The 57,671-nt window shown below is 64.4% G+C and carries 47 protein-coding genes and 1 tRNA gene (2 of these 48 running past the window's edge); 20 read left to right on the top strand and 28 right to left on the bottom strand.

All coding sequences use genetic code 11. From position 1 onward, the window contains the following. Both pks13 and AABD04_RS01180 read left to right on the top strand, forming a co-directional pair. Positions 1-4,260: the 3' portion of a polyketide synthase Pks13 gene (gene pks13 / locus AABD04_RS01175; RefSeq protein ID WP_341439920.1), read on the top strand. It extends 771 nt beyond the left edge of the window; 4,260 of the gene's 5,031 nt are visible here — the last part of the coding sequence; the start codon falls outside the window, past its left edge; its stop codon occupies positions 4,258-4,260. Between the two features lie 3 nt (positions 4,261-4,263). Continuing rightward, the gene (locus AABD04_RS01180) at positions 4,264-5,808 is read left to right on the top strand and encodes an acyl-CoA carboxylase subunit beta (protein ID WP_243595890.1); all 1,545 of its coding nucleotides are present in this window, start codon (positions 4,264-4,266) and stop codon (positions 5,806-5,808) included. A gap of 162 nt (positions 5,809-5,970) precedes the next feature. Here AABD04_RS01180 and AABD04_RS01185 read toward each other — a convergent pair whose 3' ends face one another. The 7 genes from AABD04_RS01185 to AABD04_RS01215 form a co-directional block, all read right to left on the bottom strand. Beyond that, the gene (locus AABD04_RS01185; protein WP_341439921.1) at positions 5,971-6,933 is read right to left on the bottom strand and encodes a hypothetical protein; all 963 of its coding nucleotides are present in this window, start codon (positions 6,931-6,933) and stop codon (positions 5,971-5,973) included. Between the two features lie 320 nt (positions 6,934-7,253). Further along, on the bottom strand, positions 7,254-10,571 hold the full coding sequence (locus AABD04_RS01190) for an arabinosyltransferase domain-containing protein (RefSeq protein WP_423228106.1): 3,318 nt from the start codon (positions 10,569-10,571) through the stop codon (positions 7,254-7,256). A 76-nt stretch (positions 10,572-10,647) separates the two neighbouring features. Beyond that, a complete protein-coding gene (locus AABD04_RS01195) occupies positions 10,648-13,818 on the bottom strand; it encodes an arabinosyltransferase domain-containing protein (RefSeq protein ID WP_341439922.1) in 3,171 nt (1,056 codons plus the stop codon). A 10-nt stretch (positions 13,819-13,828) separates the two neighbouring features. After that, the gene (locus AABD04_RS01200) at positions 13,829-15,598 is read right to left on the bottom strand and encodes a glycosyl transferase (RefSeq protein ID WP_341439923.1); all 1,770 of its coding nucleotides are present in this window, start codon (positions 15,596-15,598) and stop codon (positions 13,829-13,831) included. Between the two features lie 105 nt (positions 15,599-15,703). Further along, positions 15,704-16,894 carry an NAD(P)/FAD-dependent oxidoreductase gene (locus AABD04_RS01205; protein ID WP_341439924.1) on the bottom strand — a complete coding sequence of 397 codons (1,191 nt, stop codon included), beginning with the start codon at positions 16,892-16,894 and terminating at the stop codon, positions 15,704-15,706. Next, positions 16,895-18,283 carry a cytochrome P450 gene (locus AABD04_RS01210; RefSeq protein WP_341439925.1) on the bottom strand — a complete coding sequence of 463 codons (1,389 nt, stop codon included), beginning with the start codon at positions 18,281-18,283 and terminating at the stop codon, positions 16,895-16,897. A 23-nt stretch (positions 18,284-18,306) separates the two neighbouring features. Next, positions 18,307-18,627, bottom strand: coding sequence for a 2Fe-2S iron-sulfur cluster-binding protein (locus AABD04_RS01215; protein WP_317532900.1), 321 nt, complete (start codon positions 18,625-18,627; stop codon positions 18,307-18,309). 97 nt (positions 18,628-18,724) lie between these two features. Here AABD04_RS01215 and AABD04_RS01220 point away from each other — a divergent pair, with 97 nt between their 5' ends. Then, positions 18,725-19,735: a helix-turn-helix domain-containing protein gene (locus tag AABD04_RS01220; RefSeq protein WP_243595897.1), complete on the top strand. Its 1,011-nt coding sequence runs from the start codon at positions 18,725-18,727 to the stop codon at positions 19,733-19,735. An 11-nt stretch (positions 19,736-19,746) separates the two neighbouring features. On the opposite strand, the gene AABD04_RS01225 is transcribed toward AABD04_RS01220, so the two are convergent. Genes AABD04_RS01225 through AABD04_RS01235 form a run of 3 tightly spaced genes read right to left on the bottom strand, consistent with a single transcriptional unit; the run spans position 19,747 to position 23,854 of the window. Next, positions 19,747-21,636 (bottom strand): galactan 5-O-arabinofuranosyltransferase, encoded by a 1,890-nt coding sequence (locus tag AABD04_RS01225; protein ID WP_341439926.1) that lies wholly within the window; start codon positions 21,634-21,636, stop codon positions 19,747-19,749. 5 nt (positions 21,637-21,641) lie between these two features. Continuing rightward, positions 21,642-22,406 (bottom strand): decaprenylphospho-beta-D-erythro-pentofuranosid-2-ulose 2-reductase, encoded by a 765-nt coding sequence (locus AABD04_RS01230; protein WP_121871831.1) that lies wholly within the window; start codon positions 22,404-22,406, stop codon positions 21,642-21,644. Next, the gene (locus tag AABD04_RS01235; RefSeq protein WP_243610621.1) at positions 22,403-23,854 is read right to left on the bottom strand and encodes an FAD-binding oxidoreductase; all 1,452 of its coding nucleotides are present in this window, start codon (positions 23,852-23,854) and stop codon (positions 22,403-22,405) included. Before AABD04_RS01235 ends, AABD04_RS01230 begins: the two co-directional genes overlap by 4 nt. A gap of 47 nt (positions 23,855-23,901) precedes the next feature. On the opposite strand from AABD04_RS01235, the gene AABD04_RS01240 reads away from it, so the two are divergent. Both AABD04_RS01240 and AABD04_RS01245 read left to right on the top strand, forming a co-directional pair. Beyond that, positions 23,902-24,420: a GtrA family protein gene (locus AABD04_RS01240; protein WP_374230308.1), complete on the top strand. Its 519-nt coding sequence runs from the start codon at positions 23,902-23,904 to the stop codon at positions 24,418-24,420. 174 nt (positions 24,421-24,594) lie between these two features. Next, entirely contained in the window at positions 24,595-25,623 is a 1,029-nt protein-coding gene (locus tag AABD04_RS01245; RefSeq protein WP_341439927.1) for a TerC family protein, read from the top strand. A 73-nt stretch (positions 25,624-25,696) separates the two neighbouring features. Here the strand turns inward: AABD04_RS01245 and AABD04_RS01250 are convergent, their stop codons facing one another. Together AABD04_RS01250 and rfbA are read right to left on the bottom strand one after the other, a co-directional pair. Continuing rightward, the gene (locus tag AABD04_RS01250) at positions 25,697-26,278 is read right to left on the bottom strand and encodes a dTDP-4-dehydrorhamnose 3,5-epimerase family protein (RefSeq protein WP_341439928.1); all 582 of its coding nucleotides are present in this window, start codon (positions 26,276-26,278) and stop codon (positions 25,697-25,699) included. Next, a complete protein-coding gene (gene rfbA, locus AABD04_RS01255; protein WP_341439929.1) occupies positions 26,275-27,147 on the bottom strand; it encodes a glucose-1-phosphate thymidylyltransferase RfbA in 873 nt (290 codons plus the stop codon). The genes AABD04_RS01250 and rfbA overlap by 4 nt, the downstream gene beginning before the upstream one ends. A 130-nt stretch (positions 27,148-27,277) precedes the next feature. Between rfbA and AABD04_RS01260 the strand changes: the two genes are divergently transcribed. Next, positions 27,278-27,796: a maleylpyruvate isomerase N-terminal domain-containing protein gene (locus AABD04_RS01260; protein ID WP_341439930.1), complete on the top strand. Its 519-nt coding sequence runs from the start codon at positions 27,278-27,280 to the stop codon at positions 27,794-27,796. 18 nt (positions 27,797-27,814) lie between these two features. Here AABD04_RS01260 and AABD04_RS01265 read toward each other — a convergent pair whose 3' ends face one another. Genes AABD04_RS01265 through AABD04_RS01275 form a run of 3 tightly spaced genes read right to left on the bottom strand, consistent with a single transcriptional unit; the run spans position 27,815 to position 30,179 of the window. After that, positions 27,815-28,189 (bottom strand): hypothetical protein, encoded by a 375-nt coding sequence (locus tag AABD04_RS01265; RefSeq protein WP_341439931.1) that lies wholly within the window; start codon positions 28,187-28,189, stop codon positions 27,815-27,817. Next, positions 28,186-29,397, bottom strand: a complete 1,212-nt coding sequence (locus AABD04_RS01270) for a WXG100 family type VII secretion target (RefSeq protein ID WP_341439932.1) — start codon at positions 29,395-29,397, stop codon at positions 28,186-28,188. Before AABD04_RS01270 ends, AABD04_RS01265 begins: the two co-directional genes overlap by 4 nt. Continuing rightward, positions 29,394-30,179, bottom strand: a complete 786-nt coding sequence (locus AABD04_RS01275) for a hypothetical protein (RefSeq protein ID WP_341439933.1) — start codon at positions 30,177-30,179, stop codon at positions 29,394-29,396. The genes AABD04_RS01270 and AABD04_RS01275 overlap by 4 nt, the downstream gene beginning before the upstream one ends. 225 nt (positions 30,180-30,404) lie before the next feature. On the opposite strand from AABD04_RS01275, the gene rfbB reads away from it, so the two are divergent. Then, a complete protein-coding gene (rfbB, locus tag AABD04_RS01280) occupies positions 30,405-31,412 on the top strand; it encodes a dTDP-glucose 4,6-dehydratase (RefSeq protein WP_341442923.1) in 1,008 nt (335 codons plus the stop codon). Here the strand turns inward: rfbB and AABD04_RS01285 are convergent. Next, positions 31,409-32,401: a lysylphosphatidylglycerol synthase transmembrane domain-containing protein gene (locus AABD04_RS01285; protein WP_341439934.1), complete on the bottom strand. Its 993-nt coding sequence runs from the start codon at positions 32,399-32,401 to the stop codon at positions 31,409-31,411. The genes rfbB and AABD04_RS01285 overlap by 4 nt on opposite strands. Further along, the gene (locus AABD04_RS01290) at positions 32,398-33,141 is read right to left on the bottom strand and encodes an LbetaH domain-containing protein (protein WP_341439935.1); all 744 of its coding nucleotides are present in this window, start codon (positions 33,139-33,141) and stop codon (positions 32,398-32,400) included. Before AABD04_RS01290 ends, AABD04_RS01285 begins: the two co-directional genes overlap by 4 nt. 153 nt (positions 33,142-33,294) lie before the next feature. Here AABD04_RS01290 and AABD04_RS01295 point away from each other — a divergent pair, with 153 nt between their 5' ends. Further along, positions 33,295-34,395 (top strand): DegT/DnrJ/EryC1/StrS family aminotransferase, encoded by a 1,101-nt coding sequence (locus tag AABD04_RS01295; RefSeq protein WP_341439936.1) that lies wholly within the window; start codon positions 33,295-33,297, stop codon positions 34,393-34,395. Continuing rightward, positions 34,395-35,351, top strand: coding sequence for a Gfo/Idh/MocA family protein (locus AABD04_RS01300; protein WP_341439937.1), 957 nt, complete (start codon positions 34,395-34,397; stop codon positions 35,349-35,351). Before AABD04_RS01295 ends, AABD04_RS01300 begins: the two co-directional genes overlap by 1 nt. Here the strand turns inward: AABD04_RS01300 and AABD04_RS01305 are convergent. Then, positions 35,345-37,513, bottom strand: coding sequence for a hypothetical protein (locus AABD04_RS01305; RefSeq protein WP_341439938.1), 2,169 nt, complete (start codon positions 37,511-37,513; stop codon positions 35,345-35,347). The genes AABD04_RS01300 and AABD04_RS01305 overlap by 7 nt on opposite strands. A 100-nt stretch (positions 37,514-37,613) precedes the next feature. Here AABD04_RS01305 and AABD04_RS01310 point away from each other — a divergent pair, with 100 nt between their 5' ends. From AABD04_RS01310 to AABD04_RS01330, 5 genes are all read left to right on the top strand, one after another. Then, on the top strand, positions 37,614-38,408 hold the full coding sequence (locus AABD04_RS01310; RefSeq protein ID WP_341439939.1) for a glycosyltransferase: 795 nt from the start codon (positions 37,614-37,616) through the stop codon (positions 38,406-38,408). A 73-nt stretch (positions 38,409-38,481) separates the two neighbouring features. Next, the gene (locus AABD04_RS01315; protein ID WP_341439940.1) at positions 38,482-40,269 is read left to right on the top strand and encodes an N-acyl-D-amino-acid deacylase family protein; all 1,788 of its coding nucleotides are present in this window, start codon (positions 38,482-38,484) and stop codon (positions 40,267-40,269) included. Further along, entirely contained in the window at positions 40,266-40,871 is a 606-nt protein-coding gene (locus AABD04_RS01320) for a TetR/AcrR family transcriptional regulator (RefSeq protein WP_341439941.1), read from the top strand. Before AABD04_RS01315 ends, AABD04_RS01320 begins: the two co-directional genes overlap by 4 nt. Beyond that, positions 40,868-41,701 (top strand): alpha/beta fold hydrolase, encoded by an 834-nt coding sequence (locus AABD04_RS01325; protein ID WP_341439942.1) that lies wholly within the window; start codon positions 40,868-40,870, stop codon positions 41,699-41,701. The genes AABD04_RS01320 and AABD04_RS01325 overlap by 4 nt, the downstream gene beginning before the upstream one ends. A gap of 111 nt (positions 41,702-41,812) precedes the next feature. Then, positions 41,813-43,705 (top strand): glycosyltransferase, encoded by a 1,893-nt coding sequence (locus tag AABD04_RS01330; protein ID WP_341439943.1) that lies wholly within the window; start codon positions 41,813-41,815, stop codon positions 43,703-43,705. Here AABD04_RS01330 and AABD04_RS01335 read toward each other — a convergent pair whose 3' ends face one another. Genes AABD04_RS01335 through AABD04_RS01355 form a run of 5 tightly spaced genes read right to left on the bottom strand, consistent with a single transcriptional unit; the run spans position 43,706 to position 47,884 of the window. Then, entirely contained in the window at positions 43,706-44,569 is an 864-nt protein-coding gene (locus tag AABD04_RS01335; protein WP_341439944.1) for a TylF/MycF/NovP-related O-methyltransferase, read from the bottom strand. 51 nt (positions 44,570-44,620) lie between these two features. Further along, complete coding sequence (gene glfT1, locus AABD04_RS01340) at positions 44,621-45,523, bottom strand: galactofuranosyltransferase GlfT1 (RefSeq protein WP_243595918.1); 903 nt, start codon at positions 45,521-45,523, stop codon at positions 44,621-44,623. Positions 45,524-45,557: 34 nt separating this feature from the next. Then, positions 45,558-46,358 (bottom strand): galactan export ABC transporter ATP-binding subunit Wzt/RfbE, encoded by an 801-nt coding sequence (wzt, locus tag AABD04_RS01345; RefSeq protein WP_243595919.1) that lies wholly within the window; start codon positions 46,356-46,358, stop codon positions 45,558-45,560. Between the two features lie 10 nt (positions 46,359-46,368). Continuing rightward, positions 46,369-47,250 (bottom strand): galactan export ABC transporter permease subunit Wzm/RfbD, encoded by an 882-nt coding sequence (gene wzm / locus AABD04_RS01350; RefSeq protein ID WP_459112811.1) that lies wholly within the window; start codon positions 47,248-47,250, stop codon positions 46,369-46,371. Between the two features lie 49 nt (positions 47,251-47,299). Continuing rightward, positions 47,300-47,884, bottom strand: coding sequence for a bacterial proteasome activator family protein (locus AABD04_RS01355; protein WP_243595920.1), 585 nt, complete (start codon positions 47,882-47,884; stop codon positions 47,300-47,302). Between the two features lie 176 nt (positions 47,885-48,060). On the opposite strand from AABD04_RS01355, the gene AABD04_RS01360 reads away from it, so the two are divergent. Then, entirely contained in the window at positions 48,061-49,266 is a 1,206-nt protein-coding gene (locus tag AABD04_RS01360; protein WP_243610603.1) for a cysteine desulfurase-like protein, read from the top strand. Between the two features lie 72 nt (positions 49,267-49,338). On the opposite strand, the gene AABD04_RS01365 is transcribed toward AABD04_RS01360, so the two are convergent. Both AABD04_RS01365 and mgrA read right to left on the bottom strand, forming a co-directional pair. Next, positions 49,339-50,328, bottom strand: coding sequence for an NAD(P)H-quinone oxidoreductase (locus tag AABD04_RS01365; RefSeq protein ID WP_341439946.1), 990 nt, complete (start codon positions 50,326-50,328; stop codon positions 49,339-49,341). Between the two features lie 114 nt (positions 50,329-50,442). Then, a complete protein-coding gene (gene mgrA, locus AABD04_RS01370) occupies positions 50,443-51,477 on the bottom strand; it encodes an L-glyceraldehyde 3-phosphate reductase (RefSeq protein ID WP_341439947.1) in 1,035 nt (344 codons plus the stop codon). A 77-nt stretch (positions 51,478-51,554) separates the two neighbouring features. Between mgrA and AABD04_RS01375 the strand changes: the two genes are divergently transcribed. The 3 genes from AABD04_RS01375 (at position 51,555) to AABD04_RS01385 (ending at position 53,717) form a co-directional block, all read left to right on the top strand. Further along, positions 51,555-52,067 carry a MarR family winged helix-turn-helix transcriptional regulator gene (locus tag AABD04_RS01375; protein ID WP_423228108.1) on the top strand — a complete coding sequence of 171 codons (513 nt, stop codon included), beginning with the start codon at positions 51,555-51,557 and terminating at the stop codon, positions 52,065-52,067. Between the two features lie 59 nt (positions 52,068-52,126). Continuing rightward, positions 52,127-52,216 (top strand) — tRNA-Ser (locus AABD04_RS01380). Between the two features lie 688 nt (positions 52,217-52,904). Beyond that, positions 52,905-53,717, top strand: a complete 813-nt coding sequence (locus AABD04_RS01385; protein ID WP_341439949.1) for a formate/nitrite transporter family protein — start codon at positions 52,905-52,907, stop codon at positions 53,715-53,717. A gap of 17 nt (positions 53,718-53,734) precedes the next feature. On the opposite strand, the gene AABD04_RS01390 is transcribed toward AABD04_RS01385, so the two are convergent. After that, positions 53,735-54,658 carry a pseudouridine synthase gene (locus AABD04_RS01390; RefSeq protein ID WP_341439950.1) on the bottom strand — a complete coding sequence of 308 codons (924 nt, stop codon included), beginning with the start codon at positions 54,656-54,658 and terminating at the stop codon, positions 53,735-53,737. A 78-nt stretch (positions 54,659-54,736) separates the two neighbouring features. After that, positions 54,737-55,093: an excalibur calcium-binding domain-containing protein gene (locus AABD04_RS01395; RefSeq protein ID WP_335742736.1), complete on the bottom strand. Its 357-nt coding sequence runs from the start codon at positions 55,091-55,093 to the stop codon at positions 54,737-54,739. A gap of 146 nt (positions 55,094-55,239) precedes the next feature. Between AABD04_RS01395 and AABD04_RS01400 the strand changes: the two genes are divergently transcribed. Both AABD04_RS01400 and AABD04_RS01405 read left to right on the top strand, forming a co-directional pair. Further along, complete coding sequence (locus AABD04_RS01400; RefSeq protein WP_243597423.1) at positions 55,240-55,443, top strand: DUF3072 domain-containing protein; 204 nt, start codon at positions 55,240-55,242, stop codon at positions 55,441-55,443. Positions 55,444-55,734: 291 nt separating this feature from the next. Continuing rightward, positions 55,735-56,781, top strand: coding sequence for an alpha/beta hydrolase (locus AABD04_RS01405; protein ID WP_341442925.1), 1,047 nt, complete (start codon positions 55,735-55,737; stop codon positions 56,779-56,781). On the opposite strand, the gene hisC is transcribed toward AABD04_RS01405, so the two are convergent. Beyond that, positions 56,770-57,671: the 3' portion of a histidinol-phosphate transaminase gene (gene hisC / locus AABD04_RS01410; RefSeq protein ID WP_341439952.1), read on the bottom strand. The gene runs 154 nt beyond the window's last position; only the last 902 of its 1,056 coding nucleotides appear in the window; its start codon lies beyond the right edge, outside the window; it ends in the stop codon at positions 56,770-56,772. The two genes, AABD04_RS01405 and hisC, sit on opposite strands and share 12 nt — an antisense overlap.

Genomic DNA, 57,671 nt, shown 5'->3' on the forward strand with positions numbered 1-57,671 from the left:
ACCGGCACCTCCACCGCCATCGTCGCCAACCGCGTCTCGTACTTCTACGACTTCCGTGGACCGTCCATCGCCGTCGACACCGCGTGCTCGTCGTCGTTGGTCGCCGTGCACCAGGCGGTGCGCAGTCTGCGTACCGGCGAATCCGATCTCGCCGTTGCCGGTGGCGTCAACATGCTGCTCGCGCCGCCCATCACCGTCGGCTTCGGTCAGACGGGTGTGCTTGCGCCCGACGGCCGCATCAAGGCCTTCTCCTCCGACGCGAACGGCATGATCCGCTCCGAGGGTGGTGGACTCGTCGTGCTCAAGCGACTGGAGGACGCCGAACGTGACGGTGATCAGGTGCTCGCCGTCATCGCCGGATCCGCGATCAACCAAGACGGCCGCTCCAACGGACTGCTCGCGCCGAACCCGGACGCACAGGCCGACGCGCTGCGATTCGCCTACCGCGACGCCGGTATCAACCCGTCGGGCGTGGACTACATCGAAGCTCACGGCACCGGAACCATTCTCGGTGACCCGATCGAGGCCGATGCTCTCGGACGCGTGGTCGGCCGGGGCCGCGACGCCGACAAACCAGCCCTGCTGGGATCGGCGAAGACCAACTTCGGACACCTCGAATCTGCCGCAGGCGCAGCAGGTTTGATCAAGGTCGTCCTCGCGATGCAGCAGAACAAGCTCCCCGCTTCGCTGAACTACGTGGGCCCCAACCCGTACATCGACTTCGACAAGGCCCACCTGAAGGTGATCCCGGAGGCCACCGACTGGCCGCGCTACACCGGCAAGGCCGTCGCAGGAGTCTCCGGCTTCGGATTCGGTGGCACCAACGCGCACGTCGTGGTGCGCGAGTACGTCCCGGGCGAGACCTCGGCCGAATTCGACCCCGCTGCAGTGGATCCCGAGGCCGCCGTGGTGGAGGGCATCTACGAGGAACAACTCGATTCCGAGACGACCAGCCCGGTCGCCGAGGCCGAGACCATCCTGGCCGAGTCCGAAAGTGGGCCGGAGACAGTAGTTCTCGCAGTGTCCGCGGCTCTGCCGTCGCGTCGTAAGCGCGCCGCATCGGAACTGGCCGACTGGCTCGAGACCGAAGAGGGCAGCACGACGCCCCTCGTCGACGTGGGCCGCACGTTGGCCCGCCGCAACCACGGGCGTTCGCGCGCAGTGGTTCTCGCATCCACCACCGCCGAGGCCATCGCCGGCCTTCGCGCCATCGCCGCCGGCAAGCCGGGCCCTGGCGTGTTCTCCGCCGATTCACCCGCGTCCAACGGCGCGGTGTGGGTGTTCTCCGGCTTCGGCTCGCAGCACCGCAAGATGGCCTCGCGGCTGTACCGCACCAACACCGTGTTCGCCGCCGAGGTGGACAAGGTGGACGAGCTGCTCGTCGACGAGGCCGGCTACTCCATCCGCGACATCATCCTCGACGACTCGCAGACCTACGAGTTCGAGAACTCCCAGGTCGCCATCTTCGTCATCCAGATCGCCTTGGCCGCAACGCTTCGCGCACACGGTGCCGAGCCGTCGGCCGTCATCGGACACTCGATGGGTGAGGTCGCGGCAGCGTACGTCGCCGGAGGCCTGAACCTCGAAGACGCCGTCCGCATCATCTACGCCCGCTCGCGCCTGCTGGCCGAGGGCCAGGACGGACTCGGACCGGCATCGCAGGGTGCTATGGCTCTGGTCGAGTACACCCCGGACGAGGTCAAGACACTCACCGACCAGTTCCCCAATGTCGAGCCCTGCGTCTACGCCGCACCGACGCACACCACCGTCGGTGGACCGCGCGCCGAGGTCGAGGCCCTCGTCGAGATGGCCGAGGCCGCAGGCAAGATGGCCCGTCTGCTCGACGTCAAGGGAGCAGGCCACACCGCGGCCGTCGACGTCCTGCTCGGTGAGCTGGCCGCCGAACTCGCCGGAATCGAACCCACCACACTCACTGCCGGGGTCTACTCGTCGGTCGATCGTGAGGCCCACTATCGCGTCGGGCATGCGGCGATCCATGGCGTCGACTACTGGACGAAGGGTATGCGTCACCCGGTCTGGTTCACGCAGGCCGTCAATGTTGCTGTGGGAGATGGCCACACGACGTTCGTCGAGCTCGCTCCGAACCCCGTCGCGTTGATGTCGGTGGCCGCCACGGCATGGGCTGCAGGCGTCGCCGATTCGACTCTGATTCCGACGCTCAAGCGCAAGGAAGACGAGTCCGAGACCTTCCTCGCCGCTCTGGCGCAGCTCTACGTCCACGGACACGCACTGGAACTGGCGACCCTGTTCGAGTCCGGACCGTACGCGCCGATTCCGCGAACTGCATACCTGCGCAAGGAGTTCTGGCTCAATTCGCAGGTCAGCTCCAGCGGCAATGCACGAGTTCCCGGTGCACGAGTCGCCCTGCCTGATGGCCGCCACGTGTGGGAAGTTCAGGCCTCGGCCGTCGCCGATTTCGATGCACTGGTCACGGCCGCCGCATCGCAGGTGTTCTCCGATGTGGCACTGGGTGTTTCGGTGTCCCATGCGGCCGTGCCGAAGGTCGGCACGGTTGTCACCACGTTGACCTCGCACCTCGGTGGCGCGTCGGTTCAGGTGCACGCACACGAGGGTTCGGCCTTCACGCTGCTGCACGAGGCCGTCGTCACCTCCGGTGATGTGCGTCCGGAACCCGTTGTGGCCGTGGAGCAGCAGAGTTCGTCGCCGATGGAAGAGCTGCCCGAGGTCGTCGAGACGTTCGGTGATCGCTGGGATCCCAACGGCAACCAGAAGCTCGAAGACCGCCTGGCGATCATCGTCGCCGAGTCGATGGGCTACGCACCCGAGGATCTTCCGCCGGAGGTTCCACTGATCGAGCTGGGTCTCGATTCGCTCAGCGCCGTCCGCATCAAGAACCGGGTGGAGTACGAATTCGACATTCCCACAGTGCAATTGCAGGCCGTGCGTGACGCGAACCTGCGTGAGGTGGAGAAGTACCTGCGCTACGCGATCGAGAACCGCGACGAGGTGCAGGCGCTGGCAGACAAGCAGGCAGCGGAGAAAGCGGCCGAGCAAGCCGCCGAGCAGGCGGCCGTCGAGGCTGCACCGGTTCAGGCGACTGCTCCGGTTGCCGAGGAAGCGCCCGCAGTCGCTGCACCGGCTCCGGCCGCCGCAGCGCAGACCGACCTGGGCGGCAAGGAAGCGTTCGCCGAGGCCGCCGGTTCCGATGTGCCCCCGCGCGACAACGCCGAGCGGATGACGTTCGCGACATGGGCGGTGGTGACGAAGGAATCGGCCAAGGGCATCTTCAACACCCTGCCGATCCTCGACGACGAGACGGCCGAGAAGCTGGCCGCCCGTCTGACCGAGCGGGCCGGCGGCGAAATCACCTTCGACGACGTGTTGGATTCGGAAACCATCGAGCAGTTGGCCGACAAGGTGCGCCCGCACCTCGAAGACGGTGAGATCGACGGCGTCGTACGCAACCTGCGTGCTCGGCCCGAAGGATCCACCGCCACACCGGTGTTCGCGTTTCACTCGGCGGGTAGCTCCACCGTCGCCTACGAGCCGCTGCTGCGGAAGCTGCCGGCAGGCACTCCGATGTACGGACTGGAGCGCGTCGAAGGCCCCATCGCCGTGCGAGCCGCGGAGTACGTGCCGCTGATCAAGGCGATCCAGCCCGAGGGGCCGTACGTGTTCGTCGGCTGGTCGCTCGGCGGCATCCTCGCCTACGAGGTGGCACGTCAGATGGAAGAGGAAGGTATCGAGGTCGCCTACGTCGGGCTGCTCGATACCGTCATGCCCGGCACTGCGATTCCCGATACCAAGGACGAAGTCCGTAAGCGCTGGGAGCGGTACGCGGCGTTCGCGAAGAAGACGTACAACGTCGACTACCCGATCCCGTACGACAAGTTGGTCGACTCCGACGACGAGGGCCAGATTCGGATCATCACCGATCTGGTCAAGCTCAGTGGGGCTAAGATTCCCGGCGGCATCATCGAGCATCAGCGGACGTCGTGGCTCGACAATCGGGCTATCCAGACGGCCGAGCTCAAGGAGTACGGCGGACACGTGACGCTGTACCTGGCCGACAAGTACCACGACGATGCGATCGCTCTCGAGCCTGCGTACGCCACCCGCGAAGAGCACGGTGGTTGGGGACCGGTGGTGAAGGACCTCGAGATCGTGTACGTCGGAGGCGATCACCTCGCCGTCGTCGACGAGCCGTACATTGGAAAAATTGCGGCCCATTTGTCGAAGACGCTCGAGAACATCGAGTCTGCAAGAACCGGAGCGTAGATCTTGAGTGGCACCACTGCGGAGAAGTTGGCCGAACTACGGGCGAGGCTCGAACTGGCCAAGGAACCGGCCGGCGAGATCGGGATAGCGAAGCGTGCGAAGAAGGGCATTCCCAGTGCTCGCGATCGCGTCAATTCGTTGCTCGATCCCGGCAGCTTCGTCGAGATCGGCGCATTGGTGAAGGCCCCGAACGATCCCGGTGCTCTGTACAGCGACGGCGTCGTCACCGGCCACGGAACCGTCGACGGCCGTCCGATCGCCGTGTTCTCGCACGATCAGACCGTGTTCGGTGGCACCGTCGGCGAGATGTTCGGCCGCAAGGTCGCCGGCATCATGGACTTCGCGATCAAGATGGGCTGCCCGGTCGTCGGCATCAACGACTCCGGTGGAGCTCGTGTGCAGGACGCTGTCACCTCCCTCGCGTGGTACGCCGAACTGGGCCGACGCCACGAAGCGCTGTCCGGCCTGTGCCCGCAGATCTCGCTGATCCTCGGTAAGTGCGCCGGTGGCGCGGTGTACGCACCGATCAACACCGACATCGTCGTCGCCACCGAAGAGGCGTACATGTTCGTCACCGGACCGGACGTCATCAAGTCCGTCACCGGTGAGGACGTCAGCCTCGACGAACTGGGCAGTGCCCGCGTCCAGGCCATCAACGGCAACGTGCACCACGTCGCTGCCGACGAGAAGGCCGCGTTCGACTGGATCCGGAACTACCTGAGCTACATGCCGTCGAGCTGCCAGGAAGAAGCACCGGTGATCAACCCGGGGCTCGAGCCGGAGATCACCGAATCCGACCGCAAGCTCGACTCGTTCATGCCCGACGCCGACAACGCCGGCTACGACATGCACGACATCATCCTGCGCATCTTCGACGACGGTGAATTCCACGAACTGTCCGGCCAGACGGCACCGAACGTCATCACCGGCTTCGCCCGCGTCGACGGTCGGCCGGTGGGAATCGTCGGCAATCAGCCGATGCATCTGTCCGGGGCACTCGACGCCAAGGCAGCAGACAAATGCGCTCGGTTCATCCGTCTCAGCGATGCCTACAACATCCCGATCATCTTTCTCGTCGACACACCCGGCTTCCTGCCCGGCGTCGATCAGGAAACCCTCGGCGTCATCCATCGCGGTGGTCGCTTCATCTTCTCGTTCGTCGAAGCGACGGTGCCGAAACTGACTGTCGTGATTCGCAAGTCCTACGGCGGCGGATACGCGGTGATGGGCTCCAAGCAGCTCGGATCCGACATCAACCTCGCCTGGCCGACGGCTCGCATCGCCGTCATGGGTGCCGAAGGTGCCATCAACATCATGAGTCGCAAGCAACTCGCCGAGGCGGGCGAGAACGCTCCGGCCCTGCGCAAGCAGCTCATCAACTTCTACAACGAGCATGTCGCAACACCCTGGATCGCCGCCGAGCGTGGCTACATCGATGCGGTCATCGAGCCGTCGAGCACCCGCCTCGAAATCCGCAAGGCCCTGCACATTCTGAAGGACAAGGAAGTGCACAAGAGTCCGCGTAAGCACTCGTTGCTCCCCATCTAGAGAACTGAACTTCGGCGGTCCTTCGTCCCTCGGGGGTCGCTTCGCTCCCGTTCGCGTCAATGGACCACTGCACCGGTCAGACGTATGCGATGGTTCATTCACGTGCGGGCGTCGCCTGCGTCGATGGACCACTGCACCGGTCAGACGTGTCCGATGGTCCATTCACGCGGTCGATTCGCGCGGAAGCATCACGACATCCGGTCGAGGTCTGGCGAGAGCATGTTGGTAGTTCATCCGTAAGTCGTCGAGCACCTGTGTCGGCCGATCGCGGATGTCTTGCGGTGAATGGGATACGACGATCAGACCGTGGGCCTGCATTCGGTTACGTCGGGCTTGGGTCCGCTGGTAGTCGGCCGGTGACAGATGATGGGCCACGGAATCGATTTCACGTGCCAGCGCCACGGTGTCGATCCACCCGTCGGTATTGGCGATGAACTCTCCGTTGCGGGCGTAGATGTCGCAGTTGTGAGTCATCGAAGGCAGTCCGCTGGTTCTGTACAGGCGTTGGTCTTCGAGTTCCGCCACCGAGTGCGCGTTGTCCCGCAACTCGAGAAGTACACGGCGGGTGAGCGCGCTGTAGCGGCGCGGCCCTTCGGCCAATTCGGCGGCGATCTCGTCGATGGTCACGCCGTCTCGTTGGAGCACCTCGGTCAGCAGGGCGACGCACCGTGCCTCGGATTTCGCGGCTCGCGTGGCGTCGACAAGTGAACGCACCAAAGGAGCAACTCGGATGCTGCCCTTGGTGATCGACTCGGGAAGCCGCCATGTCCGCTCTGCTCGGACGAATGACACCGATGCCCGACGCATCTCCGCGGGTAGCAGCAGATGAACCTCCCCGGCGGATCCGTTGGCCCCGTATCCGAACGAATCGAGTCCGACGCAGCCGGTGATCATGCTCGTCGCTCCGCCGTATGCGAGCGCCGCGGCCGAGCGCTCGAGCGTCGACGGATGTCCGTTGCGCAGCAGTACGACTCCCGGTAGCAACCGCTGCCACGGACCGCCGGCTGCGCACCTGCCGTCGATCGCAGCGTCGCTGACGCCCGCCTCGCGAAGCTGCCGTCGCGTCACGACGCCGGTCGAGCTCAGGTCGAACAATGATTCTGCGTTCCACAGTCGTCTTTTCATGCCCGAAGAGTGGAATTCGACACCGACACGTTCGTCGTGTTTCGACGCTGTCTCAGGATGTCTGTGGATGGACGGCGAGTCTGTGGATGGATTGGCTGTGACCAGTCTCGAGCCGGACGACGCTGTCGGACTCGGATGCTAAGGGCGGCCGATGGAGTCCGATAGCGTCCGCGAGCGAAGCCCTACGGCAGCGTGAATGGACCATCTACGCGCTCAGACGTATGCAACGGTCCATTGACCCACTACAGGCCGAGACGTGGATGGACCCTTGCACGGTCGAGACGTGTGCAAGGGTCCATTGACGCGGCGGGGGCGGGCGATCAGTCCTCGAATACTCGCAATTGGCCGTCTTGATAGAAGCCCGATCGGGTCACTTCGTTGGTGTCGAGTTCAGCGGGCACAGCGCTCGGGTAGTACTGCTCGTAGCGCTCCAACGAACCCCAGTCCCTCGCCCAGTCGTTTTCGAGGTAGGTGGGGATGGTGACGGGCTTGGCGAGCAGTTCGGACCAGCCGAGGGGGCCGCCGTTCTCGCCGGATTGCCAGGTGTCGGTGGAGCTGACGGCGAGTGGGCGGTCGGGGAGGATGCGGTATTCGGGTACCTCGGCGACGCCGTATCGGTGGTCGAAGGGTCGCTGGCACGGGAACTGCAGTCCGACGGCCCAGTCGAGCAGCACGGGCTGATCACTGCCGATGAGGGAGTTCAGGGTCTCCATCACCGGCACCCGTGGCGGGGTGAACGCGAGCCATTGGTCGCCGGTGAGGTTGGGGTCGTTGGCGACGATGCGGACGGCGTCGGCGTCGGGTCCGATGTCCGCCAACGGGATTCGGAGGTTGCGCCACGAGGGTGCGGGTCCGATGTCGCGGGGCAGGTAGGTGCCCTGGGCCTGGACGCTGCCGTCGGGCTGACGCTTGCCGTATTCGAGCAGCAGGGACTGTCCGTAGGTGAGGGCTCCGGTGTCGTCGTAGGACCAGATGCGGCCGGCTGCGGAGAAGACGACCAGGGGAGCATCGTCGCTACGAGCGGGTAGTTGGTACCAGCTCGACGTCGCCTCCGCGGGCTCCTGGATGCCCTCCTGGTACGAGCCGAGTACCGGTGTGGTGGCCGGGTCGAGTCCGAAGGGCAGGGCGGCGGACGAGCCGTTGACACCGACTTCGCCGGTGCCTCCTGCGGTTCCGGAGCTCTGGCCTTCCTCGAAGGCGGGTCCGACGGCTTGTTGGTCGGTGTTGCCCTGTCCTGGTTTGACTTCCACGGCGTCGGCGCTGAGGTCACTAGGCACGCCGTTGGCAGTGAAGTTGCGCAGGGTGGAGCTCGATCCGCCGAGGGGGCCTGCGACGGGGTCGAACTCCTCCGGCAGTGGGCTCAGTACACCCGCGTTGGGGTTCGGCTCGACGAGCACGTCGTTGGCCAGTCCGCACGAATTGCCGAGGACGGACTGCACATTCGAGCGGGCGAGCGAGTAGGCGGGGTACTGGGAGACGGCTCCCTTGACGAGCGAGAGCACCTCGAACAGCACCATGATTCCGGCGATGACGGTCAGCGGCGCAGCGGCGAACTTTCGGATTCGCTTGCCGCGCGCGGACGTCGGCTTCGGTTGTGCCGGAGCGTATCCCTCGCGGAGGTACTGGAACGCCGCGACGGCGAGGACCAGTCCGAAGAGGATGAGGAACAGGGTGCCCGATTCGTTGCCGCTCAGCGACACCGTCTTGTCGAACCACGGCACGCCGTAGCTCGAGACGTACCAGTAGCCGTTGATGCCCGAGAACGACAGTGCGAGAACGAACATGAGCCCCGCTGCGAACAACGACCGGTTGCGTCGCGAACGCAGGGCGCTGGCCGAGACGGCGACGGCCGTCAACGCGGCCAGGCCACCGGCGATTCCGGCGTAGGAACCGAAGTGGTGAGTCCACTTGGTGGGGTTGAACATCATGAAGAAGATGGTGCCGAGGACGACGCCGAGGAGCCGCCACGCCGGTCCGTTCGAGATGCCGGGGATGCGTCGGCGGCGAAGCAGCACGAACAGCGTCGTGAACAGGCACAGGATCATCGTCAGGAACGCGAAGCGGCGTGCGACCGAGCCGTCGACGGTCTGGACGAAGAGGTAGTAGTAACGCAGGAAGTCCTGGTACCAGGCCTCGTTGGGGCCGATGATGGTGCGGACTCGGGTGGACTCGATGACCGTCGCGTACGTCTGGTCGGCGAAGACGACGACGAGTACCAGTACGCCTGCCGCAGCCAACGGTGCGAGCATCGCGAGGGTGCCGACCTGGCGGTGGCGTCGGACGACGATGCGTGCGATGGGGCGAGCCCCCGCGAGAAGTGCTGCCACACACATCAATCCGGTCGGCGCTGCGGCGAGGGTGAAGGCTCCGATGAGACATGCTGCGGCGGCGGGGAGCAGTCGGCCGGTGGCGATCGATCGTTCCACCGAGCACCAGGTGAGCAATGCGCCGAGGGCGACGATCGGTTCGGGACGCAGACCGTTGTTGTACGGCAGCCAGAACGCGAGGAACACCAGTCCGCCGGTCCACAGGGCGACGTTGGATTTGCGGACGGCGCGGCCGAGGCGTGGCACCACCTCACGGCTGATCACCATCCAGCAGAGGACGCCTGCGATGAGGGCGGGCAGCCGCATCCATGGGCTGGCGGTCGAGATTTTGGCGAAGACTGCGAGTACGTCGTAGTACCAGCCGAACGGGGCCTCGGGGACGCCGAACCAGCGGAAGTAGTTGGCCATGTAGCCGGAGTGGTCCGCGGCGCGGGCCATCGTGAGCAGGTAGCCGTCGTCGGAGGTGTTCGCGCCGACGAAGTGCCAGCCCACCAGCACGCCGAGGACGGTGACGTCGACGCCGGTGAACTTCCACCAGTGGGAGGGGAAGAAGCGGCGGTGCGCGCGGCCGTCGGTGCCGTCGAGCCGGCCGAGAGCGCCGATTGCCAACAGGGTGCACGCGATCGCGAGGATCATGATCAGAGATTTGAGCAGCGTCGGCGTCGACGAGAAGCGGGAGTCGACGTCGACGGTCACGGACATGTCGGCCGGAGCCGCGCCGCTGAGATCGCTGAAGATGCCGACGACCTGGGGGCGCAGGTCGCCGTCGAGCCTGCCCTGCAGAGGCTGGCCGTCGTCGTCGGTCAGTCCGGTGAAGGCCGCCGAGGTGTACTCGTCGTTCGAGGTGATCTCGATGGCCGCGCAGCGGGTGCTCTGGACGTCGGCGCGAGGTGCCGTCGCGACGACGACGTTTCGGTCGAGAACATCCACGTTCGCTTCGCCGACGCGAACGAACAGACTGTTCAGTGCCGCGCCTTCACCCTGCGGGGGAGCCGTCGCCAGCAACAGCCCGCCCGACGCGGGGAGCGAGGCGACGGCAGAGCACGGGAGGGTCGCAGTCAGGCTCAGAGGTGCCTGGGACACCAGAGGAGCGTTCACGTCCTGCAGGAGCCCGTTCTGGGGCCATTCGATGGTGGCGGTGGTCTGGGTGACGGGTGCAAACGGAGTGATCAGCGCGAACAGCACGCCGAGCACGCCGGCCACCATGGCGATCAGCCGGGGAACTCGCACCTGAGCACGAAGTTCGTCCGAGGCTCGCAGCGGAGCGGGGACGGGCGGACCAGCTGATGAATCTGTCACGACGTCGGGCACGAGAGTCGATGTTAGGCGAGCGTGACGAAGAGGTCACACAGGCACCGTCCCCGGGAATAATCCTGAAACCAGGCGATCAGTCGGTTTTCATCGGTCCGTCGCTGGCCAATCCGGACCGAGTCTGCTGCTCGACGGTGATCTCGGCCGTCGTCGCGTCAGGATCGAGTGGCATGTATCTCTCGATCGATCCCCAATCTCGGGCATAGTCGTCGGCGAGGTACGACGGCAGTGTCTGCGCACCGAGCAGCAGTTCGGTCCAACCGAGCGGGCCGCCGCCGATGGAGTCCTGCCAGGCATTGGTGGATTCGGCACCGGTGCGGTCGGGCAGAATCCGGTACTCCGGTACCTCGGCGACGCCGTCGCGATGATCGAACGGGCGCTGGCACGGAAACGCGAGTCCGACGGCCCAGTCCAGCAACACCGGATCGGTCGATCCGACCAACGAGTTCAGCGTCTGTGTCTTCGGCACGCGCGGCGGGGTGACGGCGAGCCATTGATCGCCGGCCAGGTCGTTGTCCTCGGCGACGATACGCACGACGTCCGCGTCGGCAGGCAGGTCGTTCATCGGGACCCGCAGGTTGCGCCACGACGGCGACGGACCGATGTCGAGTGGGGTGATCCGTCCCAGCGCGAGCACGTCATCGCCGTCGCGGCGTCCGTATTCCAGTTCGACGCGTTGGCCTTCGGTGACGATGCCGTCCTTGTCCACCGAGCGGATGCGGCCGGCGGCGGCGATGGCGATCAGGTCGCCCTCGTCAGGCAGCGAATACCAACCGGAGGTCAGGGATGCAGGCTCGGTGGCTCCGAAGCTGCCGAGTACCGGTGTGGTGCTCGGATCGAGTCCGAACGGCAGAGCGACCGCGCTGCCGTTGATTCCGACGTTCTCGTTGGTTCCACCGGAGGTGCCCGCCGAGTTCGACGAGGTGGCCGCCGCACTCTGTTCGGAGTCCTCGGGGCGGATCGAGTTGGCGCTGCCCTGCGCGGTGTCCTCGGAGTCTGCCGTCAGGTCTCGGGCGACACCGTCGGGGGTGAATCCGGTATTTCCACCGGCACCCAATGCGTCGGCTGCGGGATCGATCGGTTGCAGGACCGAGCCGTTGACATCGGTTTCCACCTGTACGTCGCCGGCGAGTCCGCACGAGTTTCCGGCGAGGGCGGAGAAGTTCGAGCGTGCGATGGAGTACGCCGGATACTGTGCCACAGCGCCTTTGACGAACGAGAGCACCTCGAAGGCGACGACCCCGCCGGCGACGATGGTCAGCGCGGACGGCGCGAAGCGTCGACGCGTGGTGGGTTCTTTTCTGCGATAAGGCAATCGGACGTGCTGATAGGCGGCGTAGAGCAACGTCAGCACCGTCAGTCCGAGCAGGATCGTCGAAAAGCCCTTTCCGGCAACGGACGGCGGTTTGTCGAACCACGGAATCCCGTAGCTCGAGACGTACCACCACCCGTTGGAGCTGGTGAATGCCACCGCCGTCAGGAACAGGACAGCGGCGGTGAACAGCGTTCTGTTGCGCGGAGATCGGACGGTCGCCGCGGTCACGGCCACGGCAGCCAACGCGGCCAACGACGCCGCGAGACCGGCGTACACACCGAAGTGGTGGGTCCACTTGGTGGGCGTGAACATCATCAGAGCCAGTGCGCCCAGGATGATTCCGAGGATCCGACGCGACGGCCCCGTGGCGGTACCAGGGATGCGTCCGTTCTTGCGGAGCATCACCGCGATGCACACGACGATGCACAGCAGCATCGCGAACATGCCGAATCGTCGGGCGAGCGAGCCGTCGGGCGAGATGGTCATCAACGCGTCCCAGCGGACGCGTTCCTCGAACCACGGCACGTTCGGTCCGATGGCCGAGCGCACGCGCGTCGCTTCGAGGACTGTGCTCAGAGTCTGGTCGGCGAAGATCGCGATCAGCACCGCCAGTCCCGACGCGACCAGCGGCGCGAGAACGGCGAGCAGTCCCACCTGGCGAGCACGCTTGACCACGATCATCACCAGTGGGCGCAGGCCGGCGAGCAGGGCGGCGACGGCGATCAACCCGGTGGGTCCGGCGGCGAGCGAGAACGCGGCGATCAGGGTGCCGACGGCGGCGGGCAGCAGTCGTCCGGTGGCGATGGCGCGTTCGATCGAGCACCACGTGAGGAGTGCGCCGAGGGCGATGACCGGCTCGGGGCGCAGGCCGTTGTCGTAGGGCAGCCAGAAGGCGAGGAACACGAATCCCGCGGTCCACAGCGCGACCCGGTTGGTCACGACCGCGCGGCCCAGGCGGGGGATGACCTCGCGGCTGATCACCAGCCAGCACAGCAGCGCCGCGATGGTGGCGGGCAGGCGCATCCAGATGCTGGCGGTGCTGACCTTGGCGAGGGCGGCGAGCATGTCGTAGTACGGCATGCCGAACGGTGCTTCGGGGACGCCGAACCAGCGGAAGTAGTTGGCCATGTAGCCGGCGTTCTCGGAGACGCGGGCCATGTTGAGCAGGTAGCCGTCGTCGGAGGTGTTCGCGCCGATGAAGTGCCACAGCACCAGCACGCCCACCACGACGGCGTCGACGCCGGTGATGGACTTCCAACGCGAGGGGAGGAATCGGCGGTGGCGTCGACCGTCCATGCTGTCGAGGCGATGGAGCGCGAACAGAGAGGCGACGACGGCGAGCGCGCCGACGATCATCGCCAGCAACTTAACCGTGGTGGGGCTGGAGGAATAGCGCGAGTCGATGTCGGCGCGCACGTTCAGGCCGTCGACCGGTGCCGTGAGGTCGGTGTAGACGCCGACGACCTGCGGCCGGATGTCGCCCTCCACGGTGTTCGCCTCGCCGGCCAAGTCGACGACCGTGCTGGTGGCGTTCGAGGACACCGTCAGTGCGCAGTCGTCGGACAGCTCGGACACGGGAACCTCGGCGAGGACACGATCACGCAGCAGCACCTGCAGTTGGCCGTCGTCGACCCGCACGATCAATGCCCTCTGCTCGGTCTTCGCAGCTGCGATGGGTGCGGTGGAGATCAGCGTGCCGCCGTCGGTGAGAGCAGTGGCCGCGCTGCACGGCACGGTCGCTTCGAGGTCGACGGGCGAGTAGCTCACCAGCGGGGCGTTGACGCTGCCGAACGAGCTCTGCGGCCACGAGAGGGTCGCGACGTCCTGCTGAATCGGCAGCAGGGGAGTCGCGATGGCCAGAATCGCCCCGATGATGCCGGTGACGATCGCTACCAGTCGGGCGGTCTTCGGATTCGGAGCGGTCTCGGGCACGCCGACGATGCTAGGGGACGAGCGTCCGCACATCCCACACCCACACGCCGCCGGTGTAGCTCGGCTGCACGCCGAGGAGATCGGTGACGGTGGTGCGCAGGGCTATGGTGTTCTTGCTCGGCGGCAGCACCACGACGTCGGCCTCCCAGAAGGCCATGTCCTGCGCAGCCTGACTGCGCTGATCCGTGGTGATCTCGGGGACGTTGCCCGAGTCGTAGACCGAGCCGAGCAGCAACGCCGTCGGACGGTCGACGGCCCCGTACTTGGCGACCTTGTCTTCTTTGTCGCTCGGTCCGACGAAGTATCCGGCGGCGAGCCTGAAGCCCATGTCGGCGTCCATCTGCCAGCGCAGCGGGCGCGCGTCCTCGGGCCGTGGCAGGGGAACGGTGACGACGGAACCGTCGTCGACGTAGTTCTCCCAGTCGCCGTCGGCGAAGAACTGCGGGGTCGGGGTCTTGTCGACGGCAAGAAGCGGTGTCGGGATCAGTGGCACGAGGGCGAGTGCGAGTCCGGCGATCCAGAACGCAGGCAGCGGGCGAAGTCCGTTGCGAACGGTGCGGTCGGTGGCCAGAACGAGCAGCAGGGCCAGGGCGGGCACCGCGCCCAACGCGAAGCGGGTCTCGAGCACGGACTCGACGAGTGGGTACTCGGCGAGCTTCGTCCACGGCAGCGTGATGCCGGTGTCGTCCTTGCCGATCACCAGCGTTGCACCGAGCGAGAGCACGCTCATGACGATCGCGGTCGCGGCGGCAGCGCGGGCGCACGCGACGCGCCACATCCACACCGCTGCCACGAGGCACAGCACCAGCAGCGGCCAACCGAAGTACGCGTTCTCCTCGGTGGCGTTGATGCGGACGTTCTGCCCCGGCGTCGCCTCGCCGCCGAGGGATTGCGTCGGGAATTGGAACAGGGCCTTGGCGTCGTTGCCCATCGGTCCGTGTTCGAGGAACGAGTACGACTGCGGGCCGAAGAACTGCCACCACAGCGGAAATGCGACGAGCGTCAACGCGATACCGGCCGACACCGCGAGTCGGGGAACGGCGTTGCGGACGGCGGGCCACAGCGAACGCGGGCGCGACAGGTAGTAGACGACGGCGAAAATAGCGAACGACATCGCGAAGATCAGCAGGGGTTCTTCACCGAGCAGGATCTGCAGCGCGACGATCAGGCCCAGTCCGACGGTGTTCTTGGTGGTTCCGCCGCCGTGGGCGATGCGCGTGACCAGCATGGCGATGACCGGAAGCAGGAACAGCACCACGAAATTGGGGTGGCCGTTGGCGTGGGAGATTGCGCCGGGTGCGAAGCCGCACAGCGCACCGCCCATGGCAGCGGCACCCTTGGACGCGTTGAGCTGACGAGAGAACAGCCAGTACCACGCGAACGCGGTGCCGGCCAGGCCGACGGTGAGGGCAATCGCCCAGGTCACGGTGGGCCCGAAGAGCAACGTGATCGGGGCTAACGGGATGGAGATACCGAACATCGCCGTGTTCGCCATCAGATTCACCCCGAGCGGGTAGTTCTGCAGGTCGCTCCACAGCGGGTTGTCCAGTGAAGCAACCGAATGCGCGGCGACGGAGAAGAACCACTCCCACATCGTCTGGTCCTGGCCGCTGTTGTAGAGGTAGCCGCCACTGAGATTGCGCCACTGGCCTTGCAGGACATACACGGCGGCGATCAGAAATCCGACGGCCGCAACGACGTCACCACGTCCGACGCCGGAGTGTCGAGCCGGTGCCGTAGTCGGCTGCCGCTCGAGAACGCTCTGGTCGTGGGTGGTCATCGCGTCGAGGTTACAGAAAGATCACGATGGGCGAAAACTCGAACGACCTGGGTCACACGGTGAGGATCGATGGCTCCCGGCAATACGAGCGGGCCGACATACAACCTACTTGATCAATTCCGCGCGTTCGATTGTGGAATGCTCGGCGATTTTCTTCTTGCTGTTCATGAAATCGCGCGGGCGGTTGATGCAGTCTGCGGCGATGAGTTGGCTGCTGCGGAGGTAGTAGCAGGTGAAGTCGCGATCGCGCTCCGGGTCGCCGTCGATGACGACCTCGTCGTATCCGGTGCCCAGTCCGGCGATCTGAAGCTTGAGGTCGTACTGGTCGGACCAGAACCACGGAAGCGCGGTGATGGTGGCGGACCCTCCGGTCATGGTCGATGCCGCCACCTTCGCGTGTTCGATTGCGGCGGAGACGCATTCGAGGCGAGCGCGTCGGGAGTAGCGTGGAACGTCGTAGGAGGCGCAGTCACCGGCGGCGACGATGTCGGGATCGTTGGTGCGTGCCCGATCATCGATGACGATGCCGTTCTCGACGGTGATTCCTGCTGATTCGGCGAGTTCGGTGTTGGGCACGATGCCCACTCCGATGACGACCAGATCTGCCGGTAGCGTGTCTCCGCCCGCCAGCACGACCTCGCGCACATGGCTGTCTCCGCGGAACTCCTCCACGAGAGCCCGCGTTCGAATGTCTACGCCCGCCTCGCGGTGGATTCGGGTGAAGAACTCCGAGACCACCGGTGCGGTGACGCGTTCGAGAACTCGCTCCGCAGCCTCGACGACGGTGACGTCGAGACCCGATGCCCGGAGGGACGCTGCGGTTTCCAAACCGATGTAACCGCCACCGACGACGACTACCCGTGTGCCCGGCGTCGCGGCCGAGCGTAGCGATGCGGAGTCGGCGGCGGTGCGCAGGTAGTGAATGCCCGCCAAATCTGCTCCGGGAGTTGTCAATCGGCGAGTTCGCGCGCCGGTGCACAGGGCGAGCTTGCTGTACGACTGCGTGACTCCGGTATCGAATGTGACCGTGCGAGCCTCCCGATCGATGCTGGTCACCGAACCATCGACCAGCTCGATGTTCTGTTTGTCGTAGAAATCCGCTCCGCGGATGGCCATGGCCTCGAGGGTCGAGGTGCCGGCCAGATACGCCTTCGACAAGGGAGGCCGCTGGTAGGGCAATGTCCCCTCGTCACCGATGAGAACTATGTCCCCCGCCCACTTCTCGCGTCGCAGATGTGCGGCGAGCTGAGCGCCGGCGTGGCTGGCGCCGACGATCACCGCGCGCTCGGCGCTCACTTAAGCCTGCTGCTTCGGGGTGAGGGTGACCATCATCTTGGAAATGCCTCTCACGAAGTTCGACTGCACGTACTCGGGCTTCCCGACCACCTCGATGTTCTCGAACCTGGTCAGAAGTTCTTCCCAGAGGATTCGGAGTTGCATCTCGGCGAGTCTGTTGCCCATGCACCGGTGCACGCCGAACCCGAATGCGATGTGATTGCGTGCGTTCTTGCGGTCGATGATGAAGTCGTCCGGCCGATCGAACACGCGCTCGTCACGGTTGCCGGAGGCGTACCACATGACCACCTTGTCGCCCTTGCGGATGAACTGGCCGTTCAGGATCGTGTCTTCCTTCGCGATCCTGCGCATGTAGGCCAGCGGGGTCTGCCAGCGGATGATCTCGGACACCATGCCTGGTACGAGATCGGGATTCGCCTTCAGCTTCTCGAACTGGTCGGGAAACTCGTTGAGCGCCAACACTCCACCGCTCATCGAGTTACGTGTGGTGTCGTTACCGCCGACGATGAGCAGCGTGAGATTTCCCAGGAACTCCAGCGGCCGGTCGATGAGGTCCTTCGTGTCGTCGTTGGCTTGCAGCAACGAGATCAGGTCGAAGCCGGGCTCTTCTCCTGCTGCTTTCCGAGCGGCCTTGTCGTGCCAGAGAGCGCTCAGCCCCTTGGCCGCGTCGACCATGGCACCGAATACCTCGTCGTTGTCCGAGGGGCCACCGTTGGTCTGTTCCATTGCCGTCGCCAGGTCCGACCACTCCACGAGCTTGTGTCGCTGCTCGTACGGGAAATCGAGCAACGTCGCCAACATCCGCGCCGTGAGTTCGACGGACACCGTGCGAACCCAGTCGAACGGCTGGTTCACGGGAAGGTCGTCGAGGACTTCCTGAACCCGCGACCGGATCAGGTCCTCCATCTCGCGGAGGTTCTTCGGGGCCACCACCCCTTGGACCGCGGCGCGCTGAGAGTCGTGACGCGGGGGGTCCATCGCGATGAACATGGCGATATCCATGAAGCGCGGGGGCTTGCCGATGATGATGAACGGCTCCGCCGAGAACACCTTGTGGTTCTTGTCGACAGCGATGATGTCCGCATGCCGGGTGACGGACCAGAAAGGCCCGAACGGGCTGTTCGGCTGGAAGTGCACCGGCGCTTCGTTGCGGACGCGCTCGAAGTACGACTTCCAGAGTCCCTGGCGGTACAGAAACGGGTTACTCAGGTCGATATCGGCGAGATCGACGTCGTCGACCGGCGGTATGGGGGTCTCGGTGAACATGACCTGGCCGTCGGTGCGGGTCACGATCCGGCGCGTCTTGTCGTAGAGGTGCGCGCCGCGGATCTGCAGTTCCATCGGGATGATGGATCTCGCGGTGGTCGCGACGGTGTCGGCGATACTCATTGTTCTCTCCTCCGGTCCGCAGGTCAGATCTGGAATTCGGGAACGCGGACCGTCAAGCCGTCCCAGGATTCGCGCGCGGTCATCTGGCACGACAGCCGAGATGTCGGTTCACGCTCGGGGTTCATGGCGAGCATGTCTTCCTCGACCTCGTCGTTGGTGCCGACGACGTCGCTCCATGCCTCGTCGACAACGACGTGACAGGTTCCGCAGGCTGCTTCGCCGCCGCAGTCCCCGTCGATACCCGGGATGTTGTTGTCGACGGCAATCTGCATGAGGGATGTGCCCTCGGTCAGCGGTGCCTCGTGCTTCTCGCCGTCGTGCGTGACAAAGGTGACGTTGGCCATGGTGTTCTCCTCGCTGAGTAACTGTGTTCCAAGTCTCTCTGCGACGGGCTTTCCGAACCAGGCTCGAACGCGTCGATTTGTTGTTAATTTGGCTCACGTGGGAGTCGAGGAGTCCGGAGTGCCCCCGCTCGCCTTCGCGCAGCTGCTCGGTAGCGGCGCGCTGGGCGAGCGGGCCGAGGCGGCGTTCCGACGCATCTTGGTGCGTGACGGCGTCAGCATGACGGAGCTGATCACCCGCGACGGCCAGGTGCCGCTGCGGTGGTTTCGGGAGGTGTACCCGGAACTCGACCGCCAACTGGGGTTCCGGCTCGGCGCGACGTTCGCGCGATACGTGCAGCCCACGTCGTTCGGCCGTCTCAGTCTTCCGCTGATCAGTGCCGGATCGGTGGCAGAGATGGTCGAGTTGCTGGAGTTCCTACCTCTGATCTCCACGGCTCTCGCCGTGCACATCCACCACACCGATCGAGGGTTGACCATCGGACTCGCCGGGCGCACGGGGGACGACGGGCTCGACAGCATTGCTGTCGCGTACGCCGGTTCGTGCCTTCTTCGTTTGATCGGCATGCTCGCCGGATCCGCGCACGCGGTCGAACTTCACCTCGATATCCCGACGCCGGTGCGGGATACGCTCGACGACGACGAGATCCGGCGGATCGTGTTCGATGCGCCGTCACCGTTCGTCTTCGTGCCTGCGGCCATCCTCGCCGAGGCATGCCGGTTCTCCGATTCGGTGTCGTATCAACTCGGGATCGCGGAACTGAAGAAGGCTGTCGACGGCCGTCGCGCGAAGTCGTACACGGACACCGTGCGCGCGCTGTTCGACACCGACCGCGACTGCACGAACAGTGCGCACTGTGCACGGAGAATGGCCATCTCGACCAGTTCCCTCAAACGGAAGCTCGGCAACGAGGGAACCACGTTCCGTGCGGTGCGCCAGGCGTTCCTTCAGGAGCGCGCGACCGTCCGTCTGCTCGACAGTTCGGTGACGGTAGGGGAGATCGCCGCCGAACTCGGCTACAGCGACGTCGCCAGTTTCTCGCACGCCTTCACACGATGGACCGGACGCTCACCGAGGGAATTTCGATCTCACACCGCATCACCGAGGTAGTGCGTTCGCGTTCAACTCGTGCGCACCACCAGCGCGAAGGGCCCGATGTCGGTCACGGTGAAGCGCGGATCCTCGAACAGTGACTCGGGGAAGGTGACGGTGTAGCGGCGCACGTTCGGATCGTTGGGGTAGACGTCCTCGGCCAGTCTCAACGTGTAGCCGTCCGCGCCGCGGCGGAACAGGAAGGCGTCGGGCGCACGCCACTGGCTGTTGTCGAGCGCGTCGATCAACTGATCGGGTGTCTCGAGTTCGGTCCACTGCTCGATGGCCTCCGCTCGCTGATCGAACTGCGCCAGTGGGTTGGCGTAGTGCGAGGTCAGTCCTTGAAAGCCGAAGTACGGGTAGTAGCTGAGGAACGACGTGTCCGCGGTCAGTACGACGGTCTCGTCGCGCGGACGCTGGGTTTGCTCGGTCAGGGCGGCATCGACCTCGCGGTAGTACGAGACCGCGCTCGGTGGGCGCATGTCGGCGCGGTTGCCGTCGCCGTCGGTGTCGGAGTACGCGACGGTGATCTCGGTCTGCAATACCTGGGGGATGTTCTGCGCGTAGGTCATGGCACCGATGGCCGCTACGACGACAGCGGCGATACGGAACTTCGGCGGCTCGTTGATGGCCTGGTAGATCGCGTGGCTGCCTTCGAGGAAGCCGAAAACTCCTGCGCTGCCCAGCAATACGATCAGCACGGCTTCGAGGCGGAACGAGAGCAACGTGGTGCCCGCGGCCGTGGCGGCCATGGAGAGCAGCGTCCACAGGTAGATGGAGACGACGCCGACGCCGAGTGCCTGCGCTCGGCGCGAGGACGAGAATCGAACCGCCACCCACACCGTGCCGATGAGGCACAGTACGCCCATCAGGGAGAACTCGAACATCGGGAACGGAAGTGTCGCACCGGCTTCCGGTAGGTAGTGCAGGGCCGTGCCCGATGTGCTCGGCGCGCCGCGCAGGAATTCGACCAGGTACGGCAGCCACACGGTCGCGGCGATGAGGCCCGAGATCGCGGCGATCGCGGCGACCTTGATCGCGATGGGAACCAGTACGTTCCAGGACTTCCGCTCGCGATAGGCGAGGACGGCGGCGAACAGCGCCATGAGTACGACGGTGAACGCCGCCAGACCGAGATACAGGGTGTAGAACGTCGCGGCCAGGCCGAGGAAGAGCCCGGTGCCGACCACCGCTCCCCACCCACCCGATGAGGTGCGGTGCAGCGCTCCCCAGGCGAGGACGAGCGCGGGAGCGAAGAGCATCACGATCACGGCGCTGTATGCCTCGGGGGAGGCGTGGGCGACGACGAGTGCGGTGGTGACGGCGCTGACGGCGACGGCCCAGTCGGCTCGGATCAGGGCCTTCCACAGCACGAACGACGCGACAGCGGTGACGGCGAGCAGCCCGATTGCGTAGGGCTTGAACACTTCCCAGCCGTCCATGCCCAGCAGGTTGCCGACGCGTCCCCCGAGCCAGAACCAGCCCGCCGGGTAGAACGGCGGAATGTCTGCGTACGTCATGTCGCGCAACGACGCCGAATCCGTCAGCCGCGTCAGGTATTCGGTGCGAAACTCCTGGTCGACCGAGATGCCGAACAGGTAGAGCTTGGTTGCAGCCAGCGGCATCCCGAGGGTGACGGTGACGAATCCGCTCAGCCCGATCCACGCTGCGAGCCGAGCGATCCACGGCCACTTGTGAATCCGGTACAGGTAGATCGACGCGGCGAACAGTGCTGCGGCAACCACCTGCCCGAGCGTCGTGATGGCGCGGGTGACGTTGGACGAGTTGAACGCAGGCCACTGAACCAGTGAGAAGGCGTACAACCCGACCGTCGCCACCACGACTGCGACGAGCACACCGAGAGCGATCTCGCCGACGGCAGAGGCGGTTCTGCGAGCCGGTGCAACCCCGATTGTCATCGAAATCAGATGGGCAGCTTGCGGAAGATCGGCCGCGGTACGTGCCGCAGCACCATCATCACCAGACGCCACGGCGCAGGAGTCCAGATGAGGGGAGTGCCCTTGCGTGACGCGTTCACCGCGAGCTTCGCAATGACCTCCTTGTCGACCGTCATCGGGGCTTCCTTGACGTGCGCGCTGAACTTGGTGCGCACCATGCCTGGGCGAACGACGGTGACCCGAGGTCCGAACTCGCGCAACGCTTCTCCGAGTCCGAGGTAGAACCCGTCGAGGCCGGCCTTGGTGGAGCCGTACACGAAGTTGGAGCGACGTACCCGCTCGCCTGCCACTGAGGACATGACGATGATGCGGCCGTAGGCCTGCGCCTTCATCTTCTCGCCCAGCAGTACGCCGACCGAGACGGAGGCGGTGTAGTTGATGTTCGCCGCGAGGACGGCCTTGCGCTGGTCCTGCCAGAGCTGCTCGGCATCGAAGTCGACGGCGAAAGCCACGATGGCGACGTCGACATCACCCTTGGCCCACGCCGCGTCGATGACTTTCGGGTGCGAGGCGGTGTCGAGTGCATCGAAGTCGATGACGTCGACGGCCTTCGCGCCCTTGGCCGTCAGCTGTGCGACGGCGCTTTCGCGCAGCGGATCGTTCGGCAGCGCAGCGAGGATGACACGTGCCGGAGACTTCGACAGGTACTCCTCGGTGATCGCGAGACCGATCTCGCTGGTGCCACCCAGAACCAGAATCGTCTGGGGGTTACCGACGGCATCTATCGTCACAGCAGTTCCAACCTTCTTGCCATATCGGAGGCGAAAACGCCTGTGGGGTCAACGGATCGGCGAACCTTGATCCATTCGTCGATCCGCGGGTACATCGAGTGGAAGGTCTCGGCGTCGGTGCGCGAGTCCTTCGCGGTGTAGAGACGACCGCCGAATTCGAGCACCCGCTTGTCGAGTTCGCGGACGAATTCGTTCAAGCCCGGCTTGATCGGGAAGTCGACGCAGATGTTCCATCCGGGAATCGGAAAGCTCAGTGGCGCTTTGTTTCCGGGTCCGAACAGCTTGAACACGTTGAGGAACGAGTAGTGCCCGGACTTCTGGATGTCGACGATGATCTTCTTGAACTCGTCGATGGCCTCCGGTGGCACAACGAACTGGTACTGCAGGAATCCCTTGGAGCCGTAGGCGCGGTTCCATTCGCCGAACATGTCCAGTGGGTGATAGAACGCCGTCAGGGACTGCACCTTGTTCCGGTAGTTGCCTGCCTTGCGGTACCAGACCTCGCCGACGGCGGAGAACGTGTACTTGTTGGCCAGGCCGTTGGGGAACACGTCCGGGAACGTCACCAGCGGTTTGGCGTTGAACCGCAGCGGGTCCTTCTGAAGTTTGGCGGGCAGCTGGTCCAGCGTTGCAAGCGATCCACGGGAGAGGGCTGCGCGGCCGAGCTTGGGCGGCGGAGCGACTGCGTCGAACCAGGCACTCGAGTAGTCGTAGTTGTTCTCGCTGCCGTCGCTGTGCAGGGCGATGGTCTCGTCGAGGGTGCTGGTGACGTCACCGTCGGCGATGAAGTAGGCCGTTTCCGTCGGCGTCATCTCGATGGTCGCGCGCAGGATGATGCCGGTCAGGCCGTTGCCGCCGACCGTCGCCCAGAAGAGCTTGGCGTTCTTGCCCGACGGCGTCAGGTGGCGGATCTGACCGTCCGCGGTGAGCAGTTCCATCGACCGGACGTGGTTGCCGAAGCTACCCGCGCTGTGATGGTTCTTGCCGTGGATGTCCGTGCCGATGGCACCACCGATGGTGACCTGACGAGTACCCGGCAACACCGGTACCCACAGACCGAACGGCAGCGCCGCTCGCATCAGCTGGTCGAGGTTGACGCCGCCGTCGACGTCGACGATCCGCGTCGACGCGTCGATGCTGTGAATGCCGTTCAAGGCATTCATGTCGATGACCAGGCCGCCGGAGTTCTGCGCATTGTCACCGTAGGAGCGGCCGAGGCCGCGGGCGATGACGCCGCGTCGGAGGTGGGCCGGCTTGGAGTCGTTCTGCTCGGCGACCTGCTTGACCGCGTTCGCGATGAGTTCGGGGTCGGAGGTCGAGAGCACCTCTCCCGTGGAGGGCGCAGTGCGGCCCCAACCGGTGAGTGTGCGGGTCTGCGTGGGTAGCGGCGCAGTGTTCCCGGCCTGTGGTTCCAGGGGGAAGAGTGCGTCGTCGGCTGTCGTGGACATCGCTCAAGAGGGTACCCGCATTGCGGTAGCGGCTAGTGTCAGTCCTCGTGTCCACCCCCGACCGCTCCGCAGAAGAAGGCTCGACGGACGACGACTGGTCGCCCGAGGACGACGAGTTGCAGCATCACGTCCCGCTACCCGTCGAGCTGCCGCTGACCGAGAACATCGCCGACGCGGCCCTCGATCTCAAGACGCAGGTGCTGCGGTTCTTGGCGACGGGTGTGCTGTCGGCAATCGTCGACCAGGGCGTCAATCTGATCCTGCATTTCGTGTTCGGCGTCGGTGTGACGCTGGCCAAGGCGATCGGCTTCGTGCTCGGCACCACAACGGCGTACCTGATCAACCGCCGGTGGACGTTCAACGCGGCACCGTCGCGTGCCCGGTTCCTCGCTGTCGTCGCGCTGTACGGAGTCACCTTCGCCGTCCAGGTCGGCATCTACACCTGGCTCTACCAGGCCCTTCCCGACGGCTTCTGGTACGCCAACGTGGCCTTCGTCATCGCGCAGGGCACGGCGACGGTCATCAACTTCCTCGTTCAGCGGTTCGTGATCTTCAAGATTCGGTAGATATTGTGGTGCGCTAAGGATCCTTGATCCCGGGCCGAGGTCCTGGTTCAATATGGCCCCAGGAGGGGAGTATCCCCCAGCAGCTTCGTCGTCACCACGGCCCGGCAATCCGGGCCCGGCGAGCGGCCCGCGTCGGGCGGGAGAGACCTCCAGTTCATAGAACTGGAGGTTGTCATGTCCGTTCCATTCTGGGCTTGGGTGGCAGTACTCGGCTTCATCGTCGCCATGCTCGCGGTCGATTTGTTCGCTCATAGGCGAGCACACGTCATCGGAGTGCGCGAAGCGGCCGTCTGGTCAGGTATCTGGGTCGCTTTCGGCGTCGGTTTCGGAGTCCTGATCTGGGCCACTGCCGGTGCAGAGTTCGGCCAGCAATACTTCGCCGGCTACCTGATCGAGAAGTCGCTGGCGGTCGACAACGTATTCGTGTGGGCCATCATCTTCACGTATTTCGCGGTGCCAAGAGAGCTGCAACACCGCGTCCTGTTCTTCGGTGTACTCGGTGCTCTGGTCTTTCGCGGCATCTTCATAGCCGGGGGATCTGCCCTCATCGCCAGCTTCAGCGCGGTGCTGTACCTCTTCGCTGCGTTCTTGATCTTCACCGGCTACCGGATGGTGCGTCAACGCAACGAGCACCTCGATCCCGAACAGTCTCGAGCTCTGCGGCTGTTTCGTCGCTACGTTCCCATGACCGACGCGTTCTACGGGCAGAAATTCGTGGTGCGCATCGGGGGCGTCGCGTTGGCCACTCCGCTGCTGGCGGTGTTGGTCCTCGTCGAGGTCACCGACATCGTCTTCGCTGTCGATTCCATCCCGGCGATCTTCGCCGTCACCGACATCCCCTTCCTGGTGTTCACCGCCAACGCATTCGCGATTCTCGGCCTGCGCGCGATGTACTTCCTGCTCGCGGACCTGATGCACCGGTTCGTGTACCTGAAGGTGGGATTGGCGTTGGTCCTGATTTGGGTCGGCATCAAGATGGCACTCAAGGTGGACGTGTTCTACATCCCCACCGCCGTCTCGCTCGGTGTCATCTCGTCGATTCTTGCGATCTCCGTGGTACTCAGTTTGCGAGCCACACGAGGGCAGACTGCGCACCCGCAGATCGACCAGTCCGCGTCTCCGTTCCGAACTGCGACAGAAACGGAACTTGCTGCGGCTCAGCCTTTGTGGAGCAGGCGCGGTCGACGGACAGATCGTTCGTAGCCTTCGCAGCGCACAGCATCGGGTGTTGGGGCGACGCCGGCACGGCCGCGGTGTCGCCCCGACGACGATGTACTCAGAAGATAGGGAGGTTCCCTGCTTCGAGGGCTTCGGCGAGGGTGGGGGCGGCTTTGTCCTTGTCGGAGAGCTCGTAGGTCAGAGGTGAGCCGTCGCGGCCGGTGGTGGGCCAGTCGATGCCCAGGGCAGGGTCGAGTGGGTTGATGTCGCGGTCCAGTGCCGGGGTGTACTCCAGGCTGCACAGGTACATGACGGTGGAATTGTCTTCCAGAGACAGGATGGCGTGGCCGAGGCCTTCGGAGAGGAAGACCGCTTTGCGGTCGATGTCGTCGATGATCACGCTGTCCCACTGCCCGAACGTCGGGGATCCGACGCGGAGGTCGACGATGACATCGAGGAACGCTCCGCGGGCGCAGGTGACGTATTTCGCCTGACCGGGTGGGTTGGTGGTGAAGTGGATCCCGCGAAGGACCCCGGCAGCGGAGACCGAGCAGTTCGCCTGCAGCAGATCCAACGACCGCCCGGTTGCCTCCTCGAACGCCGACGCTTTGAACCATTCGAAGAACACGCCGCGGTCGTCACCGAACTGGCGTGGGGTGTACTCGTAGGCGCCGGCAATGCTCAACTCGCGAAAGGTCATCGGTTCCCTCGGTCGATCAGATCCAGTAGGTAGCGGCCGTAGCCGGATTTGACGAGCTTCTCCGCTCGGGCGCGCAGTTCGTCGTCGGTGATGAATCCGCGCCGCCAGGCGACTTCTTCGGGGGACCCGATCTTGAGTCCTTGGCGTTGCTCGATGGTGCGCACGTAGTTCGACGCGTCGAGGAGGGAGTCGAAGGTGCCGGTGTCGAGCCAGGCAGTGCCGCGGGGCAGTACTTCGACTTGGAGGCGGCCGGCATCGAGATAGTGGCGGTTGACGTCGGTGATCTCGTATTCCCCACGGGCGGAGGGCTGCAGGTCGCGGGCGATGGCGATGACGTCGTTGTCGTAGAAGTACAGGCCGGGGACGGCGTAGTTCGATTTCGGGGTGGTGGGTTTTTCTTCCAGCGACACGGCTTTGCGGTTGTCGTCGAATTCGATGACGCCGTAGGCGGTGGGGTCGGAGACCTCGTAGGCGAAGACGGCTCCGCCGTCGATGGTGTCGAAGCGTGAGAGTTGGGTGCCCAGGCCGGGGCCGTAGAAGATGTTGTCGCCGAGCACCAGTGCGGCGGAGTCGGTGCCGATGTGCTCGGCGCCGAGGACGAACGCTTGGGCGAGGCCGTTGGGCTCGTGTTGGACCTTGTAGGTCAGTGAGATGCCGAATTGGGAGCCGTCACCGAGCAAGCGCGTGAACTGATCGGCGTCCTGGGGTGTGGTGATGATGAGGATCTCGCGGATACCGGCGAGGATCAGGGTCGAGAGCGGGTAGTAGATCATCGGTTTGTCGTAGACCGGGACCAGCTGCTTGCTCACTCCCATCGTGATCGGATGAAGCCGTGAGCCCGTGCCGCCCGCCAGAATGATTCCCCGCATGAAGGCGAAGTCTTCCAGACCCTCCGGCCGACCGCGCGGTTGTGCCTGCTCCGTTTCCGCTGCGTGAGCTATGAGGTGCACGTACGCTCGCCGCATACCCCGCCCGCCGAGAGGACCGAGGACAACGATCGTGACGAGCCGCACCCAGATCGAAACCGGTATCAGGCAGGTCACCACCCTTCTCGCGGCAGCTGAGGGCGATGCCAGAGCGTCGGCGACGCCCTGTACCGAGTGGACCGTCGCCGACCTGACGGACCACCTGGTGCACACGGCGGGTCAGTTGGTGACGATGGCCCGCGGCGAAGACATCGATTGGTCGATCTCGCCGCAGTCCGTCTCCGACCCGACCCCGCTGTGGACCGAGCGCACCGATGAGCTGCTGGCAGTGATCGATTCGGGTTCGCCGCTGCCGCTCGGCATGGTGGCAGCGGAATTCTCGGTGCACGCGTGGGATCTCGCGACCGCGCTCGGTCGCGGCACCGATGATTTCGACTCGACCGTGGCGGAGGAGGGAATGGCCTTCATGTCCGAGAATCTGACCGAGGAACGCCGCGCCGGTGCTTTCCACCCGGCGCAGCCCGCACCGGACGGGGCCAATGCTTATGAGCGCCTCGCGGCTTTCGCCGGACGCACTGTCTCGCGTTCCTGAGACGTCGCTGCTGGTGGCTCATTCCCACGGGATTCGGTACGGCTGAGTTCCGACCTCGTCCTCAGTGTTCTGTGTCGGCCATTCGGCCGGCCAGTCGATCTGCGGATCTCCCTTCAGTTCGTCGACCTCAGGAGGTAGCGGAGACGCCTCCAACTCGATGCGCTCCCAGCTGCATTCACCCGACGCGACGCGATCGGCAAATCGAGTCATTGCTGCCGACGCCCGCGGTGACGACGCCAGACGAGCCAGCAATTCTGCCGTGACGTGTCGGGTTCCCGGCTGAGCCTTCAGGTCGGTGTTCAGGGCCCGCGTGCGCGCGGCCTCGAGCTCACTGCAGGATGTCATCAGACGGTCGTACGCAGCTCGGGCGTGTGGTGGCAGCGACTCGATCATGCGTCCCGCCATGGTTCGTCGCCGGTGCCAACAGAGAAGTCCTCGTCCGGAGTGTCGAGTACCGGTCGGATATCCGCGGTCTTTCCCGCTTCCACAGATTGCTTGCCGTAGTCGAGGAAGTCGTTCAGGGGGCGCAACGTGTCGTCGATCTTCTTGCCCACCTGGCCTTCGGGGTCGCCGAGCGCGTCGAGAAACACGCCGAAGTCGTCGACCACCTGCTCGATCTTCGCGATGAGCTCTTTGGTCAGATCCATTGCTGTCCAGCATATTTCGATGATGCTCTCGACCTGCCAGGCGGTGCCCACCACCGGTACCTTCTTGATCACGACCTTCAATGCGCCGCGAGCATTGTCGACGGCCACTTCGGACTCGAGCAATTCGACGATCTTGCGCACCACGGCGAGGGCGGCGTTGCGCAGTTGTTCGGATATCACTCCGCACACTGCGGAGATCGTCCGTCCGGCAGGCCCTTCCCATCGCATTGCGGCCAGTTGTCGGTCGGCATAGTCGGTGAATGCCTGTGCGGCAGCGCCGTTCCAGTAGCTGTCCACGCGGCGCACCCCTGCAGCAAACGATCCACCGGCAGCTTCCATCGCGTCGCCCGCGATCTGGTACGCCTGACCGATTCGGCGAATTTCGTTCCAGTTGCCGGTGATCGGAATGGTTGCCTCGTTCAGAGGGCTCCACCCGGAGAGCTCGAAGATCGTTCTGTCGATCTCTCCGAGCCAGCTCGCAGCTTCGTCGAGTAGGTCTCGGACGTCGTCGACGACGGGATTCGGGATGGGATAGTCGATCCCGTGGGGCCGTCCGTAATCGGTTGCCCCGTCGAATTCGTCTACATGGCCGACCGCGGCACGATCGGAGTTGCCACGATCGATGCCAGGTATCGGTGGCGCACTTGTGTGAGCGTTCAGCAGGTCATAGTTTCGCTGATCCTCATCGGCATACAGCCATGCCGCCTTGTTGAGTTCGGCACCCATTTCACCGCAGTTGGTGGACAGATGAACCTGCCGAGTGCGTGTCATCTCCTGAAAGCTTGCGAGATACGGCTGGAGGCGCTGCAGAATCTGCCCAATCACGTTCTCGCTCATGCCCGCATGATCGAGTAAATAATGATGACCGGCCAGAGTTTCGCCGCCGATGCGATCGAGAAGATTCCCGAGGCCGGCGATCTCCGAGGGATCGCCCTCGAATGTCTCCTCGGTCATCGTGGCTGCCCCGTCGTCGAATCAGGCTTGCGCAGTGTCGAGATCAGGGTGTCCACAGTCGAGTAGTCCAGCGAGCCCTCGTTGCTCTGGTCGAGCTGAACCATGAATACCGCGACGGTTGCCGTGGCGAATCCCGGTATCGCCACGACGTCGAACGTCGCCTCGGTCGGGCTGCATTCCACGCTGGCGTGGATGTCCGAGCCACGAACGGTGTATCGCACGGCAGGCTCTCCATCGACCTCGATGTCCTGAGGCTCCGAGTATTCGATGCGTGGTGGGGCAGCGGAGTCGTCGCCGAAGACGACTTCCGCGCCGCGGGCAGCGTCCAGTGCTGCGGCGTGCAAGTCCATCCCGTTGCGGCCAGTCATACCGGACTCGGCGAGCGACGCCCCGTCCACTTCTGGGCAGTAGCCGTAGCCGTAATCGGCGCTGGCACCGTAGACGACCGACTTGCCATCGTTCGACCAACCCGCGATTCCGGTCGAGAAGTTTCGCCAGTCTGCCGGTATTTCGTAAGTCCAGCCGAATTTGGTGGCGATGGGCTGCGGCTGGCCGTCGGGCACCTCGATTTTCGGTGGCGGTCGGTTCATCGACGGAAACCCCGGCGGCAGGGGTGGCGGGGCGGTCGCCGAGCCCGTGGGGTCCGGCGACACCGGCGGAAGAGCCTGCACGCCCTTGTACGGTTCCGGCACCTCCGGCGCCAGCTGCGGAATTGCCCACATGAGGCCGAACAGCAGCGCTACCGATGCCGCGAGACGAATCAGAATTTTGCCGAGACCCATTGACGTACTCCCCCCGAAGTCGAACAGAAGCTAGCACGCGCGTCCGACACTCGAATCGACCACGTGAGCGGCGCAACTGTTGCTCCACTCGACGGTCTCGTCGCCGGGATCCTCACCGCGGGGGCGTCGAGTGGAGCATTCCGTGCAGCGGCACGCTTACCGGAGTGGCCTGTGGACCCCGACAAGAACGGCCCGCCCGAGTATCCACCGGTAAAGTGCCTGTTCATGAGAATTCTTGTCACGGGTGGGGCCGGGTTCATCGGCGCGAACTTCGTACATCAGACCCTCGCGCAGCGTCCCGACTCCCAGGTCACCGTGCTCGACAAGCTCACCTACGCCGGCAACAAGGCCTCCCTCGACCCGGTGGCGGATCGCATCGAGTTCGTGCACGGCGACATCGCCGACGCCGACCTCGTCGACCGCCTCGTCCGCGAGACGGATCTCGTCGTCCACTTCGCCGCCGAATCCCACAACGACAACTCGTTGACCGACCCGTGGCCGTTCGTGCACACCAACGTCATCGGCACCACCACCTTGCTCAACGCGGTCCGCGAACACGACGTCCGCTATCACCACATCTCCACCGACGAGGTCTACGGCGACCTCGAACTCGACGATCCGGCGAGGTTCACCGAATCGACCCCGTACAACCCGTCGAGCCCGTACTCGTCGACCAAAGCGTCGAGTGATCTGCTGGTGCGTGCCTGGACCCGATCTTTCGGCGTCCGCTCCACCATCTCCAACTGCTCCAACAACTACGGCCCATATCAGCACGTGGAGAAGTTCATCCCGCGTCAGATCACCAACATCCTCAGCGGTTCCCGCCCCAAGCTCTACGGGGCAGGTCAGAATGTGCGCGACTGGATTCACGTCGACGATCACAACAGCGCCGTCTGGGCCATCATCGACGGCGGCCGCATCGGCGAGACCTACCTCATCGGAGCCGACGGAGAAGCGAACAATCGCACCGTCCTCGAAGCCATCCTCGAGGAAACCGGCAACGCACCCGACGCCTTCGATTTCGTCACCGACCGCCCCGGCCACGACCTGCGCTATGCCATCGACTCGACCAAGCTCCGCACCGAATTGGGTTGGACGCCAACCTACGTCGACTTCCGTGCCGGCCTGAAAGCAACTGTCGACTGGTATCGCGAGAACGAACAGTGGTGGCGACCGCAAAAGGACGCCACCGAGGCGGTGTACGCGTCCAAGGAGTCCGTCCTGAACCGTTAGTTCGGGGAGGGCCGGCTGGGAGCGGCAGGGACTCGAGAATCGCTGTGTACCAACATGTTGCGCAGGGCTCGTGAACCGGAGGCGGCCGCGATCGCCCCTGCAAGCACCTCGCACAGGGTGAACACCAGCCGTGATGCCAGTGCCAGTCCCAACGCGACACCCGCGTCCATGTACGGCGACAGTGCTGCAACCACCACGGCCTCTCGGACACCGATACCGGACGGCACGACGACGACGAGCACTCCGGCACACATTCCGAGTGCGAGCGCTCCGATGCACTCCACCAGCCCGCCGATCCGGAAACCTGCGGAGCTCGAGGCAAGAATCCACAGGTGAGTGCCGTAGAGGACCCAACTGGCGGCACACCAGCCGAGCGACAGAGCGATTTTGCGAGTGGCCAGCGGGGACTGCAGCGGCGCGCGGCGAAGAAGCTTCAGCGCGAGATTGACCAGGCGAGTCAGGATCGGTGGGTAGGCGCAGATCAACGCGATCGGTACCAACACGATCACTGCGACCGCGGCGATGGTGCTGACGTCGAACAGTGCGGGAAGACCCAGAAGCCCGACCACGAGGGCAGATGTGGTGCTCAGTCCGACCGTGACGAGAACGGCGACGAACCCGGCTGCTCTGGTCACCCCGGCCCGCCTGACCAGTTCGGTCTGGAGAACGAATGCCCAGACGCTGCCCGGCAGATACTTACCCAGCTGGCCCACCAGGTAGCAGCGTGCCGCGTCGAATGCCGGGATCGGATACTCCAGCGCCCCCAGCGCGTGTTGCCAGGCTCGGACCGCAGCTCCCATGCCGAGAAACACCAGCAGCGAAGACCCCAGAAGCGACCAGATTCCCAGCGACAGAATGGTGTCGCGGACCTCGGACCACTGGGATCTCACTGCCAAGACGATGGCGACGACGATCGCCACGGTGACCGCGACGCGCAGTACGTTGCCGGCAATCTTCTTTCCGCGCGAAGCGGCTACCTCTTCGGTCATCCGATCAAGGGCTTCGTCGACAGATTTCGCCACCACTCGAAGGCCGTCGCGGTCGCGTCGTTCAGCGCTGCCAGGTCAGGAAGGCGACCGTTGGCATACGCCGAACCGACAACGTCGACGTCCGATTCGGCGTAGCCCTTCCTCGACATACCGACGGAATTCGCCCCGTGCAGGACGCCCGGGTTTCCTACCACGGTGGCGAACGGCGGGATGTCTTTCGTCGCTATGCCGCCCATCCCCACCATGGCACCCGCGCCCATCACTCGACGCTGATGGATGGTGCTGTTCATGCCCATGTTGCAGCCGTGGCCGAGTGTGACGTGGCCGCCGAAGGTCACGCCAGGCGCTGCGATCGTGTTCTCACCGAGTTGCACGTCGTGACCCACCGAGATGCGATTCATGATGAACGAGTTGGCACCGATCATCGTCGGGCGCTCGCTTCCTTGGTGCACGGCGGTGAGCTCGCGGACGACAGTGTTCTCGCCGATGAAGATGCCGCACCCGACGCTGGGTTCGGAGTACGAGGAGAAGTGCTCGAATCCGTTGATCTCCGGCGGTGCGCCGATCACTGCCTGCGCGCCGATCCAGCAACCGCTTCCGATCTCGAGCGGACCGGTGAGCACTACGAAGGGGCCGATGGTGACCCGGTCGCCGATGACGACGCCGTCGCCGATGACGGCAGTTTCGTGGATTCGACAGTCCTGGCCTATGTCGATCGGCACCTGAATTCGGCCTCCCACGTTTCTGATGGTTTTACAGCGTTGTTGTAGAAAATAACGCTACGCGCGGCAAGGCTTGTGACCGGGACCTCATGGCAGGCGATAGTGTCAACGGGTAAAGATGCGAATCGGTACGGTTTCCGTCGCACCCAGATCGGTCCGAGGGGTTAGTCAGTGATTGCAATTTCCAGTGTCGTTTTCGGCGAAGATGTCGAGCGTGAAGTGCTCGATACCCTTCGTTCGGGCATTGTCGCGCAGGGCCCCAAGGTCAAGCGCTTCGAGGAGCAGTTCGCCGAGCTCGTCGGTGCTGACCACGCGATAGCAGTGAACAACGGTACGACGGCGCTCGGCGCAGCATTGGAAATTCAGGATCTGAAGCCTGGCGACGAGGTCTTGACCAGTCCGTTCACTTTCGTGGCGACCTTGAATGCAATTCTGGACGCGGGTGCCATTGTCCGATTTGCCGATATTTCGGCGGACGATTTCAATATCGACCCCGCCGATGCGGCGTCGCGGATCACCGATCGCACTTCGGTGCTCATGCCGGTTCATCTGTATGGGCAATCTGCAGACATGGCCGCGCTCGGCGACCTCGCGCAACAGCACGGCCTCGCCATCGTGGAGGATGCGGCGCAGGCGCACGGTGCGACGTTCGACGGCCGTGGAGTCGGCACGTTCGGGCTCGGCTGCTTTTCCTTCTACGCCACGAAGAATCTGACCACCGCCGAGGGCGGCATGATCACGACCGACGACGCGTCGGTTGCCGATCGTCTGCGAGTCCTGCGCAACCAGGGGATGCGTGCGCGGTACCAATACGAAGTTGTCGGGCACAACTATCGAATGACCGACCTGCAGGCCAGCCTCGGGCTTCCGCAGTTGGCTGGATACCGGGCCCAGGTAGAGCAGCGTCGGCGCAACGCGGACATGATCACCACCGGGTTGAAGGACGTGACCGGACTGACGCTTCCCGCAGAGCTCGAACGCAGAGGGCACGTCTGGCACCAGTACACAATTCTGGTCGACGAGGACGCCTCGATCGATCGAGACGAACTGGGTTCGCGACTTGCAGACGCAGGCGTGGGTAGCGGCATCTACTACCCCAAGACCGCCTACGACTACGACTGCTACCGCCAGCATCCCAACGTCGTCATCGAAGACACCCCGGTTGCCACCTCGGTCTCGCAGCGATGCCTGAGTATCCCGGTGCATGCGAACTTGACTGTCGATGAAGTCGACACCGTCGTGTCGGCTGTCCGTTCGGCGATGGGACAGTGATGAATCCTCGGGTTGCGCTGGTCGGTTCGGGTCGGATGGGTTCTCTGCATGCCAGGGTCATTGCACAGTCGGATCGGTGTGATCTCGCCGTGCTCGTCGAGCCACGGGAGAGTCAAGGTCGGGCTGTCGCCCAACGCTTCGGCTGCGATTGGGCCGCGGAGTTCGACGACCTCTCCGGTATCGATGCAGTGGTCATCGCAGCCGCGACTCCTGCTCATTACGACATCGCCTCGCGCGTACTCGAGCTCGGAAAGCCGGTGTTGGTCGAAAAGCCCTTGGCTGCAACGTACGATCAGAGCGCGGAGTTGGTGGGCAAGGCTGCCGCCGGGGACATTCCGTTGATGTGCGGTCTGCTGGAGCGATTCAACCCGGCGGTGCGCACAGCTCGCGAGTTCGCCGGTGACGTATGGCAGGTCAACGGCATTCGGCATTCGCCGTTCGTATCGCGCATCTCGACAGGAGTGGCGACCGATCTCCTCATTCACGACGTGGATCTGGCTATATCGTTCGTCGGCTCCGAACCGAAATCCGTTGCTGGGGAGTTCGGCTACTTTCATGCTGCGTCGAAGGAGAACCACGCCGAAGACTGCGCAGACGCGATTCTGCGGTTCGAGTCTGGTGCTGTCGCAACGATTTCGGCGAGTCGGATCAGCCAGCGCAAGATCCGCCAGCTGTCGCTGCTCGAGTCGGATCGGCTCATCGAGATCGACCTGCTGCGCCGCGACATCACGGTCTATCGGCACATCGACGACGACATGCCGTCCGACCGCGACGGGTATCAGCAGCAGACGATCATCGAGATCCCGACCATCAGGTACAGCGAGGAGCCGCTGTCGGCTCAGTTGAACCACTTCCTGGACCTCGTCGGCGGGTCAGGAGATGTTGCAGCAGAACGCAACTCGATCCTCCCGGCGCACCGCGCGGTGGACGAAGCCACGCGGGCGGCGGCTCACTGATCGACTGGACGGCGTCGTCGGACGCCGACCACGACCGACTGGGCGAGGGCAAGAACGAGTCCACCGGCGGCCAGTGCAACCCCGCCGGCTGTGCCCGGCGGGGTGTATTCGATCGTCGCGGTCCTGCCTCCCTCCGGCAGCACCACCTGCAGCAAGCCACCCTCGGTGGCGCGCACCTCTGCGGGAGCCCCATCGACGGTGGCCGTCCACCCCGGCCACGCGAGCAGCGCGAACGTGACGACTCCGGAACCGTTGTACTGCACAGTCTCTCGGGTGTCCGTCTCGGCATCGTCCGCAAGCACGGTGACTCCGTCGCCGACAGCGGACAGTCGTCCATCCGGCCACGGTAGCGGCGTGTTGCGGTGTGCGACGGTGACGACGTCGGAGTTGGTGATCGTCCATCGGTCGAGGGGGAGTTGCTCGAGCGCGCTCAGATCTCCGTAGGGGCCGCTGTTCTGAACGATGATCGTGTCGAGTCGGAGCGCATCCGCCCATGACACATCGGTTCCGGGTGCCGTTGCCATCAATCTGTCCACTGCGTCCGGGCAGGTGACTCCGCCGTAGTAATTGAGGCACAGTGCGTCGACGAAATCCTCGTAACTGATACCGGCATAGCTGTTCACGGCGTCAACGCCGGAGGCTTGCCACGCGTTGCCGAACACCAGGTCACCCCATTGCGACGTCGGATCGTCATCGGGAATGGAATCCGTGTCGGCGATCGCGAAAGTGTTGCCGGTGTACCTGCTGTCCAAGCGATCTTCCAGGAACGCGACCTGGCGAGGAAAACGCCACGGTGTCACGTTGTCGTTGCTTGTGAACCACGCGTTCGTCTGGAGTGCAAGTGTGGCAACGATTCCTACGATGAGGACGCCGCCGAACACGCGTGGTGCCCGCAAGGCCGCGGTGACAGCGGCAACCGTCAGAAGGCCGCAGACCAGCAGTGCCAGTGCATGGATGCCGAGGTCGTCAGGGACGCTCGACCACGCCAGGTAGAACTGCAACACCAGCAGGGCTGCGGTGATCGAGACCCGCAGTCGGATTCTCTCGCGATGCAATCCGGCGCTGGCCGCAACGGCGGTGACAACCAACAGGGGCAGTTGGCCGTACTCGATCAACCGAATGGGCCAGCGGAACAGCCACAGGTTCGATGGACCGAGGAGCAACACTGCGTAGATGCCGCCGAAGACGGCCAGCGATAGTGCGCTCGTTTTCAGGTTGCCGAGCGTTCGCCATCGGATCCACGGACTCAGCGGCACCAGGAACCAGACGAGGTACCCGATGGGGACGGTCATGAAGCTGGCCCCGAAGGACTCGACCATCGGCAGATGAGTCGGGCTGCTGACGTTGATCAGATCGCCCAGTCCGGGCCGGAGAGTGCCGTCGTTGGACACTCCGGACTGGTTTCGCACCGACACGTCAGTGGTGAAGGCGAGTGGGAGGTAGACGATCAAGGACATCGCCAGGATGGACACTCCGCTGACGATCAGCGATGTGATGCGCCGATAGTTGCCCAGCGCCACGACCTCTGCGATGACAGCGAGATACACGACGGCGACCGCGACGGCACCGTATGGGTTGCCGGTCGTCATGGCCATGAAGCCGAAGAAAATGGGAACGATGGGATTGACTCGGCCGAGGGCAGCGGACCTGGTCGACCACCAGACATGTGGGATCCACGCGAAAGCGAACAGGCCCGACGCCCAACTCGAGGCGTCGAAGTACAGCGTGTAGCCGGCGAACGGCATCGCGAAACCGGCGACGAACGCCATCGACGTGCGCGCGCCGTACTGCTTCGCCAGGAGATAGACGCCGACGGCGAGAATCGCCATGAACTGCATCTTGACCAGGGTGATGCCGATGGCCAGATTGGGAATCGCCGCGATCAGGGCAGAGTTGGCCAACAGCAGCGGGTTGTAGGTGCCGTAGAGGGCTTCGGCGGTGACGTTCCCGCCGGCCCACAGTTCGGGCAGCAACGTCGGCCATGACCCCGACAGCAGTCTCTCGCCGATCACTCGCCAGCCTGGAGTGAATGCTGCCGCGCTGTCGTCCCAGTAGTAGAACCATCGGTTCGTGAGCATGGGTACCGCGGCAGCCAGAGCGACGGTCAGGGCCAGAACCGCGGGCGGGAGTACCCGCGCCGCCCAGGGGCGATCAGAAGTCACGAAACGCCTTCGTCGGTGATGGTCGGTGGGCATGGAACAGTCCGTTGCAGCGTAGTGTTTCGTCCGTTCGCACTATCCGACAGGCGCTGAAAGGGTGACGGTGGTTTCTGGTCCCGCTCCGAGTTCGCGGCCGGAAGCGGTCGAATTGTCGGTGGTCATACCGGCCCACAATTCCGCCCGAGTCATCGAGGCCACTGTCGACGCTTTCGTCGAGTACCTGTCCGGAAGAACTGCAGAGATCATCGTGGTCGAGAACGGTTCGACCGATTCGACTGCCGATATCTGTGCTCGGCTCGAGGCCGGGTGGACTCATCCTGCTGTCGCGCTCCACGTGCTGACCAGTGACAAGGGTATGGGCAATGCGCTTCGGCTCGGCGTCGAGCAGTCTCGTGGTGACCGCGTCCTGCTGACCGCCGACGATCTTCCGTTCGGTTTCGACGATCTGGATGCGGCTGCGCAGTTGGCCTCCGAAACCGGGTCGACGCCATTGGTGGCCATCGGCTCCAAGGCACACCCGGAGTCTGCGGTGGAACGCGGACTGCTCCGGGGAGTGATGACCTTCGGTTTCACGTCACTTCGCAGAATTGTCCTCGGCACTCGAACGCGGGACCCACAGGGAACGTTCATCGTCGACGGCACGCTGCTGCGTGCGGTGGCTCCGCAGCTGATCGAACCAGGCTTCTTGTTCACCACCGAGCTGGACTACGCGGTGGAGTTGGCCGGTGTCCGTCCCGTGGAGTTGCCGGTACGCCTGTCCGAATCGCATCGCAGCGAGCCCAGCCGGGTTGCCTTCGCCGACGTCGTGAAGATGGCCCGAGGTCTCCTGTCGTTGCGAGGTCGGCGTCACGAACTACTGGCGGCCGCACGAGCCGGTCGTCAGGCTGTCGACGCCTGAAGCGAGCCGCTCTCGGCTATTGCGAGTGACCACTCTCTAAGTTATGGTTTCGTCATTCTATGACGGAGGTCACATGAACCCGAATATTTCGTTCGACGTCGTCATCACCGGCGGCACCGTCTACGACGGATCAGGCGGTCCAGGAGTGCGTGCCGATGTGGGCATCGTCGGCGGCGTCGTGCGGGCCGTGTCCTCCACGCCGCTCGAGGCGGGCCCGGCGACCGAGGTGGTCGACGCCACCGGCAAGTGGGTCACGCCGGGCTTCGTGGACGTGCACACCCATTACGACGCGGAGGTGCTCGTCGGGCCTGGCCTCGAAGAATCCGTCCGGCACGGGGTCACGACGGTTCTCCTGGGCAACTGTTCGTTGTCGACGCTCTACTCCACTCCGGTCGACATCGCGGATCTGTTCAGCCGGGTCGAGGCGCTGCCGCGCGATCATGTGCTCAAGGCCGTCGATACTCACAAGACGTGGACGAGCCCCGACGAGTACATCGCAGCGCTCGAGCGCTTGCCCCTCGGCCCCAATATCGCTGCGTTGGTTGGTCATTCGGACCTACGCGCACACGTCATGGGCCTAGACCGCTCGACCGATCGCAGTCAGAGGCCCACCCGCGAGGAATGGCATGCCATGTCCGACGCGCTCGAGAAGGCGCTCGACGCCGGGCTGCTCGGAATGTCGACCATGACGAACCCGTGGGACAAGTTGGACGGCGATCGATACCGGTCTCGTTCCCTGCCGTCCTCGTACGCGCGCTGGAGCGAATTCCGTTCTCTGCACAAGATTCTGCGTCGACGCGGTCGGTTGTTGCAGAGCATCCCGAACCTGAACACCAAATACGACATGCTGTTCTTCCTCGCCTCGGCCACCGGGATCGGGCGCACTCCGCTCAAGATCTCGCTGCTGGCTGCGGCCGATGCCAAGGCGTCGCCCTGGATCCATCGGATCTTCGGCCCGCTCGCTCGCATCGTCAACGGACCGGGCAAGGGTCAGTTCCGCTGGCAGCACCTACCCACCACGTTCGACGTCTACTCCGACGGCATCGACCTGGTGGTGTTCGAGGAGTTCGGTTCGGGTCGCGCCGCGCTGCATCTGCGAGAAGAGTTGGGCCGCAACGAGTTGCTCTCGGACGAGGCATACCGCCGGTGGTTCCGTGCCGATTTCGAGAAGAAGTTCAGCTCGCGCGTCTGGCATCGGGACTTCGCCGACGCCGAGATCACCGAGTGCCCCGACGCGTCGGTCGTCGGCAAGAACGTCGCGGAGGTCGCGGCCGAGCGCGGTGTGCACGTGGTCGACGCGTTCCTCGATCTGGTGGTCGAGCACGGCCGAAAGCTGCGCTGGCACACCACTGTTGCCAATCATCGCAAGCGGCAGATGGACAAGCTGATCAACCAGCCGGGGGTGACCGTCGGTTTCTCCGACGCCGGCGCTCATCTGCGCAACATGGCGTTCTACAACTTCGGCATCCGGTTGCTTCACCGCGTGCACGATGCGCAGCGCGATCGTAAGCCGTTCATGACGGTCGAGAAGGCCGTGCACAAGCTCAGCGGCGAGTTGGCCGACTTCTACGGTGTCGACGCCGGACATATACGGGTGGGGGATCGTGCCGACATCGTCGTCATCGATCCCGAGGGCCTGGACGAGGATGTGCTGGCCTACCGGGAGGAGATCATGCCGGAGTTCGGTGGCCTGAGTCGAATGGTCAATCGCAACGATCGCGCTGTCACCGCCACTCTGGTCGCGGGCCGAGTGGTGTTCTCCGACGGTGTCTTTGCGCCCTGGTTCGGTGTGTCCGAGCGGGCAGGTAGCTTCCTGCGGGCAGGCACCCCAACGGCTCCTCGTCGCCGGGAGCGTGTGTGAGCCCGAGTCAACAACAGCGTCGGACCGAGACCATCGGAAAATTGCTCGACGCGACGATCGTGTCGTTGTGCGAGAAGGGTTATGCCGCAACCAGTGTCAATGAGATCGTCGGCCGCGCAGGGGTGTCGTCGGGTGCCATGTTCCGGCATTTCGACACCAGGCTCGACCTGATCGTCGCCGCAGCGGACGAGGTTCGGCGACGCCAGTTCGTGGAGTTCCGTCATGGGCTGTCCGGTTTCGGTAGCGCGTCCATCGAACATTGCCTCGAATTGCTCAGGGCTGCGTGCCGCGCCCCGATCAACGGTGCGTGGTACGAGCTCTTGACTGCCGCGCGCAGCGACGACGAGCTGCGAGAGAGGCTGCAGCCCTTCACCGTTCGATATCATGAGCAGATCGCCGAACTTGCTCGCACGCTACCGGTGGCCGGTGTGATCGATCCACGACAGCTCGAGACAGTGATCTTCACCGTGGTCCACCTGCTCGACGGCGAGGCCTTGGCAGCTGTGGTGCATCCGCAACCCGAGCAGGAGGCCATGCGGCTGAGGATGATTGCTCACCTGTTGCGCGGAGGCACTCTGCACGCTCTGAGCGACGTCGGATGACCCACTGGACGGTGCGCATCTCCGGTGCCGAGCTTCCTGTCTTCGAATACGGGAACCCGGGTGCGCGCTCGACCGTGCTGCTGGTGCACGGCTATCCCGACAACCGTCACGTGTTCGATCCGCTGATCGCCGAGCTCGGCGATCAGGTCCGGGTGATCGCGTACGACACGCGAGGCAGTGGAGCGTCCACACTCGAGCCCGCAGCGGACGTGTCCATCGAGCAGCTGGCGCGGGATGTCTTCGCGGTGGTCGAGTCGATTCCTGAGCTCACCGGGAAGGTGCACGTCTTCGCCCACGACTGGGGGTCGGTACAGCTGTGGGAGGCGATGGCCTCGCCTCGGGCAACCACCACCTTCGCGTCGTACACATCGGTGTCCGGACCCAGTCTGGATCATCTGCGGCAGGTGGCGCGGGCGCGGTTGGTGCGGCCGCATCGATGGCCTTCGCTGGTCGGGCAGTTGGCCCGGTCCTGGTACGTCTTCGGGTTTCATGTGCCCGTTCTCGGCAGACGCGTGCCGGATTTGTTGGCGCGACTGAATGTCGAGGGTGAGCCGACTCCTACGGTGGCCGACCAACAGCGCGGCATCGGTCTGTACCGGGCGAACGTGTTGCGGCGTGTGCTCCGCGGACCCGACCCTCGATGCGACGTGCCGACCACCGTGGTCGTACCGACCCACGACCGCATGCTGTCGACGAACCTCACCGACGGTCTCGATCGATGGATCCCCGACCTACGCGTCGTTCGGGTCGATGCGGGCCACTGGTGGCCGTACACGCACCCCGTCGAGGCCGCCCGCGTGCTGATGGCGAGGGTGCGGGAAGCGGAGTAGACGGCGAGCGTCGGACGGATCGGTCGGATGCTGTGCGACCATGGTCAGTGGTCTTCTTCTCTCCACGGCCGCACAGGGTCACTACTCGAACTGGATGGGGTACTTCTCGGTATGGACGGCACTGCTCTCGATGGTCTCGGCTCCGCATCGGATGTGTCGACTGATGTCGGCGGTGACGGCCAGTCCGAACTGACCGTCCAGAGACTGCTGTTCGACGGCCCGTCGCCCCTGGTCAGCGCCGATATGTACAGCTCGGTCGGCAAGGGCAACGCCGAGCGCACCCGGACGGGCGTGCGGATCGCCAAGCGCAGCGTGCTGCACACGAACAGCTACTTCGGACGGTTCCCGGCCAGCTACTGGCAGCGGTGGACGACCGTCACCGAGGTGGTGTTTCGGGCAACCGTCGCCGGTGCGGGTCGGGTGGATCTGGTGGCCACCGATTACAAGGGCCACGAGCGCACGATGGCCAGCACGACGGTCGACTCCGACAATGCCTCGACGCAGGTGGCCGTCCCCGTTGCCACCACGCAGTTCCTCGACGGCGGCGCGCTGTTCGTCCGTTTCACCACCACGTCGAACGAGTTGTCGGTGCAGGACGCCGAGTGGACCGTCGCCGCTCCCGAGAAGCTGCGACCCACCTCGGTGGTGATCTGCACCTTCAATCGCGCCGACGACTGCGCCAACACCGTCGCCGCCATGGCGGACGATCCCATTGCACTGCTCGGGGTCGACAACGTCTATGTGGTCGATCAAGGCACCGATCAGGTGCAGACACGCGAAAAGTTCCAACGAGTGGCGGCCGAGCTCGGAGACAAGCTCGTCTACATCACTCAGCCCAACCTCGGCGGAGCGGGCGGATTCACTCGCGGGCTCTACGAGGTGCAGGGCAAGGGCGGCGACCCGGCCAACGTGATCTTCATGGACGACGACGTGCTGTGCGAGCCCGAGGCGATCGTGCGCATGAACTCGTTCGCCAACATGACTGTCGAGCCGGCGATCATCGGCGCTCAGATGCTCTACCTCTTGCATCCCGACCGCGTGCACGTCGGTGCCGAGGTGGCGAACCTGCAGAAGCTCGAGGCCGGAATCCACGTCAAGAACGCGGTCTCGGACAAGAGTGCGTTCAAGCGCAAGCGGCAACAGGACGTCCGCGTCGACGCCGGTTACAACGGTTGGTGGTCGTGCCTCATCCCGTCCGAGATCGTCGGCCAGGTCGGTTACCCGCTGCCGTTGTTCTTCCAATGGGACGACATCGAGTACGGGTACCGTTCGCGCGCAAACGGATTCGCCACTGTCACGCTTCCGGGTGCGGCCGTCTGGCATGCCGACTTCGCGTGGAAGGACTGGGACGAGTGGCACCGCTACTTCAACCTGCGCAACGGCATGATCACCGCCGCCCTGCATATCGAACTCGACGGGAAGACGCTCGCCAAGCAGCTCTTCACCGATTTGCTGCGGTACCTGGTCTCGATGCAATACGGCATGGCGTACACGCTGATCAAGGCTGTCGAGGACTTCCTGGCCGGCCCGGACAATCTGCTCGACGGCGGAATGGACGCTGCCGGTTCCATTCGACGTGAGCGTGCCGCATATGGAGAAACCAAGCGGCACAACGCGAACGACGTCCCCGGGGTGCGTCCGGCCGACATGTTCATCACCCCTGCCGGCCCGCACCCGAAGAAGAGCATGGAGTTCGCAGTGCTGGCCAAGCGAGTGCTCAATCAGTGGCGCGGCACCGTCGATCCCGGCCCCGTCGCCATCTCGGCCGACGACGCACACTGGTGGCACGTCTCGCTGTTCTCCCACGCGATCGTCACCGACCGCTCGCAGGAAGGCGTGCGAGTGCGCAAGCGCAACAAGGCACATGCGTCCGAGCTGCTCAAGCGTGGCGTGAGCGCACTCAAGCGTCTGCGTACCGAGACACCTGCCGTGGCGGCGTCGTACCGTTCCGCCGTGCCGAAGCTGACGAGCCGGGAGAACTGGGCTCGCCTCTACGGCCAGTAACTACTTCGCGCGGACCTTCGGTGCCGTGCGGATTCGTACGACGACCTGCTCGTTGTCGGCGGTGTAGCCGAGGTAGTCGAACTCGGTACCGGTGCGTGCGACGAATTCCGTCCACGCCCGGTACTCGTGGTTGCGCCAGCCGGGGAAGTTGAAGTACTCGTCGAACACGATGACGGTGCCCACCGCGAGTCGATCGGCCACCAGGTCCAGCACGGTGACCGTCGAGGAGTACAGGTCTGCGTCGAGGTGCAGGAACGCCAATTTCTCGTGGTGGCCCTTCAGAAATCCCGGGAGTGAGTCCTCGAACAACCCGGGAACGATCTGCGCGCCGGGCACTTCGGGAATGCTCTCCTGCTCGAACAGTCCTTTCGGAAAGCCGGTGCGCCAGGTCTCGGGAAGACCGGAGAAGACGTCGAATCCGGCGACGACGGTGATGTCCTTGCGCGACGAAAGCTCCTCGGCGATGATCTCGAGCGTCGTCCCGCTGGCCACTCCGAATTCGAGGGCCATGCCGCGAATGGAGACCTCGCCGAGCGCAAATCGCAATGTCGCGTGCGGCCGGAGGAACGTCGGAGCCTGCGGCATCATCTCCTCGGCGAACTCCGCACTCTGGGCGGCAGCTTCGACGTCGGACGCGTACGGAATGTCGCGACGCATCCGCATCTCGAGGCCCCTGATGAACGCGTGCAGGTCGTCGATCTCACGCCGTTGACGTTCCAGGACGTCGAGCAATGTCGCCTGTTGGTCGCTGGTCTGCTCGGCCAGTTGCGCGGTCTGCTGAGCCAGAACCTCGCCGATCGCTCGTTGAAGCTTCTCCCGTGCCGACGACTTGATGCGATCAGCGAGCTTCCGAGGTTCCGTCATGGGCACACGGTAGCGGTATCACGTGGGTGCGCGCACCCCTTGGCGGCAGCGTCAGGGCCTACGAAAGTGTTCTCGACGCCCCAGCCCGCGCAACCGGAACCACTCGGCCAGACCCTTCGGGTTGCGGGTGGTGATCAGGAAGAACCAGGTGAAGCGAATCCATTCCTGCGGCAGCAGCTTTCGCATGCCGGGCTGCGACATCAGGTAGCCGCGATTGCGGTACGTGAAGTAGCGCTTGGTCGCGTCCTCCGGGTACTGCGTATGCATCCGGCCACCGAGGATCGGCTTGAACTCCTCGGCCCCGTTGGGGTGGACGTAGGCGGCAGTGAGGCACGTGCCGAACTTCAGCCCCGAACGCTGCAGCCGACGATGTACTTCCACTTCGTCACCGCGCACGAACAGACGGAGATCGGGCACGCCGACCGCGTCGATCGTCGACGCCTTGAACAGAGCGCCGTTGAACAGCGATGCGATGCCTTCGAGAAGATCGTCGTCCGGGTTCGCCGGGTCGATCAATTCCGATCGCAGTCGACGCCATTCGACGCCGCGGCGCAGCGGAAACGCCAACCGGTCCGGATCCTCGATGTCGCAGACGACGGGGGAGACCTCGTCGAGTCCGTGGGTGAGGGCACAGTCGTACAGCGTCTCGAGCACCTTCGGGCCCTCGGGTCGGCCGTCGTCGTCGGCGAGAAACACCCAATCCGCACCGAGCGAGAGGGCGTACAGAATGCCGAGCGCGAATCCGCCTGCGCCGCCCAGGTTGTGCTGCGAGCCGAGGTAAGTCGTCGGCAGGCCGATCGACTCGACCAATTCACGCACGGCGGACTCGTCGGCATTGTCGACGACGACCAGATGATCGAGCGGACGCGTCTGCGCACCGATCACGTCCAACGACAGCGCCAACAACTCACGCCGCTTGTGCGTGACGATGACCCCGACGATCTTGTCGCTCACGTTCTCGATCCCCTATTCGTTCCGCAGGCTCCACTCACTGCCGGTCGTCCCGCTCGATCTCCTTCAGGATCTGCGCGACGTGGTCTCCCGCGTCGTCACCGTCGTACGCGCGCACCACGTCCTCGATGCCGCCCTGCTGCCGAATCTGGCCGTGATCGATCCACATCGCGGTATCGCACAGCTGAGCCAGGAATTCGTTGGAGTGGCTGGCGAACACCAGGATTCCCGAGCGCTTCACCAACTCCTGCAGGCGATGCCGAGCCTTCTTCATGAACTCGGCGTCGACGGCTCCGATGCCCTCGTCGAGCAGCAGGATCTCGGGGTCGATGCTGGTGACGACGCCCATCGCGACGCGCACGCGCATGCCCGTCGAGTACGTGCGCAGCGGCATGTCGAGGTAGTCGCCGAGTTCGGTGAAGTCCGCGATCTCGTCCATCTTGGCGAGCATCTGCTTGCGGGTCTGCCCCAGGAACAGGCCGCGGATGATGATGTTCTCGTAGCCGGAGATCTCGGGGTCCATACCGACGCCCAGATCGAACACCGGCGCGACGCGGCCGCGAATGGTTGCGCTGCCTCGGGTCGGCTCGTAGATGCCGGAGAGCAGCCGCAGCAGGGTCGACTTGCCTGCACCGTTGTGTCCGACGAGTCCGACGCGGTCGCCGTCCTTCAGATTCATCGTGATGTTCTTGAGGGCCTCGACGACGACGACGTCGGAGGAGTTGCGGTCGATCGCGCCACCGGCCTTGCCGAGGAACGCCTTCTTCAGTGACCGCGTCTTGGCGTCGAAGATGGGGAAGTCGACGCATGCGTCATGGGTACTGATGCTGATGGACAACTGCTGACCCCTAAACCCAGTAGGGCACGCGGGCCCGGTACTTCTTGAGAGCGAGAATGGCCAGCGCCCAGCCGACGACGGTGAAGCCGAGCACGATGTACCAGTGGTACGCCTGCTGATCCTCGCCGATCAGGGGGGCCCGGATGATGTCGAGGTAATGGAAGAGCGGGTTGATCTCGACGAGCTTGGCGCGATTCGCGGCCTCGCCGCCCATCTGCTGCAGGCCCGAGGTGGTCCACACGATCGGCGTCATGAAGAACATCAGCGTCACGAAGCTGCCGAGAATCGGGGCGATGTCGCGGTAGCGGGTGGCGATGATGCCGAACAGAATGGACACCCACACGGCGTTGAGCAGGATCAGCACCAATGCGGGGATCGCGAACACCGCGGTCCAGTGCAGCCCACCCTCGGGCCAGAAGATCGCGATGATGATCACGTAGATCAACATGTTGTGGCCGAACAACAGCAGTTGACGCCAGACCAGCCGATAGACGTGCACGCTGAGCGCGCTGGGCAGTTGCTTGATCAGACCCTCGTTGGCGACGAAGACGTCTCCGCCTTCGAGAATCGCGGCACTGATGAGGTTCCAGACGATCAGGCCGACGGTGACGTGCGGCAGGAACTCGCGCAGATCGATGTTGAGCAGGACCGAATACAGCAACCCCATGGCGATGGCCTGCACGCCCGTGGCGATGGTGATCCAGAACGGGCCGATCACCGACCGGCGATACCGCTGCTTGATGTCCTGCCACCCGAGGTGCAGCCACAGTTCGCGCTGATTGAAACCGGTTCTCAGGTCGCCGAACGCGCGCCGATAAGTCTGTGAGTCCGAAACCGGAGCAGGCATCTGATCTCCTGCCTCGCTCTCGGGATCCTTCGCTGGTGCCGACACGACGGTCGACACTACCTGCAATCGGCTTCTCGGCTCATTTCCGATCGCGTCACAGGTACTGGCCGGTACCACTGCCACCATGACCGGCACCACCTGGTGCGCCCATCACGCCGGGAGGCAGGGCGCCCTGACGCATCTGCTCGAGTTGGGCTCGGGCGGCCATCTGCTGTGCGAACAGGGCCGTCTGAATGCCGTGGAACAGGCCCTCGAGCCAGCCGACGAGCTGAGCCTGGGCGATGCGCAGTTCCGCGTCGGTGGGGACGACATCGTCGCCGAAGGGGAGCACCAGACGCTCGAGCTCGTCGCGGAGTTCCGGCGCGAGTCCCTGTTCGAGTTCGTGGATCGACGACTTGTGGATTTCCTTGAGACGGGTGCGACTGGCGTCGTCGAGCGGTGCCGCGCGCACTTCCTCGAGCAGTTGCTTGATCATCGTGCCGATGCGCATCACCTTCGCGGGCTGCTCGACCATCTCCGACAGGCCCGATCCGTCGTCCGAATCTCCGTTCGCAGACGATCCGGCGGCGCGCGCAGCTGCGGCGGTGGCCTCCTCGCGGCTCAAAGCAAGCGGCTCTCCGTTGGGGCCGATCACAACGACGTGGTCCCCGGGGGCACTGTTCGACTCGGATTGGGTCATGTATCCATCTTTACCCGTCGCTCGTCGTTGCGCGATCGTCCGGGGCGATTATCCTGGTCCGGTCGTCGGGAACAGTGGAAGCAGGGAGGGATCGAGCGTGCGAAGTGGGCAACCGTTCCCTGGCGAAACAGGACGTGGAACACATGCTTTACCGGTCGGCGCTTAGAGTGTCCGACATGGGGTACGACGTCGCACGGGTCAGAGGGTCCATTCCCTCCCTCGGCGACGGGTGGATTCATCTCGACCCTCAGCTCGGAATGCTGATTCCGGACCGCGTGTCGACGGCCGTCTCGACGGCTTTCCGGCACAGTGCGTCCAATCATTCGGCCGGCAACATCGCGGCCAAGCGGAGTGCCGCTCTGCTCGAATCCGCTCGCGCCGCAATCGCAGATCTGGTCGGGGCCTATCCGTCCGGGGTCGTCATCGGACCGGACCGCGCGACGTTGCTGTCGTGGCTCGCGGATTCGATGAGCTCGCGGCTCGGTCTGGGGACCGGGCTGGTGCTCTCGCGTCTGGACGAGGAAGCGAACGTCGCCCCGTGGCTGCGAGTGGCCAGCCGAACCGGTGCGCACGTGAAGTGGGCCGAAGTCGAAATCGATACGTGTGAGTTGCCCACGTGGCAGTTCGACGACCTCATCACCTCCACCACTCGGCTCGTCGCGGTCACTGCGGCATCGCCGATCGTCGGTAGTGCGCCCGATGTTCGAGTCGCGGCGGATCTGGTGCACGAGGTCGGTGGGCTGATCGTCGTCGACGCCGCCGGAGCCGCCCCGTACGCCCACGTCGACATCAAGGAACTCGGGGCCGACATCGTCGCGATCGACGCGGCCGCGTGGGGCGGGCCGTCGGTCGGCGCGCTGATCTTCCGGGATCCGACGCTGTTGGAACAGTTGCCGTCGATGTCGCTGAACCCGTCGGCCAAGGGGCCGGAGCGGCTCGAGGTCAGCGCGCACCAGTACGCGTTGTTGGCCGGTGTGGTGGCGTCCATCGATTACCTGGCCAATCTCGACGACGCTGCGACGGGAACGCGTCGTGAGCGGCTCGAGTTGTCGATCGGATCGTTGCAGTACTACCACGACGGTCTCTTCGACTACCTGATGAAGGCACTGAACTCCTTGGACCACGTCATGGTGCTGGGCAACGCACCCACACGTGTTCCCACCGTCAGTTTCACGGTCGAGGGAATGCCCGCGGTGAAGGTGTCCGAGCAACTCGCGCAGGCCAGAATCGGCAGTGTCAGTGGAGTCCACGGCGGCAGTCGGCTGCTCGACGCGTTGGGCGTCAACGACGAGGGTGGTGCCGTCACCATCGGTCTGGCTCCGTACACCACCCGATACGAGATCGATCAGCTCGTCAAAGCGCTCACTGCACTCGCCCTCTGAGAGCGGCTGCGCCGCACGTGCATAGAAGTTCGTAGCCCACTACGAACTTCTATACACGACCTCAGGCGTACTTCACTGCACGCGAAGGATGACCTTTCCGATCGTCTCGGCCTCATCGAGCATTCGATGTCCCTGTGCTGCTTCGGTTATCGGGATCTCGGCGTGCACGACGGCGGTGACGCGTCCCTCGGAGATCATCGGCCACAGGTGTGCGGTCATGTCTGCGACGATGTTCGCCTTGCTCGACGGGCCGGTTTCGGGGCGCCCACGCAACCCGGCGGCGTGCACCGAGCCACGCTTGGCGAGGAGTTTGCCGAAGTTCAGCTCTCCCTTCACGCCACCCTGCATGCCGATGGTCACGACGGTGCCGTCCATGGCAAGGGCGTCGAGGTTTCGATCGAGGTACTTCGCACCCATGTTGTCCAGAATCAGGTCTGCGCCGTGATCCTCGGTCTGCGAACGGATCTCGGCAACGAAGTCCTGGTTCTTGTAGTCGATCATGATGTCGGCACCCAGGTCCGCGCACATGTCCAGCTTGTACTTCGATCCGGCGGTGACGGCGACGGTCACGCCCATCTGCTTGGCCAATTGGATTGCGTGCGTTCCGATTCCGCTCCCGCCGCCGTGAATCAGCAATACCTGCCCCGAACGCATGTGCGCGTCCATCACCAGGTTGGACCACACTGTGGACGCCACCTCCGGAAGTGCCGCTGCCACATGCAGATCGAGCCCTCGAGGGATGGGGAACAGCTGGGTGGCGGGCACGGCGACCTGCTCGGCGTAGCCACCGCCGGCCAACAGGGCGCAGACCCTGTCGCCGACGTTCCAGCCGCTGACACCCTCGCCGAGTTCGGAGATGATGCCCGAGCATTCGAGTCCCAGAATCTCGCTCGCACCCGGGGGCGGTGGGTAATTGCCCTGACGCTGCATCAGATCGGCGCGGTTGACGGCGGTGGCCGAGACGTCGACGATCACCTGCCCGCGGATCGGACGAGGGTCGGGAACCTCTGTCCATTCCATGACGTCGGGATCGCCGAACTCTTTCAGTGTGATGGCACGCATGTCTCCATAGTGCGCCTCCGGCGCAGTGGTGCGGTCAAGTGCCCTCTGGAGCACCCGGGAGTGGAGCCTGCGGAACGACCCGCAGGCAGAGTCCCACCACTGCCGCAGGCACTCCTACAGGTCCCAGAGATTGATTCCGAAGTCCTCGGCGTGCTGGTCGATCTGCGTGAGCTCGGCGTCGGTGAAGTCGAGGTTGTTCAGCGCCGCCACGTTGTTCTCCAGCTGTTCGACGCTCGATGCGCCGATCAGTACCGAGGTCACCCGCGGGTCGCGCAGGGCCCAGCTCAGGGCGAGTTGGGCAAGGGATTGGCCGCGAGTCGAGGCGATGTCGTTCAACGCCCGAAGGTGCCCGATGTGGTCGTCGGTGAGCCAGTCCGGGTTCAACGACTTACCCTGCGCTGCTCGCGAATCCGCAGGAATACCGTCGAGGTACCTGTCGGTGAGCATGCCCTGGGCCAGAGGTGAGAACGCGATGACGCCCGCGCCCACCGCGTCGAGGGTGCCGAGTAGTTCGGGCTCGATCCAGCGATTGACCATCGAATAGCTGGGCTGGTGAATCAGGAGGGGAACACCCGCGTCGGCCAGCAGGTCCGCCATCTTCTGAGTGCCCTCGGGTTTGTAGGAGCTGATGCCCGCGTACAGGGCCTTGCCCTGCTGAACCGCGCTGATCAGAGCGCCTGCAGTCTCTTCGATGGGGGTGTCGTGGTCGGGGCGGTGGCTGTAGAAGATGTCCACGTGGTCGAGTCGCATGCGCGTCAACGATTGGTCGAGCGAGGACAGCAGGTACTTGCGGGAACCGCCGAAACCGTAGGGGCCGGGCCACATGTCCCAGCCTGCCTTGCTCGAGATGATCAGCTCGTCGCGGTATCCGGCGAAGTCCTCCGAGAAGATGCGGCCGAAGTTCTTCTCCGCACTGCCGTACGGCGGGCCGTAGTTGTTGGCCAGGTCGAAGTGCGTGATCCCGAGATCGAATGCGCGACGCAGGATCGCGCGCTGGTTCATCAGCGGTACGTCGTCACCGAAGTTGTGCCACAGCCCCAGCGAGATCGCCGGTAGCTTCGGCCCGCGAGACCCCACTTGCCGGAAGACCATGGACTCGTATCTGTCGGCTGCGGCAATGAAAGGTGGGTCGATGTTGGGATCTGTCATAACTCGACCCTAGGTCCCGGACCCGAATCGAACATTCAACCATCGCAAGCTACTCGTCGGTAGATTTCTTGCCTAGGATGTCACGGGTGACAGCCGAACTAGCCGTTGGTTCCGGGGGGGACCCGCAGTGGCTCGATACTGCGGAAATGACAGCATGGCGCGCCTACATGGACGGCGGGCAACGATTGATGGGGGTGTTGAACAGGGAGCTGCACGACGGCCACGATCTGTCGATGGCGGAATACCGCATTCTGGTGATGCTGTCGGAATCGGACGACGGCTCCGTCAGAATGAGCGAGCTGGCCGACGGTGTCCTGTCCTCGAGAAGTCGCCTGACGCATCAGATCAGGCGCATGGAACTGCAGGACATGGTGACTCGTAGTACCTGCGTCAACGACGGCAGGGGCGTGCTCGCGGTGATCACCGAGGAAGGCCGTCGGCGACTTGCGGAGGCGGCACCCACCCACGTCCGCGGCGTACGTCGGCACCTCTTGGACATCCTCTCGCCCCACGAACTAGAGGTGCTGGGTGACATCTTCGAGAAGGTCGACGCCGCGATGGACGCGTCCGGCTCGACACCGCGACGATGAGGGGCGGGCTCTGAGGGGCGATTGGGTCTCTGGCCGCCGGGCCGTTTAAGATCGCACACGGAAGCGTGGCAGAGCGGCCCAATGCACTCGCCTTGAAAGCGAGAGACGTGTAAAAGCGTCCGGGGGTTCAAATCCCTCCGCTTCCGCCACATGTTCGTTGTTCGAACCCGGTCCACCCGCAAGGGTGGGCCGGTTTTGTTTGCCCCGGTGGCCGAGTGGCATCCATGTCGCTTTCCCAGGGACGCGCCACAACCCTCGCGTGCAGCCGATGGATGGAACAATCGATCGGTGAGACATATTGAGACAGTTCGAGTCTCGGACGGCCAGATGCGATTGGCTCAGCAAGTTTCCCTGGACTTGATCTGGCCGCCTGAAGGTGTCCCGGGCTTTGTGTACTTCGGTGACGGAGGAGCGCTGATCAGCACAGGGATCTCAGGTGGCTTCGTGAGCGTCGAGCTGAGGATGGTGCGAGGTGAACCGGATCTGGATCTCGACTCATGGGAAGACATCGACGAGGGAGACCTGCGGACCAAGGCCGGAGGCATTCGCCTGTCAGCAGGTATGGAGTTCGAGAATTGGATACCCGGAGGACAGGGAGGCCTGACTCCCCTTGGTCCAGAGCTTCATCGGGTTCGTGTCAGTGCCAGCGGAAGAAGCTCGAACTACGACTTGGTAGTAGACGGCGACGAACCTGTCGAGTCCTACTCGATCGACATCTGGCCGGCGCAGTGTTCGTCAGCGCCGATCGTCCATAAGCACTCGTCGGGCCGGTAGGGCTCGAACGCAGGATTCCCGACGGGTTGGTATCGATCTCGGTTCAATGGGTACTACCTGCGAATGAGCGAACAAGCGCGGCGCAACGACGGCGACAACGATGGACCTCTGGAAGAGGAACTCGAGGAAAGTTTCGACGCTGTCGTCTCCGAAGGTGCCGAGCGATTGCACCGCACCGTACGCACGGTCCTGATCACCGGATTCTTCGGCGGACTCGAAGTTGCTCTGGGTGTGATGGCCTATCTCGCGGTGTTGGACGAGACCGACAGTCATTTGTTGGCCGGCCTGGCGTTCGGTATCGGCCTGGTGGCCATCTATCTCGCCCATGGTGAGTTGTTCACCGAGGACTTTTTGATGCCGATCGCAGCGGTGGTGGCCCGCGACGGCACACCTCTGCAGCTGGCAAGGCTGTGGATCGGGACGCTGCTGGCGAATTTGCTGGGCGGTTGGGTGGTGATGTGGTTGATCGCGCACGCGTTTCCGCAGTGGCTCGAGGTGTTGTCCGAGGCGGCGCATCATTTCGTCGACGCACCGCTGAATCTTCAGTCGATCTGCCTGGCTGTTCTGGGCGGCAGCACGATGACGCTGCTGACCCGCATGCAGCAGGGAACAACGTCCGACGTGGCGCGCATCATCGCCGCCATGGCGGCAGGCTTCCTGCTGGCCGGATTGCAGTTGTTCCACTCGATTCTCGACTCCCTGCTGATCTTCGGTGCCATCCACGCGGGCGCGGATGTGAGCTATGTCGCCTGGATCGAATGGTTCGGATATACGGTGCTCTTCAACATCATCGGGGGCGTCGTGTTGGTCACCGCGCTGCGCTTGGTGCGTACGAAGGAACTGGTGAAGTCCGAGCGTGATCGAAATCCCGAGTAGTCGAGCGGATTCGGGTCTTACGGTGTGTCCTCCGATGCCCAACGCTCCAAACTCAATGCGGTCTGGAAGCGTCGGATCGACTTCGAGATCGGATCCGTGAATTCCATTGCACTGGCGAGTAATTGGAGCGGGTCGGTGAAATCGTCGACGGCTCGTCCGCTTGCCGTCGGGTAGAGATCGTCACCGAAGATCGGCACACCGAGTGAATTCATGTGCAAGCGCAGCTGATGGGTGCGACCGGTCAAGGGTGTGAGTCGATAGCGACCGAGTCCGTGTCGATGGTCGAGAAGTTCGACGGTCGTGTGCGCGTTCGGTTCTCCGTCCACCTCGCGGGCGGTGAATCGCCCCTTCTCCGAGACGATTCGACTGCGAACGACGGTCGGCAGTGCGAGTGACGGGTCGTAGGGCGCGATTGCCTCGTACTCCTTGCGGACCTGTCGATCCTGGAAGAGCGTTTGATACGCGCCGCGCAGTGTCGGGTCGACGACGAACAGGACCAGGCCCGCGGTGACGCGATCGAGTCGGTGAGCGGGCACCAGTTGTGGAAGATCGAGTTCGAGACGCAGCCGTACCAGTGCGGTCTGCAGGATGTGCCCGCCGCGGGGGATGGTCGGCAGAAAGTGCGGTTTGTCGATCACCAGTAGCGCGTCGTCGCGGTGCACAATCGAGATATCGAACGGCACAACGGTTTCCGGCGGCAGATCGCGGTGGAACCAGACTGCCTCGCCGGGCACGTACGGTGCGTCCGGTGCGATGGGGCCGGCCATGTCGACGATCTCGCCGGCCGCGAACATGGCGTCGATCCGGTGTGGAGAAATCCGTGACTCGGTGGCGGTGAGAAAGTCGCGGACAGTGCGCCAGGTACCGTCCTCGGGCATTCGGATGCGCGCGGGATCGAGACCGTGCCGCTTCGCCAGGGGCGGTTGCTGGCGTCGTCTCACCGAGTGAGCGTATCCGCCCGCCGAGATCGCACTTGTGCGGACAATTCCGAGGTATCTGCCCGCGCAAGTGCGAATTCGCTACTCGCAGCCGATGCCGTCGTTGTCGCGGTCGAGGTGGGGGCCGTATCCGTACTCGTCCCGGTAAACGGGAGCGGCACCGGCGTCACGTGCGGCGTCGCAGTTCTTGTACTGGAATCCGCTGGGCCGAGGTGCGGGGGCAGGCGCGCCCTGCTGCTGCGGCGCGGGTGCACCCTGCGGCGCAGGCGGGGGTGCAAAGGCGGGCGGCGGCGGCAGGATGCAGAACTGTGCCGAGCCGGCTCCGCACAGGAAATCGGTGATCGGGTCGGCAGAGGCGACGGCAGGGGCGGCGACCACGGCTGCCGCCGCAATTACGCTCGAGATGCCGATCTTGAACAGCAGGTTCTTCGTCTTCATTGGGTTCCAATCGAGGGGAGTGTGATCTGGATCATTGTCGGGAGATTATTGAACTGTCAATCAAGTCATTCGTACGACCGACGTCCGCGGTCGGAGTGAAAGGCGAGCGTGTTTGGAACCTGCCGATTCGGCGTATTTACGAACGTATGAGCGAGAGCGAGCAGGTCAACCAGAACCCCGAGAAGGATCCCGACGATTGGGTCACCGGCGACGAGCCGATGACCGGCCCACAGAAGAGCTACCTGAGCACACTTGCGCAGGAAGCGGGCGAGGAAGTTCCCGAGGGTCTGAACAAGGCACAGGCGTCGGAAATGATCGACAAGTTGCAGGGCGAGACCGGACGCGGCTGACTCCCAACCCAGAGGTCCACTCGATGTGACATCGACCCCCGAAAAGGCCACCGAATGTCACATCGAGTGCCCTCCCGGCGTCCGTGCCATCGAGGACATCCGACCAGGTAGACCGTTCTTTCTTCAGTACATGTAACAAAGGATCACGCGGACTTTTGTACCCGCCTTCCCGCAGCTATTGTGAGCGAACCCACAGCTTTGGCGTGCGCGCATATCGGTGGGTACGTTGAGTAACGGATGTGGTTCGTGTTGCGACCCGTGAGGGTGCGCTGGGGGAGGATGGGCAATCTGATGCACCGTCGAGTGTTGGCAGTAGCGGGGACTGCTTTGGCAGTGTCGCTGCTGGGGTCGGGTCTCGCCGGAGCGCAGCCGCTTCCCGGTACCGGCAGTTCCGACGGTGGCGGTGCGGTGCCCGGCATGCAAGCCCAGTCCCAGCCGATGGCGTCGGCGCGTATCGATCGAGTCGATATGTTGACCGATCGTCGTGCAGCGGTGTGGGTCGAGTCGCCCGCGATGGGCCGCACCATTCAGGTTCAAGTTCTTCTGCCGGCCGCGCAGGCGATGTCTCGTCCCACGCTGTACATGCTCGACGGTGTCAGCGCAGGCAAGGAGTCCGATTACAAGGAAAGCACCTGGACGCAGAAGACCGACATCGTCGACTTCTTCGCGGACAAGCAGGTCAACGTGGTGCTTCCGGTCGGAGGATCGAGCAGTTACTACACGGATTGGAACGTGCCGGATCCGGTGCTCGGCGTCAACAAGTGGGAGACGTTCCTGACGTCGGAGTTGCCGCCGCTGATCGATGCGCGCTTCTCGGGTAACGGCACCAACGCGATCTCCGGTGTGTCGATGGGTGCCCAGGCCGCGATGGATCTGATCACGCGACATCCGGATCTGTACACCGGCGTCGCCGGCCTGAGCGGTTGCTACGACAATTCGCAGACCAACTTCAAGGACGCGGTGCGCGCTACCGTCGCGACCAACGGCGGAAACGCCTCCAACATGTGGGGCGAGAACACCGACCCCAAGTGGGTCGAGCACGACCCGTCACGCAACGCCGAGGCCCTCCGCGGCAAAGACGTCTACATCTCCGTCGGTACGGGTTTGCCCGGCCCCTACGAACTCGGCCCCGGAGGCAGCGGAGTCGAGAGTGCGCTCATGGGCGGGCCGCTCGAGGCCGCCGCGCTGTATTGCACGACAGTGTTCGATACGAGACTGCGCGCGTTGGACATCCCTGCGACAACCGTCTATCGCCCCTACGGAATTCACGGCTGGCCGTATTGGCAGGACGATCTGCGTGAATCCTGGCCGACGCTCGAACGCGCGCTAGGCCTGTAGAGCAAACTTCAGAAATGCGTCGTTCTCGTGCGGGTCGCCGATGGTGACCCGCACGCCGTCGTTTCCGTAGGCGCGCAGCAGCACACCCTGTTCCGCCGCCGCCGCAGCGAAGTCACCGGAGCGCTCGGCCAGCGGCAGCCAGACGAAGTTGGACTGCGACGCGCCGACGTCGAACCCGCCGCCGACCAGCGCGTCGCGGACGCGATCGCGTTCTGCGATGAGCGCCTCGGTGCGGGCAAGCAGCTCTGCGGACGCTTCCAAGGACGCCACTGCCGCCTGCTGGGCAATCGTGCTGACGGCAAACGCAATTCGCACCTTGGACAGTGCCGTGATCACCTCGGGATCGGCCACCGCGTAGCCCACCCGCAGGCCCGCAAGTCCGTAGGCCTTCGAGAACGTCCGCAACACGATCACGTTGCGTCGTCCACGGGCGAGTTCCACGCCGTCGACGTGATCGCCGTCGGCAGCGGGACGTGTGTACTCGAAGTAGGCCTCGTCCAATACGACGAGAATGTTCGACGGCACCGCGTCGAGGAACGCCTCGAGCCTGTTGCGTTGGACGACGGTGCCGGTCGGGTTGTTGGGGTTGCACACGAAGATCAGGCGCGTGCGGTCGGTGATGGCGGCGAGCATCGCGTCGAGATCGTGCACGTGGTCTGCGGTCAGCGGAACCTGCACGGGCGTCGCGCCCGCAACGCGCGTGATGATCGGGTAGGCCTCGAACGAACGCCACGCGAACAGCACCTCGTCGCCGGGGCCACAGGTGATCTGAACGACCTCCTGGCACAGTGCAACCGAACCGTTACCGGCGGCTACATTTTCCGTCGCAACTCCGAGCTTCTTCGCCAAGGATTCGACGAGGGCCGTCGCCCGGATGTCCGGGTAGCGGT

It is taken from the genome of Rhodococcoides navarretei, assembly GCF_038069675.1.
Classification (GTDB): Bacteria; Actinomycetota; Actinomycetes; order Mycobacteriales; family Mycobacteriaceae; genus Rhodococcoides; species Rhodococcoides navarretei.

What these genes read in the sequence shown, in the direction of transcription:
- AABD04_RS01185 (WP_341439921.1), bottom strand. Translation starts at nt 6,933, where the DNA reads ATGAAAAGACGACTGTGGAACGCAGAATCATTGTTCGACCTGAGCTCG.
- AABD04_RS01200 (WP_341439923.1), bottom strand. Translation starts at nt 15,598, where the DNA reads ATGACCACCCACGACCAGAGCGTTCTCGAGCGGCAGCCGACTACGGCA.
- AABD04_RS01210 (WP_341439925.1), bottom strand. Translation starts at nt 18,283, where the DNA reads ATGAGTATCGCCGACACCGTCGCGACCACCGCGAGATCCATCATCCCG.
- AABD04_RS01215 (WP_317532900.1), bottom strand. Translation starts at nt 18,627, where the DNA reads ATGGCCAACGTCACCTTTGTCACGCACGACGGCGAGAAGCACGAGGCA.
- AABD04_RS01225 (WP_341439926.1), bottom strand. Translation starts at nt 21,636, where the DNA reads ATGACAATCGGGGTTGCACCGGCTCGCAGAACCGCCTCTGCCGTCGGC.
- AABD04_RS01235 (WP_243610621.1), bottom strand. Translation starts at nt 23,854, where the DNA reads ATGTCCACGACAGCCGACGACGCACTCTTCCCCCTGGAACCACAGGCC.
- AABD04_RS01245 (WP_341439927.1), top strand. Translation starts at nt 24,595, where the DNA reads ATGTCCGTTCCATTCTGGGCTTGGGTGGCAGTACTCGGCTTCATCGTC.
- AABD04_RS01250 (WP_341439928.1), bottom strand. Translation starts at nt 26,278, where the DNA reads ATGACCTTTCGCGAGTTGAGCATTGCCGGCGCCTACGAGTACACCCCA.
- rfbA (WP_341439929.1), bottom strand. Translation starts at nt 27,147, where the DNA reads ATGCGGGGAATCATTCTGGCGGGCGGCACGGGCTCACGGCTTCATCCG.
- AABD04_RS01265 (WP_341439931.1), bottom strand. Translation starts at nt 28,189, where the DNA reads ATGATCGAGTCGCTGCCACCACACGCCCGAGCTGCGTACGACCGTCTG.
- AABD04_RS01270 (WP_341439932.1), bottom strand. Translation starts at nt 29,397, where the DNA reads ATGACCGAGGAGACATTCGAGGGCGATCCCTCGGAGATCGCCGGCCTC.
- AABD04_RS01275 (WP_341439933.1), bottom strand. Translation starts at nt 30,179, where the DNA reads ATGGGTCTCGGCAAAATTCTGATTCGTCTCGCGGCATCGGTAGCGCTG.
- rfbB (WP_341442923.1), top strand. Translation starts at nt 30,405, where the DNA reads ATGAGAATTCTTGTCACGGGTGGGGCCGGGTTCATCGGCGCGAACTTC.
- AABD04_RS01285 (WP_341439934.1), bottom strand. Translation starts at nt 32,401, where the DNA reads ATGACCGAAGAGGTAGCCGCTTCGCGCGGAAAGAAGATTGCCGGCAAC.
- AABD04_RS01300 (WP_341439937.1), top strand. Translation starts at nt 34,395, where the DNA reads ATGAATCCTCGGGTTGCGCTGGTCGGTTCGGGTCGGATGGGTTCTCTG.
- AABD04_RS01315 (WP_341439940.1), top strand. Translation starts at nt 38,482, where the DNA reads ATGAACCCGAATATTTCGTTCGACGTCGTCATCACCGGCGGCACCGTC.
- AABD04_RS01325 (WP_341439942.1), top strand. Translation starts at nt 40,868, where the DNA reads ATGACCCACTGGACGGTGCGCATCTCCGGTGCCGAGCTTCCTGTCTTC.
- AABD04_RS01330 (WP_341439943.1), top strand. Translation starts at nt 41,813, where the DNA reads ATGGACGGCACTGCTCTCGATGGTCTCGGCTCCGCATCGGATGTGTCG.
- AABD04_RS01335 (WP_341439944.1), bottom strand. Translation starts at nt 44,569, where the DNA reads ATGACGGAACCTCGGAAGCTCGCTGATCGCATCAAGTCGTCGGCACGG.
- AABD04_RS01355 (WP_243595920.1), bottom strand. Translation starts at nt 47,884, where the DNA reads ATGACCCAATCCGAGTCGAACAGTGCCCCCGGGGACCACGTCGTTGTG.
- AABD04_RS01360 (WP_243610603.1), top strand. Translation starts at nt 48,061, where the DNA reads ATGGGGTACGACGTCGCACGGGTCAGAGGGTCCATTCCCTCCCTCGGC.
- AABD04_RS01365 (WP_341439946.1), bottom strand. Translation starts at nt 50,328, where the DNA reads ATGCGTGCCATCACACTGAAAGAGTTCGGCGATCCCGACGTCATGGAA.
- mgrA (WP_341439947.1), bottom strand. Translation starts at nt 51,477, where the DNA reads ATGACAGATCCCAACATCGACCCACCTTTCATTGCCGCAGCCGACAGA.
- AABD04_RS01375 (WP_423228108.1), top strand. Translation starts at nt 51,555, where the DNA reads ATGTCACGGGTGACAGCCGAACTAGCCGTTGGTTCCGGGGGGGACCCG.
- AABD04_RS01385 (WP_341439949.1), top strand. Translation starts at nt 52,905, where the DNA reads ATGAGCGAACAAGCGCGGCGCAACGACGGCGACAACGATGGACCTCTG.
- AABD04_RS01395 (WP_335742736.1), bottom strand. Translation starts at nt 55,093, where the DNA reads ATGAAGACGAAGAACCTGCTGTTCAAGATCGGCATCTCGAGCGTAATT.
- AABD04_RS01400 (WP_243597423.1), top strand. Translation starts at nt 55,240, where the DNA reads ATGAGCGAGAGCGAGCAGGTCAACCAGAACCCCGAGAAGGATCCCGAC.
- AABD04_RS01405 (WP_341442925.1), top strand. Translation starts at nt 55,735, where the DNA reads ATGCACCGTCGAGTGTTGGCAGTAGCGGGGACTGCTTTGGCAGTGTCG.